This window comes from Alistipes sp. AF14-19 (genome assembly GCF_003461645.1).
In the GTDB taxonomy this organism is placed as follows: Bacteria; Bacteroidota; Bacteroidia; order Bacteroidales; family Rikenellaceae; genus Alistipes; species Alistipes shahii.
In genome coordinates this window covers 1-54393 of record NZ_QTXM01000015.1, presented here as the reverse complement: position 1 = coordinate 54393, position 54393 = coordinate 1, and the positions used below count along the sequence as shown (strand labels likewise).

At 59.5% G+C, this 54393-nt stretch carries 60 protein-coding genes and 1 tRNA gene (1 of these 61 only partly in view); 44 read left to right on the top strand and 17 right to left on the bottom strand.

The genetic code is table 11. The features are described from left to right. The 4 genes from DWW03_RS12335 to leuS all read right to left on the bottom strand — a co-directional run. Window positions 1–244: the 5' portion of an MGMT family protein gene (locus DWW03_RS12335; protein ID WP_118406804.1), read on the bottom strand. The gene continues 59 nt to the left of window position 1, outside the view; only the first 244 of its 303 coding nucleotides appear in the window; the start codon lies at window positions 242–244; the stop codon falls past the left edge of the window. A gap of 218 nt (window positions 245–462) precedes the next feature. Continuing rightward, window positions 463–1548, bottom strand: a complete 1086-nt coding sequence (gene prfA, locus DWW03_RS12330) for a peptide chain release factor 1 (protein ID WP_015547043.1) — start codon at window positions 1546–1548, stop codon at window positions 463–465. A 287-nt stretch (window positions 1549–1835) separates the two neighbouring features. Beyond that, the gene (locus tag DWW03_RS12325) at window positions 1836–2711 is read right to left on the bottom strand and encodes an alpha/beta hydrolase (RefSeq protein WP_022061188.1); all 876 of its coding nucleotides are present in this window, start codon (window positions 2709–2711) and stop codon (window positions 1836–1838) included. A 28-nt stretch (window positions 2712–2739) separates the two neighbouring features. Beyond that, the gene (gene leuS, locus DWW03_RS12320) at window positions 2740–5496 is read right to left on the bottom strand and encodes a leucine--tRNA ligase (RefSeq protein WP_022061189.1); all 2757 of its coding nucleotides are present in this window, start codon (window positions 5494–5496) and stop codon (window positions 2740–2742) included. 97 nt (window positions 5497–5593) lie between these two features. Between leuS and DWW03_RS12315 the strand changes: the two genes are divergently transcribed. Beyond that, the gene (locus tag DWW03_RS12315) at window positions 5594–6157 is read left to right on the top strand and encodes a hypothetical protein (RefSeq protein WP_147344318.1); all 564 of its coding nucleotides are present in this window, start codon (window positions 5594–5596) and stop codon (window positions 6155–6157) included. 91 nt (window positions 6158–6248) lie between these two features. On the opposite strand, the gene DWW03_RS12310 is transcribed toward DWW03_RS12315, so the two are convergent. Continuing rightward, complete coding sequence (locus DWW03_RS12310; protein ID WP_022061191.1) at window positions 6249–7316, bottom strand: hypothetical protein; 1068 nt, start codon at window positions 7314–7316, stop codon at window positions 6249–6251. Between the two features lie 327 nt (window positions 7317–7643). On the opposite strand from DWW03_RS12310, the gene rpsL reads away from it, so the two are divergent. The 33 genes from rpsL to rplQ all read left to right on the top strand — a co-directional run bounded on the left by rpsL (window position 7644) and on the right by rplQ (window position 26811). Further along, window positions 7644–8024 (top strand): 30S ribosomal protein S12, encoded by a 381-nt coding sequence (gene rpsL / locus DWW03_RS12305; protein WP_022061192.1) that lies wholly within the window; start codon window positions 7644–7646, stop codon window positions 8022–8024. Between the two features lie 42 nt (window positions 8025–8066). Further along, a complete protein-coding gene (gene rpsG / locus DWW03_RS12300; protein WP_015547046.1) occupies window positions 8067–8543 on the top strand; it encodes a 30S ribosomal protein S7 in 477 nt (158 codons plus the stop codon). Window positions 8544–8559: 16 nt separating this feature from the next. Beyond that, the gene (gene fusA, locus DWW03_RS12295) at window positions 8560–10674 is read left to right on the top strand and encodes an elongation factor G (protein ID WP_044054305.1); all 2115 of its coding nucleotides are present in this window, start codon (window positions 8560–8562) and stop codon (window positions 10672–10674) included. A 9-nt stretch (window positions 10675–10683) separates the two neighbouring features. Further along, a complete protein-coding gene (rpsJ, locus tag DWW03_RS12290; protein WP_004329464.1) occupies window positions 10684–10989 on the top strand; it encodes a 30S ribosomal protein S10 in 306 nt (101 codons plus the stop codon). Window positions 10990–11335: 346 nt separating this feature from the next. Beyond that, a complete protein-coding gene (gene rplC, locus DWW03_RS12285; RefSeq protein WP_044054309.1) occupies window positions 11336–11950 on the top strand; it encodes a 50S ribosomal protein L3 in 615 nt (204 codons plus the stop codon). Window position 11951: 1 nt separating this feature from the next. Continuing rightward, complete coding sequence (gene rplD, locus DWW03_RS12280; RefSeq protein ID WP_044054311.1) at window positions 11952–12578, top strand: 50S ribosomal protein L4; 627 nt, start codon at window positions 11952–11954, stop codon at window positions 12576–12578. A gap of 14 nt (window positions 12579–12592) precedes the next feature. Next, window positions 12593–12883 (top strand): 50S ribosomal protein L23, encoded by a 291-nt coding sequence (gene rplW, locus DWW03_RS12275; protein ID WP_015547048.1) that lies wholly within the window; start codon window positions 12593–12595, stop codon window positions 12881–12883. A 5-nt stretch (window positions 12884–12888) separates the two neighbouring features. Further along, window positions 12889–13713, top strand: coding sequence for a 50S ribosomal protein L2 (rplB, locus tag DWW03_RS12270; RefSeq protein ID WP_015547049.1), 825 nt, complete (start codon window positions 12889–12891; stop codon window positions 13711–13713). Between the two features lie 17 nt (window positions 13714–13730). Beyond that, complete coding sequence (gene rpsS, locus DWW03_RS12265) at window positions 13731–14000, top strand: 30S ribosomal protein S19 (RefSeq protein ID WP_015547050.1); 270 nt, start codon at window positions 13731–13733, stop codon at window positions 13998–14000. 7 nt (window positions 14001–14007) lie between these two features. After that, complete coding sequence (gene rplV, locus DWW03_RS12260) at window positions 14008–14418, top strand: 50S ribosomal protein L22 (protein WP_044054314.1); 411 nt, start codon at window positions 14008–14010, stop codon at window positions 14416–14418. Between the two features lie 4 nt (window positions 14419–14422). Then, window positions 14423–15211, top strand: a complete 789-nt coding sequence (gene rpsC, locus DWW03_RS12255) for a 30S ribosomal protein S3 (protein ID WP_015547052.1) — start codon at window positions 14423–14425, stop codon at window positions 15209–15211. A gap of 27 nt (window positions 15212–15238) precedes the next feature. Continuing rightward, window positions 15239–15667 carry a 50S ribosomal protein L16 gene (gene rplP, locus DWW03_RS12250; protein WP_015547053.1) on the top strand — a complete coding sequence of 143 codons (429 nt, stop codon included), beginning with the start codon at window positions 15239–15241 and terminating at the stop codon, window positions 15665–15667. Window positions 15668–15679: 12 nt separating this feature from the next. Next, window positions 15680–15871, top strand: coding sequence for a 50S ribosomal protein L29 (gene rpmC, locus DWW03_RS12245; protein WP_015547054.1), 192 nt, complete (start codon window positions 15680–15682; stop codon window positions 15869–15871). Window positions 15872–15882: 11 nt separating this feature from the next. Further along, window positions 15883–16137 carry a 30S ribosomal protein S17 gene (rpsQ, locus tag DWW03_RS12240; protein ID WP_009597655.1) on the top strand — a complete coding sequence of 85 codons (255 nt, stop codon included), beginning with the start codon at window positions 15883–15885 and terminating at the stop codon, window positions 16135–16137. A 2-nt stretch (window positions 16138–16139) separates the two neighbouring features. Next, window positions 16140–16505, top strand: a complete 366-nt coding sequence (gene rplN, locus DWW03_RS12235) for a 50S ribosomal protein L14 (protein WP_015547056.1) — start codon at window positions 16140–16142, stop codon at window positions 16503–16505. Between the two features lie 20 nt (window positions 16506–16525). Continuing rightward, window positions 16526–16846 carry a 50S ribosomal protein L24 gene (rplX, locus tag DWW03_RS12230; protein WP_022061020.1) on the top strand — a complete coding sequence of 107 codons (321 nt, stop codon included), beginning with the start codon at window positions 16526–16528 and terminating at the stop codon, window positions 16844–16846. Next, window positions 16846–17406, top strand: coding sequence for a 50S ribosomal protein L5 (gene rplE, locus DWW03_RS12225; RefSeq protein ID WP_044054316.1), 561 nt, complete (start codon window positions 16846–16848; stop codon window positions 17404–17406). The genes rplX and rplE overlap by 1 nt, the downstream gene beginning before the upstream one ends. A gap of 3 nt (window positions 17407–17409) precedes the next feature. After that, the gene (gene rpsN, locus DWW03_RS12220; RefSeq protein ID WP_044054318.1) at window positions 17410–17706 is read left to right on the top strand and encodes a 30S ribosomal protein S14; all 297 of its coding nucleotides are present in this window, start codon (window positions 17410–17412) and stop codon (window positions 17704–17706) included. Between the two features lie 780 nt (window positions 17707–18486). After that, window positions 18487–18885: a 30S ribosomal protein S8 gene (gene rpsH, locus DWW03_RS12215; RefSeq protein ID WP_044054319.1), complete on the top strand. Its 399-nt coding sequence runs from the start codon at window positions 18487–18489 to the stop codon at window positions 18883–18885. Between the two features lie 25 nt (window positions 18886–18910). After that, a complete protein-coding gene (rplF, locus tag DWW03_RS12210; protein ID WP_044054321.1) occupies window positions 18911–19498 on the top strand; it encodes a 50S ribosomal protein L6 in 588 nt (195 codons plus the stop codon). Window positions 19499–19514: 16 nt separating this feature from the next. After that, entirely contained in the window at window positions 19515–19877 is a 363-nt protein-coding gene (gene rplR / locus DWW03_RS12205) for a 50S ribosomal protein L18 (RefSeq protein WP_044054323.1), read from the top strand. A gap of 6 nt (window positions 19878–19883) precedes the next feature. Continuing rightward, window positions 19884–20402 (top strand): 30S ribosomal protein S5, encoded by a 519-nt coding sequence (gene rpsE / locus DWW03_RS12200; RefSeq protein WP_015547063.1) that lies wholly within the window; start codon window positions 19884–19886, stop codon window positions 20400–20402. Between the two features lie 14 nt (window positions 20403–20416). Further along, a complete protein-coding gene (gene rpmD, locus DWW03_RS12195) occupies window positions 20417–20668 on the top strand; it encodes a 50S ribosomal protein L30 (RefSeq protein ID WP_022061021.1) in 252 nt (83 codons plus the stop codon). A gap of 25 nt (window positions 20669–20693) precedes the next feature. Continuing rightward, window positions 20694–21140 carry a 50S ribosomal protein L15 gene (rplO, locus tag DWW03_RS12190; RefSeq protein WP_015547064.1) on the top strand — a complete coding sequence of 149 codons (447 nt, stop codon included), beginning with the start codon at window positions 20694–20696 and terminating at the stop codon, window positions 21138–21140. Between the two features lie 22 nt (window positions 21141–21162). Further along, window positions 21163–22539 carry a preprotein translocase subunit SecY gene (gene secY, locus DWW03_RS12185; protein ID WP_044054326.1) on the top strand — a complete coding sequence of 459 codons (1377 nt, stop codon included), beginning with the start codon at window positions 21163–21165 and terminating at the stop codon, window positions 22537–22539. A gap of 31 nt (window positions 22540–22570) precedes the next feature. Next, window positions 22571–23347: a type I methionyl aminopeptidase gene (map, locus tag DWW03_RS12180; RefSeq protein ID WP_118406801.1), complete on the top strand. Its 777-nt coding sequence runs from the start codon at window positions 22571–22573 to the stop codon at window positions 23345–23347. A 6-nt stretch (window positions 23348–23353) separates the two neighbouring features. Continuing rightward, window positions 23354–23572: a translation initiation factor IF-1 gene (gene infA, locus DWW03_RS12175; protein WP_015547066.1), complete on the top strand. Its 219-nt coding sequence runs from the start codon at window positions 23354–23356 to the stop codon at window positions 23570–23572. 18 nt (window positions 23573–23590) lie between these two features. Further along, the gene (ykgO, locus tag DWW03_RS12170; RefSeq protein WP_010262443.1) at window positions 23591–23707 is read left to right on the top strand and encodes a type B 50S ribosomal protein L36; all 117 of its coding nucleotides are present in this window, start codon (window positions 23591–23593) and stop codon (window positions 23705–23707) included. Between the two features lie 37 nt (window positions 23708–23744). Further along, the gene (gene rpsM / locus DWW03_RS12165; protein ID WP_015547067.1) at window positions 23745–24125 is read left to right on the top strand and encodes a 30S ribosomal protein S13; all 381 of its coding nucleotides are present in this window, start codon (window positions 23745–23747) and stop codon (window positions 24123–24125) included. Window positions 24126–24138: 13 nt separating this feature from the next. Next, entirely contained in the window at window positions 24139–24528 is a 390-nt protein-coding gene (rpsK, locus tag DWW03_RS12160; protein ID WP_015547068.1) for a 30S ribosomal protein S11, read from the top strand. 50 nt (window positions 24529–24578) lie between these two features. Continuing rightward, entirely contained in the window at window positions 24579–25187 is a 609-nt protein-coding gene (gene rpsD, locus DWW03_RS12155) for a 30S ribosomal protein S4 (RefSeq protein WP_015547069.1), read from the top strand. A 23-nt stretch (window positions 25188–25210) separates the two neighbouring features. Further along, on the top strand, window positions 25211–26203 hold the full coding sequence (locus DWW03_RS12150) for a DNA-directed RNA polymerase subunit alpha (RefSeq protein ID WP_044054329.1): 993 nt from the start codon (window positions 25211–25213) through the stop codon (window positions 26201–26203). A gap of 2 nt (window positions 26204–26205) precedes the next feature. After that, window positions 26206–26811: a 50S ribosomal protein L17 gene (gene rplQ / locus DWW03_RS12145; RefSeq protein ID WP_015547071.1), complete on the top strand. Its 606-nt coding sequence runs from the start codon at window positions 26206–26208 to the stop codon at window positions 26809–26811. Window positions 26812–27027: 216 nt separating this feature from the next. On the opposite strand, the gene DWW03_RS12140 is transcribed toward rplQ, so the two are convergent. From DWW03_RS12140 to lysS, 4 genes are all read right to left on the bottom strand, one after another. Then, window positions 27028–27492, bottom strand: a complete 465-nt coding sequence (locus tag DWW03_RS12140) for a MaoC family dehydratase (protein WP_015547072.1) — start codon at window positions 27490–27492, stop codon at window positions 27028–27030. A 135-nt stretch (window positions 27493–27627) separates the two neighbouring features. Then, window positions 27628–28818 carry a PHP domain-containing protein gene (locus DWW03_RS12135; protein WP_015547073.1) on the bottom strand — a complete coding sequence of 397 codons (1191 nt, stop codon included), beginning with the start codon at window positions 28816–28818 and terminating at the stop codon, window positions 27628–27630. 93 nt (window positions 28819–28911) lie between these two features. Further along, complete coding sequence (gene tpiA / locus DWW03_RS12130) at window positions 28912–29670, bottom strand: triose-phosphate isomerase (RefSeq protein ID WP_022061845.1); 759 nt, start codon at window positions 29668–29670, stop codon at window positions 28912–28914. 242 nt (window positions 29671–29912) lie between these two features. Further along, a complete protein-coding gene (lysS, locus tag DWW03_RS12125; RefSeq protein ID WP_022061722.1) occupies window positions 29913–31637 on the bottom strand; it encodes a lysine--tRNA ligase in 1725 nt (574 codons plus the stop codon). 186 nt (window positions 31638–31823) lie between these two features. Here lysS and DWW03_RS12120 point away from each other — a divergent pair, with 186 nt between their 5' ends. Further along, window positions 31824–33890, top strand: coding sequence for a DNA/RNA non-specific endonuclease (locus DWW03_RS12120; protein WP_022061723.1), 2067 nt, complete (start codon window positions 31824–31826; stop codon window positions 33888–33890). A 14-nt stretch (window positions 33891–33904) separates the two neighbouring features. Here DWW03_RS12120 and DWW03_RS12115 read toward each other — a convergent pair whose 3' ends face one another. The 5 genes from DWW03_RS12115 to DWW03_RS12095 all read right to left on the bottom strand — a co-directional run bounded on the left by DWW03_RS12115 (window position 33905) and on the right by DWW03_RS12095 (window position 39348). Next, the gene (locus tag DWW03_RS12115; protein WP_022061724.1) at window positions 33905–34573 is read right to left on the bottom strand and encodes a phosphatase PAP2 family protein; all 669 of its coding nucleotides are present in this window, start codon (window positions 34571–34573) and stop codon (window positions 33905–33907) included. A 153-nt stretch (window positions 34574–34726) separates the two neighbouring features. Further along, window positions 34727–36232 carry an MBOAT family O-acyltransferase gene (locus DWW03_RS12110; protein WP_015547078.1) on the bottom strand — a complete coding sequence of 502 codons (1506 nt, stop codon included), beginning with the start codon at window positions 36230–36232 and terminating at the stop codon, window positions 34727–34729. Then, entirely contained in the window at window positions 36229–37821 is a 1593-nt protein-coding gene (locus DWW03_RS12105; RefSeq protein ID WP_022061725.1) for a hypothetical protein, read from the bottom strand. Before DWW03_RS12105 ends, DWW03_RS12110 begins: the two co-directional genes overlap by 4 nt. A gap of 7 nt (window positions 37822–37828) precedes the next feature. After that, a complete protein-coding gene (locus tag DWW03_RS12100; RefSeq protein WP_118406800.1) occupies window positions 37829–38578 on the bottom strand; it encodes a zinc metallopeptidase in 750 nt (249 codons plus the stop codon). Between the two features lie 8 nt (window positions 38579–38586). Further along, a complete protein-coding gene (locus DWW03_RS12095) occupies window positions 38587–39348 on the bottom strand; it encodes an SDR family NAD(P)-dependent oxidoreductase (RefSeq protein WP_015547081.1) in 762 nt (253 codons plus the stop codon). A gap of 167 nt (window positions 39349–39515) precedes the next feature. Here DWW03_RS12095 and DWW03_RS12090 point away from each other — a divergent pair, with 167 nt between their 5' ends. The 7 genes from DWW03_RS12090 to DWW03_RS12060 all read left to right on the top strand — a co-directional run bounded on the left by DWW03_RS12090 (window position 39516) and on the right by DWW03_RS12060 (window position 43742). Further along, the gene (locus DWW03_RS12090; RefSeq protein WP_118406811.1) at window positions 39516–40760 is read left to right on the top strand and encodes an ABC transporter permease; all 1245 of its coding nucleotides are present in this window, start codon (window positions 39516–39518) and stop codon (window positions 40758–40760) included. After that, a complete protein-coding gene (ubiE, locus tag DWW03_RS12085) occupies window positions 40757–41473 on the top strand; it encodes a bifunctional demethylmenaquinone methyltransferase/2-methoxy-6-polyprenyl-1,4-benzoquinol methylase UbiE (protein ID WP_015547082.1) in 717 nt (238 codons plus the stop codon). Before DWW03_RS12090 ends, ubiE begins: the two co-directional genes overlap by 4 nt. Next, window positions 41470–41985: a hypothetical protein gene (locus DWW03_RS12080; protein ID WP_015547083.1), complete on the top strand. Its 516-nt coding sequence runs from the start codon at window positions 41470–41472 to the stop codon at window positions 41983–41985. Before ubiE ends, DWW03_RS12080 begins: the two co-directional genes overlap by 4 nt. Beyond that, the gene (locus tag DWW03_RS12075; RefSeq protein ID WP_015547084.1) at window positions 41985–42464 is read left to right on the top strand and encodes a hypothetical protein; all 480 of its coding nucleotides are present in this window, start codon (window positions 41985–41987) and stop codon (window positions 42462–42464) included. Before DWW03_RS12080 ends, DWW03_RS12075 begins: the two co-directional genes overlap by 1 nt. A gap of 101 nt (window positions 42465–42565) precedes the next feature. Then, a complete protein-coding gene (locus tag DWW03_RS12070; RefSeq protein ID WP_015547085.1) occupies window positions 42566–42805 on the top strand; it encodes a hypothetical protein in 240 nt (79 codons plus the stop codon). 147 nt (window positions 42806–42952) lie between these two features. Beyond that, window positions 42953–43567 (top strand): flavodoxin family protein, encoded by a 615-nt coding sequence (locus DWW03_RS12065; RefSeq protein ID WP_022061112.1) that lies wholly within the window; start codon window positions 42953–42955, stop codon window positions 43565–43567. An 87-nt stretch (window positions 43568–43654) separates the two neighbouring features. Continuing rightward, a tRNA-Ser gene (locus tag DWW03_RS12060) sits at window positions 43655–43742 on the top strand. A gap of 60 nt (window positions 43743–43802) precedes the next feature. Here DWW03_RS12060 and DWW03_RS12055 read toward each other — a convergent pair. From DWW03_RS12055 to DWW03_RS12045, 3 genes are all read right to left on the bottom strand, one after another. Beyond that, entirely contained in the window at window positions 43803–44177 is a 375-nt protein-coding gene (locus DWW03_RS12055; protein ID WP_015547087.1) for a hypothetical protein, read from the bottom strand. A 624-nt stretch (window positions 44178–44801) separates the two neighbouring features. Continuing rightward, window positions 44802–47114: a BamA/TamA family outer membrane protein gene (locus DWW03_RS12050; protein WP_022061113.1), complete on the bottom strand. Its 2313-nt coding sequence runs from the start codon at window positions 47112–47114 to the stop codon at window positions 44802–44804. Beyond that, on the bottom strand, window positions 47111–51796 hold the full coding sequence (locus DWW03_RS12045) for a translocation/assembly module TamB domain-containing protein (protein ID WP_022061114.1): 4686 nt from the start codon (window positions 51794–51796) through the stop codon (window positions 47111–47113). Before DWW03_RS12045 ends, DWW03_RS12050 begins: the two co-directional genes overlap by 4 nt. 674 nt (window positions 51797–52470) lie before the next feature. Between DWW03_RS12045 and DWW03_RS12035 the strand changes: the two genes are divergently transcribed. Further along, window positions 52471–53085: a TetR/AcrR family transcriptional regulator gene (locus DWW03_RS12035; RefSeq protein WP_007845701.1), complete on the top strand. Its 615-nt coding sequence runs from the start codon at window positions 52471–52473 to the stop codon at window positions 53083–53085. Between the two features lie 95 nt (window positions 53086–53180). Continuing rightward, a complete protein-coding gene (locus DWW03_RS12030) occupies window positions 53181–54287 on the top strand; it encodes a tyrosine-type recombinase/integrase (protein ID WP_117867094.1) in 1107 nt (368 codons plus the stop codon). The last annotated feature ends 106 nt before the right edge of the window (window positions 54288–54393 follow it).

Genomic DNA, 54393 nt, shown 5'->3' with positions numbered 1-54393 from the left:
GGACGCCTTCGGCTGCGAGCAACTCCCGCTGTCCGGTCCATCCGGGCGCTGTCCGGCCCTGGCTGTTGACGACCCGGTGGCAGGGCAGGCCTTCCGGAGCCAGCGCCAGCGCCCGTCCCGCGCGGCGCGCATGGCCGGGCATGCCGATCAGCCGGGCCAGCTGCCCGTAGGTCGCGACCCGTCCTGCGGGAATCTCTGCGACGACGCTCCAGATCTCGGCGTCGAAATCGGCGGGAATCTTCATCGCTTGTTTCGTTTATCTGAAACGGCCGGAGCCGAATCCGGGGCGCAAGTCCGGCCCCTCCCTCCTGAAAGCCGTTTTTTAGACGGCCCGGGGCAACGGGTTTCGGCAGCGGCTCATCCCGCCCCTGCTGTCCCTGCTGTCCCTGCTGCCCCTGCTGTCCCTGCTGCCCCTGCTGCCCCTGCTGCCCCTGCTGCCCCTGAAAAGGGCTTTTTAAGCAGCTAAAGTTCGCTCTCTTTCAGACGTTCGGCGTTCTCGGCCACGATCAGGTGGTCGATGCAGTCCTGGATGTCGCCGTCCATGAAGGCCGCGAGGTTGTAGATCGTATAGTTGATGCGGTGGTCGGTGATGCGCCCCTGCGGGTAGTTGTAGGTGCGGATCTTGGCCGAACGGTCGCCCGTCGAGACCATCGTTTTGCGCTTCGAGGCGATTTCGTCGAGGTATTTCGAGTATTCGAGGTTGAAGACGCGCGTGCGCAGCTCCTCGAAAGCCTTGTCGAAGTTTTTCAGCTGCGATTTCTGGTCCTGGCACTGCACGACGATGCCCGTGGGGATGTGCGTCAGGCGGATGGCCGAATAGGTCGTGTTGACCGACTGGCCGCCGGGACCGCTCGCACAGAAGATGTCCTTGCGGATGTCGTTCATCGAGATTTCGATGTCGAACTCCTCGGCTTCGGGGAGCACGGCCACCGATGCGGCCGAGGTGTGCACGCGGCCCTGCGTCTCGGTCTGGGGCACGCGCTGCACGCGGTGCACGCCCGACTCGTATTTGAGCGTCCCGTAGACGTTCTGTCCCGATACCTTCAGCACCACCTCCTTGAAACCGCCTGCGGCGCCGTCCGACGAGGAGGTGATTTCGTAGCGCCAGCCTTTCGACTCGATGTATTTGGTGTACATGCGCAGCAGGTCGCCGGCGAAGATCGCCGCCTCGTCGCCGCCCGTTCCGCCGCGGATCTCCACGATGGCGTTTTTCGAGTCCTGCGGGTCCTTGGGGATCAGCAGCAGCTTGATCTCCTCCTCCATCTGTGCGAGCTGCGGCTCCAGCTCGGCGATCATCTCGCGGGCCATTTCGCGCATCTCCTCGTCCTTGTCCGTGGCCAGCGTGTCCTTGGCTTCGGCGAGGTTGGCGATGGCCGTGCGGTAGCGTTCCGAAGTCTCGATGATCGGCTCCAGCTCCTTGTATTCCTTGGTCAGTTGGATGAACTGTTTGACGTCGGCGATCACTTCGGGGTCGGTGAGTTTCTGCCCCGTCTCCTCGTATTTGAGTTTCAAACCGTCGAGGCGGTTCAGGATGGTGTTGTCTGCCATAAAAATGTGTCGTGTCTTTGTTTTGGGGACAAAGATACGACACATTTAATTAAGAATTGAAAATTAAGAATTAAAAAATTAAGCGAAGGCCGCAGCGGCTCTCTCTCGGGACCGGCGTTCTTTCGCAAGGAAAAATGGGAAATAACCGGCAAACGGCAATGCACGGACCGGAGAAACCGACGGAGGGAACCCCTCGTGCGGGATTCCCTCCGGGATGTCGTCGCCGGGCGGCCGTTCCGGTTCGTTCCGGTGTGCGGCTGCCGGGGCGCGGTTCGTGCCCGGCCTGCTTATTCGTTGATCCGGCGGAGCCAGTCCAGCACGGCGTCCTGCCACTGGGCCTTGTAGCGGAACGAGTCGCGGATGCCCCAGCCGTGGCCGCCCGAGGGGTAAATGTGCATCGAGGCTTCGATGCCGTGCGCCTTCAGGGCGTTGTAGTAGAGCGTGCTGTTGACGGGCGGAACGGTCTTGTCGTCGTCCGAGAGCAGCAGGATGGCGGGCGGGGTGTCGGCCGTCACGCGGCTCTCCAGCGAGTAGGCTGCGTCCTGCTCGGGGGTGCGCTGCTCGCTCAGCAGGTTGATGAACGATCCCTGGTGGCGTTTGCCCTGCACGGCCGTGATGACCGGGTAGAAGAGGACCGAGAAGGCCGGTTTGAAACTGCCGATCGTCGAGGCCATCGCCGCGAGGTGTCCGCCGGCCGAAGAGCCGACGATGCCCACTTTGTCCGCCGTGTAGCCCGTGGCGCCCGCTTCGAGTCCCGCCATGATGCGCAGGGCCTGTACGGCGTCCTCCAGCGGCACTTCGGGATGGTGGTTGGGCATCCGGTATTTCAGCACGGCGCCCGTGATGCCGTTGGCGGCGAACCATTTCGCCATTTCGTAGCCCTCGTGGTCCATGGCCAGCATGCCGTAGCCGCCGCCCGGGCAGATGACGACGGCCTGGCCGGTGGTCTTGGCCTTGTCGGCCGGGAAGATGTAGAGAGTCGCTTCGGAGGTGTTCCGTACGCGGTTGGGTTCCTTTTCCGTTTCCGGCGTCGTGATGCCGTTGCTGTGGGGCGCGGTCGTGTTGTCCCAGATTTTGAGGGTCGCGGTCTGTCCGTAATCCTGTGCCGATGCTGTTGCGGTCATAAGCAGGAGTGTTGTGATAAGCGGTAGTGTGCGTTTCATAAATCGGTATTTTAGGCGTGACGGGGTGTCAGATCACGATGTTTATGATCTTGCCCGGCACGACGATGATCTTTTTCGGGGTTTTGCCTTCGAGCCATTTCTGCGCCTCGGGGGCCGTGACGACGTCGGCCTGAATCTCGGCGGGCGTCATCGAAGCGGCATACTCCTTCCGGAAGCGGAGCTTGCCGTTGACCGACACGGGGTATTCGAACGAGTTCCGCACGAGGTGCGTCTCGTCGCAGACCGGATAGGAGGCCGTGCAGACCGATTCGGTGTGTCCGAGCGCGGCCCACAGCTCCTCGGCGATGTGCGGGGCGAAGGGGGCGAGCAGCACGGTCAGCGGTTCGAGCACTTCGCGCTTCGAACACTCGCCCAGCTCGTTGAGGCAGATCATAAAGGCCGCCACGGAGGTGTTGAACGAGAAGTTCTCGATGTCCTCCGAGACCTTCTTGATGGTCTTGTGGAGGGTGCGCAGCTCCTGCTCGGTCGCCTTTTCATCCGTGACGCACAGCTGCCCGTCGCGGTCGAAGAACAGGCGCCAGAAGCGGCGCAGGAATTTGTGCACGCCGTCGATGCCGTTCGTGTCCCAGGGTTTCGACTGCTCCAGCGGTCCGAGGAACATCTCGTACATGCGCAGCGTGTCGGCGCCGTAGTTGTCGACGATGTAGTCGGGGTTCACGACGTTGTAGAACGACTTCGACATTTTCTCGATGGCCCAGCCGCAGACGTACTTGCCGTCCTCGAGGATGAATTCGGCGTCCTTGTATTCGGGCATCCATGCGCGGAAGGCGTCGAGGTCGAGGATGTCGTTGCGGACGATGTTCACGTCGACGTAGAGCGCCTGCGTCTCGTACTGGTCCTTGAGGCCCAGCGACACGAACCTGTTGGTTCCCACGATGCGGTAGACGAAGTTCGAGCGCCCCTGGATCATGCCCTGGTTGACGAGTTTGCGGAACGGCTCCTCCTCGCAGACGCAGCCCAGGTCGTAGAGGAACATGTTCCAGAAGCGCGAGTACATCAGGTGACCCGTGGCGTGCTCGATGCCGCCCACGTAGAGGTCGACGTTGCGCCAGTACTCGTCCGCCTCTTTCCCGACGAGCGCCTCGTCGTTGTGCGGGTCCATGTAGCGGAGGTAGTAGGCCGACGATCCGGCGAATCCGGGCATCGTCGACAGTTCGTAGGGGCAGCCCTCGGGCGTCGCCCATCCCTTGACGCGGGCCAGCGGCGGTTCGCCCTCGGCCGTGGGGCCGAAATTCTCGATGGGCGGCAGCTCCAGCGGCAGTTTGTCCTCCGCCAGCGGGTAGGCCGTGTCGTTCTTATAGTAGATCGGGAACGGCTCGCCCCAGTAGCGCTGGCGCGAGAAAATGGCGTCGCGCAGGCGGTAGTTGACGAGCTTTTTGCCCAGTCCGCGCTTCTCGACTTCGGCGAACATCACCTGAATCGCCTCCTTTACATCCATGCCGTTGAGGAAATCCGAGTTGATTACTTTCCCCGTTTTGGCGTCGTACGACTCTTTCTCGATGTCGCTGCCCTCGACCACCGGGACGATCTCCAGTCCGAAGTGACGGGCGAAGGCCCAGTCGCGCGAGTCGTGCGCCGGAACGGCCATGATGGCGCCCGTTCCGTAGCCCGAGAGCACGTAGTCGGAAATGTAGATCGGAATGGCTTTGTTCGTGAAGGGGTTGATGGCGTAGGAGCCTGTCGCAACGCCGCTTACGCGCTTCGTGTCGGCGATGCGGTCGCGCTCCGAACGCTTTTTGGTCTGGCGGATGTACTCCTCGACGGCGGCCTTGTTCTCGGGCGTCGTCAGTTCGCCGACCCACTCGTGCTCGGGGGCGATGACCATGAACGTCACGCCGAAGATCGTGTCGGGACGGGTGGTGAAGATCTCCAGTTTCCGGTCGCTGTTCTCGATGTCGAAGAAGACCTGGGCGCCCTCCGAGCGGCCGATCCAGTTGCGCTGGATCTCCTTCAGCGAGTCGCTCCATTCGAGTTTGTCCAGTCCGTCGAGCATGCGCTGGGCGTAGGCCGTCACGCGCAGAAGCCATTGTTTCATGCGCTTCTGCTCGACCGGATAGCCGCCGCGGACCGAAAGTCCGTCGTGCACTTCGTCGTTGGCCAGCACAGTCCCCAGCTTCGGACACCAGTTGACCTGGGTGTCGGCGCGGAAGGCGAGGCGGTAGTTCTGAAGGATCTGTTCCTTCTCCCGCTCGCTTTTGGCGTTCCATTCGGCGGCCGTGAAGTGCATCTCGGTCGTGCAGGCGGCGTCCAGCCCCTCGGTGCCGCTCGTTTCGAAGGCGGCGGTCAGTTCCGCGACGGGGCGCGCCTGCTGTTTCGAACGGTCGTACCAATGGGAGAACATCTCGAGGAACGCCCACTGCGTCCACTTGTAGTATCCGGGGTCGCACGTGCGCACCTCGCGGTCCCAGTCGAACGAGAATCCGATCTTGTCCAGCTGTTCGCGGTAGCGGGCGATGTTCTGCTCGGTCGTGACGGCGGGATGCTGCCCCGTCTGGATCGCATACTGCTCGGCGGGAAGGCCGAAGGCGTCGTAACCCATCGGGTGGAGGACGTTGAATCCCTTGAGCCGCTTGTAGCGCGAGTAGATGTCCGAGGCGATGTAGCCCAGCGGATGGCCGACGTGCAGGCCCGCTCCCGAAGGGTAGGGGAACATGTCCAGCACGTAGAATTTGGGCCGCGAGGGGTCCGTCTCCACCTTGTAGGTTTTGTCCGCCCTCCAGCGGCTTTGCCATTTGGCCTCGATCTCCTTGAAATTGTACTCCATATGTCGTGTAATTTTGTTGCGGATTTTCCCGCAAAGATAGAAAAAAAAACGTATCTTTATCCGGGAGTGGCGCATGTCGGATTTAAATTGCGAGCTTATGGGTAAATTTAAAGTTTTTTTGCTGGGCGTTCCGCTGGCGCTGGGTGTGCTTGCCGGCTGTTCGGAGGAGGTGGAATACGAGATGCCGATCTATGATTTCGTGAATCCTTCGGTCTGCTTTTTCGTTTCCGACGCCGCGACGGGCGTGAATCTGCTCGATCCCGATGAGCCTGATGCGATTCTCGGCCGGCCCATCGCCGTGACATACGGCGGAAAACGCTACGAAGTGGCGGCGGACGCCGTTGCGGCCCCGGCGACGCGGGCCACGATGCCGCGGCCGCTGGCGCTGCGGCTCGAAGGGGCGAATGAGTACGACAGGATCAAGGGCTATCACCTCGCTTTCGGAGAATTCGATCCGACGGATGGTCTGAAAGGGCAGTCGTTCGTGGTCGACTGGGGCGACGGGACCTCCACGAAGGTGGAGTTCGACCTCTACGTGGTCTGGAAGAAAAACCGCAAAGAGCGCATTTACGAGGCGGAGGTGCACAGCCCGATCCGTGTCGACGGCGCGGCGCGCGGCGAGGGTTATTACGACGCGTGGATCATTCGGATCACCCGGTGACGGGCGGTCTGCGTGCCGCAGTGCGGCTGCATGGGAAAAAAGGGGGCGCGGCCATTCGGGCGCGCCCCCTTTTTTTCGTTTGCGGGATGCGTCAGTCGTAGAGCGGGACGACGTACATCGAGTAGGCTTCGCTGTGACCTGTGCCGTCGGAGAGCGTGTATCGGATTTCGTCGCCGTGCCATACGACGGCGGTCCGCGTCGTGCCGAAAATCGTTCCGGCGGTGAATATGTCGTCGTAGCAGACGGCGACCGAATAGGGCATCGAGCCGCTGCCCGGGCCGTCGGAGAGGTCGAACAGCTCCTGTCCCTCCTTCCAGACGACGCCCTCCTCCTCGAAGCCGTCGGTGTGGTAACCCGCCGTGTAGAGCGTGTGTCCGAACCGGCAGACGGCGGTGGCTTCGGCATAGGAACTGCCATCGGTCAGGGTGTAGAGCAGCTCCTTGTCCTTCCAGACCGCTGCGGCGCCGCCCGAGTGGCCTGCGGCGTAGAGCGTCCTGCCCGAAAGGCAGAGCGCGTTCACTCCGGCGGGGGTCTCCCCGTCGGAGAGCGTGTAGTGCGCCTTGTCGTTTTTCCAGACCACGGCGAGCGGCTTCGTGAGCCCGCTTTGCAGACTGCCTGCGGCGTAGACGTCGCCGCCCGAGACGCAGACCGACCGGGCCTGCGAGACGGCCGGGCTGACCGAATAGGCGTAGAGCGCATCGCCGTCTTTCCAGATTTTCGCCGTCAAGGCTCCGCCGCTCTCCTCGCTCCCGGCCGTGTAGAGGCTGCCGTTTGCGGCGAAGACCGAGTAGGCGTACGAGTCGGCGCCGGGAGCGCCCGGGGTGTATTTCAGCGTGCCGTTTTCCCAGACCTTCGCCACGATCCGGTCGCCCTGCCGTTCGTAGCCGGCGGCATAGACCGTGCCGTCCGAAACGCAGACCGCGTAGGCCCAGGCGTCGTTCGTGCCGTTGGTCAAGGTGTAGAGCAGCTGCCCGTTTTTCCAGACCGTTGCGACGGCCTTCGATGCGGGCGTGGTGTAGCCCGCCGTGTAGATGTCGTAGCCGGAGGGTTTCGGCGGTTCGGGGGCGTCGTCGTCCGAACTGCACGCCGCGAAGCCGGCGAATGCGGCGAGAAGCGCCGGTAAAAGCGTGTGTGTGAATCGTTTTCTGATGATTGTCATGGTTTTGCGGTGCAGTTTGTTTTCGGGCCGTTCCTGTCGGGAGGGGCTGTCTGCACGCCGTTTGCGGGGCAAAGTCCGTGCCGGGGATCAAGGCCCGGAACATTCGGTTTATGGCGTTGATAATAAATCCGTTGTCAGTTTATGTATAACCAGAATTTATTTTATGATAAATTCTATAAGTAAAAAGTATTGCAAACGGCGTAAAATCCTGGGAAATGGCGAAAAAAGACGTGCATATATATTGTATTTCCGAAAAAATGCGTACCTTTGCAGTCCATTTTGGACAATGGAGATAGATTTTTTAACAATTAAAGGACAGTTTTAGAAATGCCAACTATTCAACAGTTAGTGAGAAACGGCCGTGTGAAGATGGAGGACAAGTCGAAGTCTCCCGCACTGGCTGCGTGTCCCCAGCGCCGAGGCGTATGTACGCGTGTGTACACGACGACCCCGAAGAAGCCGAACTCGGCAATGCGTAAGGTAGCGCGTGTAAGATTGACCAACGGCAAGGAGGTCAACGCCTACATCCCCGGAGAAGGCCACAACTTGCAGGAGCACTCCATCGTGCTCGTCCGCGGCGGTCGTGTGAAGGACCTCCCCGGTGTACGTTATCACCTGGTGCGCGGTGCGCTCGACTCGGCAGGCGTGGACGGACGTCGTCAGCGTCGTTCGAAGTACGGAGCCAAACGTCCCAAGGCAGGCAAGTAGTCAACAACAAGAGAGTTTTTAACAGATCATTTTTAAATAGCAATGAGAAAAGCTAAGCCAAAAAAGCGAATTCTACTTCCGGATCCGAAGTTCGGAGACGTGGCTGTGACCCGTTTCGTGAACAACCTTATGCTGGATGGTAAGAAGAGTATTGCCTACACGATTTTCTACGACTCGCTCGAAATCGTCGGCAAGAAGATGAAGGATGCTGATAAATCTCCGCTGGAAGTCTGGAAACAGGCTCTGGAGAACATCACACCCCAAGTCGAAGTGAAATCGAAGCGTATCGGAGGTGCGACGTTCCAGGTTCCTATGGAGGTTCGTCCGGAGCGCAAGATTTCTATTTCCATGAAAAACCTTGTCCTCTATTCCCGCAAGCGCGCCGGCAAGACGATGGCAGACAAGCTTTCAGCAGAGATACTGGATGCCTACAACCAGCAGGGCGCAGCCTTCAAGCGTAAGGAGGAGATGCACCGCATGGCCGAGGCCAACAAGGCATTCGCACACTTTAGATTCTAATAAGGAGACCGAACAGATGGCAACCAGAGATTTAAAATATACTCGCAATATCGGTATCATGGCTCACATCGATGCCGGTAAAACCACCACGTCGGAGCGAATCCTTTTCTACACGGGCAAAACCCACAAGATCGGTGAAACGCACGAAGGCGCTGCCGTCATGGACTGGATGGTTCAGGAGCAGGAGCGCGGCATCACGATCACCTCGGCTGCAACGACCGCTTTCTGGAACTACATGGGCAACCAGTACCAGATCAACCTGATCGACACCCCGGGACACGTCGACTTCACGGTCGAGGTGGAGCGTTCGCTGCGCGTGCTGGACGGCGCTATCGCCACGTTCTGCGCCGTAGGCGGCGTGGAGCCGCAGTCGGAGACCGTATGGCGTCAGGCCGACAAGTACAACGTGCCCCGTCTGGGTTACGTCAACAAGATGGACCGCACGGGCGCCGACTTCCTGTCGGTGTGCGCACAGATCAAGGAGCACTTCGGAGCTACGGCCCTTCCGGTCGTTCTGCCTATCGGCGCCGAGGACAAGTTCGAAGGTCTGGTAGACCTTATATATAATAACGCTATCTATTATTACGACGACAAGACCGTCCGCGACAACTTCGAGCTGAAGGAGATTCCCGAGTCGATGAAGGCCGAGGCCGCCGAGTGGCGCGGCAAGCTCATCGAGGAGGTGGCTTCCACCGACGATGCGCTGATGGAGAAGTTCTTCGAGGACCCCGATTCGATCACCGCCGACGAGCTGCTCGCAGCGATCCGCAAGGCGACGATCTCGATGCAGATCGTCCCGATGCTCTGCGGTTCGTCGTTCCACAACAAGGGCGTGCAGAAACTGCTCGACTACGTGATGGCTTTCCTGCCCTCGCCGCTCGACCTGCCCCCCGTTACGGGCATGAACCCCAAAACCGAGCAGGAAGAGGTTCGCCACGCTTCGGAGAGCGATCCGTTCTGCGGTCTGGCGTTCAAGATCGCTACCGACCCGTTCGTAGGCCGTCTGGCTTTCGTGCGCGTATACTCGGGTAAGCTCGATGCCGGTTCCTACATCCTGGACACCCGCAGCGGCAAGCGCGAGCGTATCAGCCGCATCTACCAGATGCACGCCAACAAGCAGAACCCGATGGAGACCGTCGGCGCCGGCGACATCTGCGCGGCCGTAGGTTTCAAGGAGATCCGCACGGGCGACACGCTCTGCGCCGAGAACGCACCCATCGTGCTGGAGCAGATGACCTTCCCCGAGCCGGTGATCGGTCTGGCCGTGGAGCCGAAGACCCAGAAGGACCTCGACAAGCTCGGCATCGCCCTGGGCAAGCTGGCTGAAGAGGACCCCACCTTCACGGTGCACACCGACGAGGATTCGGGTCAGACGGTGATCAGCGGCATGGGCGAGCTTCACCTCGACATCATCGTGGACCGTCTGCGCCGCGAGTTCGGTGTGGAGATCAACCAGGGCGCTCCCCAGGTGAACTACAAGGAGTCGCTCACCAAGACGGTTCAGCACCGCGAGGTCTTCAAGAAGCAGACCGGCGGTCGCGGTAAGTTTGCCGACATCATCTTCGAGATCGGTCCCGCCGACGACGGCGCCATGGGCCTTACGTTCGTAGACCAGGTCAAGGGCGGTAACATTCCCAAGGAGTTTATCCCCGCCGTGCAGAAGGGCTTCGCTTCGGCGATGGCGAACGGTGCGCTGGCCGGCTACAAGATGGACTCGATGAAGATCACGTTGCTCGACGGTTCGTTCCACCCCGTGGACTCCGACCAGCTGTCGTTCGAGATCGCAGCCCGCAACGGTTACCGCGCAGCGGCTCCCAAGGCCGGTTCGGTGATTATGGAGCCTATTATGAACGTGGAGGTCGTGACCCCCGAGGAGAACATGGGCGACATCATCGGCGACCTGAACAAGCGTCGCGGACAGGTTACCGGCATGGAGTCGAAAGGCACCGCCCGCGTGGTGAAGGCCAAGGTTCCCCTGTCGGAGATGTTCGGCTATGTGACCGTACTGCGTACGATTTCGTCGGGCCGCGCAACCTCGTCCATGGAGTTCTCGCACTTCGAGGAGGTCCCTGCCAACCTGGCCAAGGAGATCATCGAGAAAGCGAGTGGTAAACGTAAGGATATAGAATAAGCAAACAATATGAACCAGAAGATTAGAATCAAGTTAAAGTCATTCGATCACAATCTCGTGGACAAGTCGGCCGAGAAGATTGTGAAGACTGTGAAGAGCACGGGCGCCGTCGTGAGCGGCCCGGTGCCCCTTCCCACGCACAAGCAGATTTTTACGGTCAACCGCTCGACTTTCGTCAACAAGAAAGCCCGCGAGCAGTTCCAGCTCTGCACCTTCAAGCGTATCCTCGACATCTACTCGTCGACGCCCAAAACGATCGACGCGCTGATGAAACTGGAGCTTCCCTCGGGTGTGGAGGTAGAGATCAAGGTGTGATCGGACAGGATGTCTGCCGGTTTTCCGAGCTGTAACCCGGGTTTCTTCGAAAGAAGGAACCGGGGGCGGGTCGGCTCGGCGAGCGTTGCCCCGGGCAGGGGAACGGGAGCGGGGCAGGACGACGGGAACCGGAGGTGATTGATTATATATAGTGTACCAACCGTGCGGAGCGCACGCCATCTCCCTCCCCGAGGGAGGGCCGGGATGGAGCCGGATTTGTCAATGGCGCCGCAGGCGGCAATGGCGGCTGAAAGCGATCGGTACATCGAAATATATGATAACCAGACGGCAAGACAAAAAACGTTACATCACTTTATTACTATTTATAACAAACAATTGACAACAAATGTCAGGACTTATTGGAAAGAAAATCGGAATGACTTCCGTTTACAGTGCCGAGGGTAAGAACATACCATGCACTGTCATTGAGGCTGGACCGTGCGTTGTTACGCAAATCAAGACCGTCGAGAAGGATACCTACGAGGCGGTTCAGATTGCCTATGACGAGACGAGTGAAAAGCACGCCACCAGCAGTTTGTTAGGTCACTTCAAGAAAGCCGGCACGACTCCGAAACGCAAACTTGCGGAATTCAAGGACATGCCTGAAGTGAATCTCGGCGACACGCTGACCGTAGAACTCTTCTCGGAAGAGGACTGGGTGGACGTGACCGGGATCTCGAAAGGAAAAGGCTTCCAGGGCGTAGTGAAGCGTCACGGCTTCGGCGGCGTCGGCGGCCAGACCCACGGCCAGCACAACCGTGCGCGCAAGCCGGGTTCGCTGGGCGCGTCGTCCTATCCCTCGCGCGTCTTCAAGGGCAAACGTCTGCCCGGCCAGATGGGCGGCGAGCAGGTCAAGGTTTTGAACCTGCGTGTATTGAAAGTAATCCCCGAGAGCAACCTCATCCTCGTGAAAGGTTCGATTCCGGGAGCAAAAGGTGCTTATTTAACGATTGAAAAATAGTATGGAATTAGCTGTATTAAACACACAAGGAAAAGAGACGGGTCGTAAGGTAGTCCTTTCGGACGCCGTCTTCGGCGTGGAGGCTAATGACCACGCTATTTACCTCGACGTGAAGCAGTATCTCGCTGACCAGCGTCAGGGTACGCACAAGTCGAAGCAGCGCAACGAAGTTGCCGGCTCGACGCGCAAACTCAAGCGTCAGAAAGGCACCGGCGGCGCCCGTGCGGGCAGCATCAAGTCGCCCCTGTTCCCGGGAGGCGGCCGCATCTTCGGTCCCCAGCCCCGCGATTACAGCTTCAAGCTCAACAAGAAGCTCAAGCAGCTGGCCCGCCGCAGCGCGCTGACCTACAAGGCTCAGGCCGGCGCCATCAGCATCGTCGAGACGATGTCGCTGGAGGCTCCCAAGACCAAGTCGGTCGTGGCTCTGGCCGAGGCGCTCAAGGTCGACGACAAGAAGGTGCTGCTGGTTCTCCCCGAATCGAACGTCAACCTGCAGCTGTCGTGCCGCAACCTTCCCTATGTGAAGCCCGTGCTGGCTCAGAACGTCTGCACCTACGACGTGATGAACGCATCGGCCATCGTGATGGTGGAAGGCGCCGAGAATGTATTGAATACGATGTTAGCTTAAAAACGCAAGTTACAATGGACATTATTATTAAGCCGGTTTTGACCGAGAAAATGACGATTCAGGGCGAAAAGTTGAATCGCTACGGTTTTATCGTTGACGTGAGGGCTAACAAGCTGCAGATTCGCAATGCCGTAGAGCAGATGTACAACGTCGTCGTTACGGACGTGAACACCGTGAACTACATGGGCAAACTCAAGAGCCGCTACACCAAGGCGGGCCTCTTGGAGGGTCGCGCCAATAACTTCAAGAAGGCGATCGTCACCTTGAAGGATGGAGACAAGATCGATTTTTACAGTAATATCTAACGAAGATGGCAGTAAGAAAATTTAAACCTGTAACCGCAGGTACGAGACATAAGATTATCGGCACGTTCGACGAGATCACGACGTCGAAACCGGAGAAATCGCTGCTCAGCCCCAAGAAGAGCTCGGGTGGACGTAACAACGACGGCAAGATGACGGTCCGCTACATCGGCGGCGGTCACAAGCAGATGTATCGTAACGTCGACTTCAAACGCTCGAAGGACGGCATCGCCGCAACTGTAAAAACGATCGAGTACGACCCCAATCGTACCGCACGCATCGCACTCCTGGTATACGCCGACGGTGAGAAGAGCTACATCATCGCACCCAACGGACTCCAGGTGGGCCAGACCGTCATGAGCGGCGCAGGCGTCGCTCCCGAGGTCGGAAACACGCTCTTCCTGAGCGAGATTCCCCTGGGTACGGTCGTCCACAACATTGAACTCTACCCCGGTCAGGGGGCCGCTATGGCCCGTTCGGCCGGTTCCTACGCCCAGCTGCTGGCTCGTGAAGGCAAATTCGCCGTCATCAAGCTGCCTTCGGGCGAGACTCGTATGGTACTCGTAACTTGCCGCGCTACGGTGGGTGTCGTGTCGAACGTCGACCACAGCCTCGAAAGCTCGGGCAAGGCAGGACGCGAGCGTTGGCTCGGCCGCCGTCCGCGCAACCGCGGTGTCGTCATGAACCCGGTGGATCACCCGATGGGTGGTGGCGAAGGCCGTGCGTCGGGTGGTCACCCGCGTTCGCGCAAGGGTCTGCTTGCCAAGGGTTATAAGACTCGTAACCCGAAGAAGACGACCTCGAAGTTTATTATTTCCAAGAAGAAAAAATAATTAAATAAGAGTACATAATGAGCCGTTCATTAAAAAAAGGACCGTTTATCGACCCCAAGCTCGAAGCGAAGATCGTCGCCCAGGCGGAAGGAAATAAAAAGTCGGTAATCAAGACATGGTCGCGAGCAAGTATGATCTCGCCTGACTTCGTAGGTCAGACGGTAGCTGTCCACAACGGAAACAAATTCATTCCGGTGTATGTAACAGAGAACATGGTAGGACACAAACTCGGCGAGTTTGCTCCCACCCGCAACTTCCGCGGTCACGCAGGTAACAAGAAAAAATAGGTAGAAAATGGGTGCAAGAAAAGCAAATAAAGCCGCACAGTTAAAGGCTGAAAAGAAGCAGAAGGCTATCGCCATTATGCGTGATTGCCCGACCTCTCCCCGCAAGATGCGCCTGGTGGCCGACATCATCCGCGGCGTGGAGATCAACAAGGCTCTGGGCATCCTTCGTTACTCGAAGAAGGAGGCGTCGATCCGTATGGAGAAGCTCCTCAAGTCGGCGATCGCCAACTGGGAGGCCAAGAACGAGTCGGAGCGTCTGGAGGATGTGAAACTCTGCGTGAAAGAGGTATTCGTCGACGGCGGTCGCATGCTGAAGCGTATTCAGGCTGCGCCCCAGGGTCGCGCACACCGGATCCGCAAGCGTTCGAACCACGTAACGATCGTAGTTGACAAAATGGTAACCGTAGAAAACAAGTAATCAGATGGGACAGAAAGTTAATCCGATAGCAAATCGTCTTGGTATCATCCGGGGTTGGGATTCCAACTGGTTCGGAGGCAAGGATTTCTCCGACAAACTCGTCGAGGACGCCAAGATCCGCAAGTATCTGAATGTCCGTCTGGCGAAGGCGTCGATCTCGAAGATCATCATCGAGCGCACGCTCAAACTGGTGACGGTTACGATTTCGACCGCCCGTCCGGGCATCATCATCGGCAAGGGCGGCCAGGAGGTCGACAAGCTGAAGGAGGAGCTGAAGAAGCTCACCGGCAAGGAGATCCAGATCAACATCTTCGAGGTGAAACGCCCCGAGGTGGACGCTGTCATCGTCGGCCAGAACATCGCCCGCCAGCTGGAGGGCCGCGTATCGTTCCGCCGCGCCGTGAAGACGGCCGTGGCTTCGACCATGCGCATGGGCGCCGAGGGTATCAAGATCCAGGTTGCCGGCCGTGTCGGCGGCGCCGAGATGGCCCGTACGGAGACGATCAAGGAGGGACGCATTCCGCTGCACACGTTCCGCGCAGACATCGACTACTGCCTCACGGAGGCCCTCACGAAAGTGGGTATCCTGGGCGTGAAGGTGTGGATCTGCCAGGGCATCGTATACGGCCAGCGCGACCTGTTCGAAATCGCAGGCGCTTCGGCGCAGGCACCTTCGGGCGACCGCGGTGAGCGCGGCGACCGTCGTGGCGGACGCGGAGACCGCGGAGACCGTCGCGGTGGAGACCGTCGCGGCGGACGCCGGGGCGGAGACCGTCGCAATAACAATCAGTAAGTAGGACCTTTTTAAAGCAGAACTAACATGTTACAGCCGAAAAAGACCAAATTTAGAAGAATGCAGAAAGGCCGTATGAAGGGTATCGCTCAAAGAGGTAACCAGCTTGCATACGGATCGTTCGCAATCAAGGCACTTGAATCGACCTGGATCACGGGTCGTCAGATAGAGGCGGCACGTCAGGCCATTACGCGTTACATGAAGCGTGAGGGACAGCTGTGGATCCGCATCTTCCCCGATAAACCCATCACGAAGAAGCCCGCCGAGGTACGTATGGGTAAGGGTAAAGGTAATCCCGAAGGCTTCGTGGCGCCTGTTACGCCCGGACGCATTCTCTTCGAGGCAGAGGGTGTGCCCCTGGCGGTTGCGCAGGAAGCGCTGCGTCTGGGCGCCCAGAAACTGCCCATCACCACCAAGTTTATCGTAAGACGTGACTACGTCGAAACCACAATTTAAGGGACACAGAACATGAAAAGTGCAGAAATCAAGGATATTTCGACAAAGGACCTGCAGGAGCGCATCGAGACCGAAAAGGCCCAGCTCGCGAAGCTGAAGGTGCAGCACGCGGTGTCCCCCGTCGAGAACCCGTCGATCATTAAGAAGAACCGCAGAGATATAGCTCGCATGCTGACCGTTCTGCGTCAAAAAAACGCTAAATAACGAGAACAACTATGGAAAGAAATCTTAGAAAAGAGCGTATCGGTGTGGTTGTCAGCAACAAGATGGAGAAAACCATTGTGGTTGCAGTAGCACGTAAGGTGAAGCATCCTATCTACGGTAAGTTCGTGAACAAGACGACCAAGTTCGTGGCCGAGTCGCTCGACGAGACCTGCAAGGAGGGCGATACCGTACGCATCATGGAAACCCGCCCGCTGAGCAAAACGAAGCGTTGGAGATTAGTACAAATCATTGAAAGAGCTAAGTAGTTATGATACAACAGGAAAGTAGACTCATTGTAGCTGATAACAGCGGTGCGAAGGAGGTCCTCTGCATCCGGGTGCTCGGCGGCACGAAGCGTCGCTATGCATCCATCGGCGATAAGATCGTCGTGGCTGTCAAGAGCGCGGCTCCCTCGGGCGATGTCAAGAAGGGCGCCGTGTCGAAAGCCGTAGTCGTGAGAACCACGAAGGAAATCAGACGTGCCAACGGTTCGTACATTCGTTTCGACGACAACGCCGTGGTGCTGCTTAACAACCAGGGTGAAATGCGCGGTACTCGTATATTCGGCCCCGTAGCTCGCGAGCTGCGCGACCAGTATATGAAGATTATCTCCCTCGCACCCGAAGTATTGTAATCATAAAAACTATTTCGGATATGTCAAAATTACATATTAAGAAAGGGGATCAGGTTCAGGTTATCGCCGGTGACAGCAAAGGCCAGACGGGCAAAGTCCTGAAGGTCGAGGTTTCGAAGCAGCGCGCCATCGTCGAAGGTGTGAACCTCTGCAAGAAGGCCACGAAGCCCAATGCGCAGAACCCCCAGGGAGGCATCGTCGAGAAAGAGGCTCCGATTCACATTTCGAACCTCATGCTCATCGACCCCAAGTCGGGCAAACCCACCAAGGTCGGCCGCAAGACGGATGCAAAAGGTAAATTAGTTCGTTTCGCTAAAAAGTCAGGGGAGGAGATCAAATAATGGCATACGTACCTACACTCAAGACAAAATATAAGGAGCAGATCAAATCTGTCCTTATGAAGGAGTTCGGTTACACGAGCATTATGCAGTGCCCGAAGCTCACGAAGATCGTAATCAACCAGGGTATGGGCCAGGCTGTCGCCGATAAGAAACTCATCGACGTGGCCGAAGCCGAACTGACGCAGATCACCGGTCAGAAGGCCGTTCAGACCCGCTCGCGCAAGGACATTTCGAACTTCAAGCTGCGTAAGGGCATGCCGATCGGCGTGCGCGTGACGCTGCGCGACACGAAGATGTACGAGTTTCTGGAGCGTCTGATCGCTGTCGCTCTTCCCCGAATCCGGGATTTCAAGGGTATCAACGAGAAGTTCGACGGCCAGGGCAACTACACCCTGGGCATCACCGAGCAGATCATCTTCCCGGAGATCGACATCGACAAGATCACCAAGATCTTCGGCATGGAGATCACGTTCGTAACGACGGCCAAAACTGACGAGGAGGCTTACGCCCTGCTCCGCGAGTTCGGTCTTCCTTTCAAAAACGCTAAAAAGAATCAATAAGCTATGGCAAAAGAATCTATGAAGGCCCGCGAGGTGAAGCGTGCGAAACTCGCAAACCGCTATGCTCACAAGCGCGAGGAGATCGCTGCCAAGGTGAAGAGCGGTGAGATGGATCACGAAGAGGCATGGCAGGCGCTTGCGAAGCTGCCCCGCAACTCGAATCCCATCCGCCAGCACAATCGCTGCAAGATCACGGGTCGTCCCAAGGGCTACATTCGCCTGTTCGGCATCAGCCGTATCCAGTTCCGCGAAATGGCCTCGAAGGGGCTGATCCCGGGCGTTACGAAAGCCAGCTGGTAGCAGCCGCAGGTGCGGGGAGGGGCGAGCGTGCGACCGCCTGAAACCCGCAGATCCTGCGATTCTGAATAAAAGTTCCGTTTTCCGGAAGGTGAGGAGCCTGTGGAGAGCGAGTCTCTCGGAAGGAAACGGGGCCGATAGGGGTGTTCAGCCCGTGTAGATACGTCACAGTGTCGGGGAAAGTGCCGCCGCAAGCGGTAACTTCCCGATATGTGGGGCGTAACGAGGGGTTGGGCGCTTGGTTACAAATTTCTCGGACCAGGGGCCGGAAGGTTGATGCCGTGGCTGCGTGAGCGGAGGGCGGATGCTGGAAGGTTTAGCCGAAGGGACAATGCGGAAGTTGCGCAATGCGGCGGAAGCGGGGACTTTCAGGCTGCCGGAACGGAGGGACGAAACGGGGCTGCGTAGGGCGGTCCGTGTGGCGTTCCGAAGGGCGGGAATCGGGACCAGGGTGCGGCGAATGCCGTGCCGGAGGAACCGAAAGACTGTCGCCGAAAGGGAATTTTGTGCGGATACATGTTAGCAACATCGGGTGCTAACATTGTCTGCGTTCCGGAGGCAGGGCTAAAATCGCTAAAAATCAGGCGATAACTTGGCTGTTTGGGAAATAATGCGTATATTTGCGCGCTTTAGGCCCTCGCGTGCGTATGCGGGTGGGGTTGCCGGCAAGAAAAGGGGTGGGGCTAATATCCTGAACCTCAAAGAAATAAAAACAAAGGGCTGCCGTGAAATATCGAAGGCCCAGCTAATTAACTAATTTTTAATTTTTAACTTCTATTCGTTATGACTGATCCTATTGCGGACTTTCTGACCAGAATTAGAAACGCGGTGAAAGCCAACCACAAGGTGGTTGAAGCTCCCGGTTCAAAAATTAAGCAGGAGATGACCAAGATCCTCTATGAGCAGGGTTATATTCTCGCTTACAAATTCGACAAGGACGAGAAAGGTCATCCGTCGATCAAAATCGCTCTGAAGTGGGACCCCGCCACCAAGACCAACGCCATCAAGGACCTTAAGCGCGTAAGCCGCCCGGGTCTGCGCCGCTATGCGTCGGTTTCGGACATGCCCCGCGTTTTGAACGGCCTGGGCATCGCCATCGTTTCCACGTCGAAAGGCATCATGACCGACGCCAAGGCCCGTCAGGAGAACGTGGGCGGCGAGGTGCTGTGCTATATCTACTAATCGCAAATCATTAAAGAACAACACAATGTCAAGAATTGGTAAATTACCTGTAAACCTGCCGGCCGGCGTTACCGTGGAGGTAGCTGCCGACAACACGGTAAGCGTGAAAGGGCCACTCGGGACGCTGAGCCAGAAAGTTGACTCGGACATCAAGGTAGAGGTCGGCACGCACACGGACGTTCACACGGGCAAGGAAGTTCCCGCCGTTCTGGTGACCCGTCCCACCAACCAGCCCCGCCACCGTTCGCTGCACGGGCTGTACCGCGCGCTGATCAACAACATGGTTGTCGGCGTGTCGAAAGGCTATGAAATCAAACAGGAACTCGTCGGCGTCGGCTTCAAGGCCGAGGTCAAGGGCCAGGTGCTCGAAATGAGCCTCGGCTACTCGCACGACACGCATTTCCTGCTGCCCAAGGAGGTGACCGCCACGGCCGTTACCGAGAAAAAGGGCAACCCGATCGTAACCTTCAAGTCGATCGACAAGCAGCTCATCGGCCAGGTTGCCGCGAAGCTCCGTTCGCTGCGCAAGCCGGAGCCGTACAAGGGCAAGGGTATCAAGTTCGTCGGCGAGCAGATCCGTCGCAAGGCCGGTAAATCAGCAGGTGCTAAATAGTAAATAGTCTGAAGTTATGTCATTGAACAAGATAGAAAGAAGAGAGAGGATCAAGATGCGTATCCGCAAGATCGTGAGCGGAACGCCTTCACAGCCTCGCATGACTGTATATCGTAGCAACAAGCAGATCTACGTACAGTTTATCGACGACCTCGCAGGTGTTACCCTGGCTACGGCTTCCTCGCTGGACAAGGAGGTTGCGGAAGCAGCCGCCGGCAAGAACAAGTGCGAAGTCGCCGCCCTGGTAGGCAAGCTGGCCGCCGAGCGCGCCGTTGCCAAAGGCATCAGCGAAGTAGCCTTCGACCGCAACGGCTACCTGTATCACGGAAGAGTTAAACAGCTGGCCGAAGCAGCACGCGAAGGCGGACTTAAATTCTAAGCGATTATGTCAAATACCAACATAAAGAAAGTACGCACGAGCGATCTCGAACTCAAGGACCGTCTCGTCAGCATCCAGCGCGTTACCAAGGTTACGAAGGGTGGCCGCACGTTCAGTTTCTCGGCCATCGTCGTCGTCGGCAACGAAGACGGCGTCGTGGGCTACGGCCTGGGTAAGGCTTCGGAGGTTCAGTCGGCCATCGCCAAGGGCGTGGAGGACGCAAAGAAGAACCTGGTGAAGATTCCGGTTATCAACGGTACGATCCCCCACAAGCAGGAGTCGCGTTACAGCGGTTCGCTCGTGATGATTCGTCCGGCCGCTCCCGGTACGGGTGTCATCGCCGGCGGTGCCATGCGTGCCGTTCTGGAGTCGGTGGGCATCAAGAACGTGCTTGCCAAAAGCAAGGGCTCTTCGAATCCCCACAACCTGGTGAAGGCGACCATCGGCGCACTGTGCGAGCTGCGCGATGCCCACAGCATCGCCCGCGTGCGCGGTATCTCGATGGACAAGGTGTTTAACGGTTAATTCTCAAGAAGAACATGGCAAGATTGAAAATCACCCAGGTCAAAAGCCGCATCGGCTCCACGGAGCGTCAGTGCAAGAACCTTGACGCGCTGGGTCTGAAAAGGATCAACGCGAGCGTCGAGCACGACGACTCGGTGATCATAAAAGGTATGATTGCGCGCGTGAAGCACCTCGTGAAGGTCGAGGAAGTAGCCCCCGCCAAGAAGGCTGCCCCCAAGGCCAAGAAAGCCGAGGTCAAGGAGGAGGCTGCACAGGCCGCAGAATAAGTTTAACAGCTAACGGACTATAACAATGGAACTCAATAATCTCAAACCCGCAAAGGGTTCAACGCATCACGATAAACGGATCGGCCGCGGTGCAGGTTCGGGCCACGGCGGCACGGCTACCCGTGGACACAAGGGTGCACAGTCGCGTTCGGGTTACTCGCGCAAGCTCGGCTTCGAGGGTGGCCAGATGCCGCTTCAGCGTCGCCTCCCCAAGTTCGGTTTCACGAATCTGAAACGAGTTGAATTCAAGGCCATCAACCTCTCGACGCTCGAGGAGCTGGCAGCCAAGAAATCGCTCACGGAGGTTACGGTCGACACGCTCATCGCCGCAGGTTTCATCTCGTCGAACGACAAGGTGAAGATCCTGGGCAACGGCACGATTTCGAAGGCGCTCGCCGTCAAGGCGCATGCGTTCTCGAAGAGCGCCGAGGCGGCCATCACGGCAGCCGGGGGCAGCGTCGAAAAACTGTAAGCAACCTTAGAACCCAAAAATTATGAATCAGTATCTCGTTGTTGGTGTCGTCTTTTTGGTGGTAATCGCTCTTTTGGCGACCAACAAGAAATTGGTAGAAACGCTCAAGAATATCTACAAGATCGAGGAGCTTCGCAAGCGTGTCATTTACACGATCGGGCTTCTGCTGGTCTACCGCTTGGGTAGTTTCGTCGTGATTCCGGGCATCAACCCCAACGCCCTGGGCGAGGGTTCGGCGTATGCCAGCCAGCTGGAAGGCAACGGACTTCTGGGTCTGTTGGACGTCTTCTCCGGCGGTGCGTTCGGCAACGCCGCTATTTTCGCGCTCGGAGTCATGCCGTACATCACCGCCTCGATCATCATCCAGCTCATGGGTATGATGGTTCCGTATTTCCAGAAAATGCAGAAGGAGGGTGAGAGCGGCCGCCGCAAGATGAACCAGTGGACACGCTTCCTGACGATCGGCGTGCTGATCCTGCAAGGTCCGGCGTACATCGCCAACCTGTACCATCAGATGCCCACTGCGTTCGTTTACGGCAATTCGTTCGGCTTCGTTGCCTATGCGACGACGATCCTGATCGCCGGAACCATGTTCATCATGTGGCTGGGCGAGAAGATCACCGACAAGGGTATCGGTAACGGTATCTCGCTGATCATTATGATCGGTATCGTGGCACGTCTCCCGCACGCGCTGTTGGCCGAGGTCAACGCCCGCTTCCAGACTGCCTCGGGTAGCGCCATCATGCTGATCCTCGAGCTGGTGCTGCTGTTCCTTGTCTTCATGGCAACGATCGCTCTGGTACAGGCGGTCCGCAAGGTCCCTGTACAGTATGCAAAGCGTATCGTCGGTAACAAACAGTACGGCGGCGTACGTCAGTACATTCCGCTGAAGATGAATGCCGCGAATGTGATGCCTATCATCTTCGCGCAGGCTCTGATGTTTATTCCGGCGCTGTTCTCCGGTACGGCCTTCGCGGCTGCTTTCAGCTCGATGACCGGTTTCTGGTACAACTTCACGCTTGCAGTGCTGGTAATCGCCTTCACCTACTTCTACACGGCGATTATCATCAACCCTCAAATGATGGCCGATGACATGAAGCGAAACGGCGGCTTTATCCCGGGAGTGAAACCGGGTAAGCAGACCGTGAACTACATCGACACCATCATGACGCGTATCACCCTTCCGGGTTCGTTCTTCCTGGCGATCGTGGCGATCCTGCCCGCGCTGGCGATGAAGTTCCTGGGCATCCAGCAGTCGTTCGCCTACTTCTACGGAGGTACGTCGCTGCTGATCATGGTCGGTGTGGTACTCGACACTCTGAAGCAGATCGAGAGCTACCTGCTGATGCGCCATTACGATGGTCTGATGAAGACCGGACGTATTCAGGGTCGTCATTAGGAGTTTTTCCGAAGAGTTCTTAAGCGAAGAAATGATCTATTTAAAGACAGACGAGGAGATAGAGCTGCTCCGGGAGAACAACATCCTGGTGTCGGAGACGCTGGCGGAAGTGGGTCGCCACATCCGTCCGGGCGTCACCACCAAGGAGTTGGATTCGATTGCCGAGGATTTCATCCGCGCGCACGGAGCAGTTCCCGCCTTCCTCGGGTATCAGGGATTTCCCGCTTCGTTGTGTATATCGGTAAACGAACAGGTGGTTCACGGTATCCCATCCTCGAAATGCGTTCTCAAAGAGGGCGACATCGTTTCGGTCGATTGCGGTACGTTTATGAAGGGGTTTGTTGGTGATTCGGCATATACGTTTGCCGTTGGCGAGGTTGCCGGGGAAGTTAGGCAGCTGATGGACGTCACCAAAGAGGCTCTTTATAAAGGTACGGCGCAGGCCAAAGCCGGCAACCGCGTAGGCGACGTGTCGGCAGCCGTGCAGGAGTACGCCGAAAGTTTCGGCTACGGAGTCGTGCGCGAACTGGAGGGACACGGACTGGGTCGGAAAATGCACGAAGACCCCGGTGTTCCCAATTACGGCGCACGCGGCAGAGGACCGCTCCTGAAGGAGGGCATGGTCATCTGCATCGAACCCATGATCAACATGGGGACCAAAGCGGTGGTTTTCGAACGGGATGGCTGGACGGTCCGTACGCGGGACCACAAACCGGCGGCGCACTACGAGTTCGCCGTTGCGGTCCGCAAATCGGGACCCGATGTCCTGACGGACTTCAGTATCATCGAAAAGGCAATAAACAATTAAGACTCTATGGCAAAACAAACTGCTATTGAAAGGGACGGGACGATTATCGAGGCGCTGTCCAACGCGATGTTCCGCGTCGAACTGGACAACGGCCACATTCTCACGGCCCATATCTCGGGAAAGATGCGTATGCACTACATCAAGATCCTTCCCGGAGATAAAGTAAAAGTGGAGATGACGCCCTATGACCTTACGAAGGGACGTATATCTTTCCGGTACAAATAATTAGATTGCTTGAAAATCATGAAAGTTAAAGCATCCATCAAGAAAAGAAGCGAGGATTGCAAGATTGTGAAGCGTAAAGGCAAACTTTATGTCATTTGCAAAAAGAATCCCAAGTTTAAAATGCGCCAGGGGTAATGTTTTTTAAACAAGTCAAAAAAGAAAAAGAATTTATATGGCACGTATAGTCGGTGTAGATTTACCGAAAAACAAAAGAGGCGAGATCGGCCTGACCTATATCTACGGTATCGGTCGTTCGACGGCTCGTAAGATTCTCGAGACCGCTGGCATCAGCTACGATCTCAAAGTACAGGATTGGTCGGACGACCAGATCGGTGCGATCCGTTCGACGATCGCCGACCTGGGTCTGAAAGTCGAGGGCGAATGCCGTTCGATGGTCCAGCTGAACATCAAGCGCCTGATGGACATCGGCTGCTACCGCGGCATCCGTCACCGTCTGGGTCTTCCCGTCCGCGGTCAGTCGACCAAGAACAACGCGCGTACCCGCAAGGGCCGCAAGAAGACTGTCGCAAACAAGAAAAAGGCAACGAAGTAATCTTTAGAGAATTATGGCAAAGAAAACTGGAACAGTTAAGAAAAAGGTTGTTAAGGTCGGTGCGCTGGGCAATGTCTATGTACACTCCACTTTCAACAACGTAATCATCACCATCACCAACGAGGTGGGCGATGTCATCAGCTGGTCGTCGGCCGGCAAGATGGGCTTCCGTGGTTCGAAGAAGAATACTCCGTATGCAGCACAGACCGCTTCGGCGGATTGCGCCAAGGTCGCTTACGACATGGGCCTGCGCAAGGTGAAGGTTTATGTGAAGGGTCCGGGTGCAGGTCGCGAGTCGGCCGTGCGCACGATCCACGGCGCCGGTATCGAGGTGATGGAGATCATCGACGTTACGCCGCTGCCGCACAACGGCTGCCGTGCTCCTAACCGCCGCCGCGTATAATTCAGGCACAGGTTAAGGATAATTTCAAGGTTTTAAAAAAAGACAGAACAATGGGAAAATATATAGGACCTAAATCGAAAATCGCCCGTAAATTCGGCGAAGCTATCTATGGTGCGGATAAGGTGCTCGAAAAGCGCAACTATCCTCCCGGACAGCATGGTCTGGCGCGCAAGCGCAAGAAAGTGTCGGAGTACGGCACGCAGTTGAGCGAGAAGCAGAAGGCGAAGTACACGTACGGCCTGCTGGAGAAGCAGTTCTCGCGCACCTACGAGCAGGCTGCCCGCATGGGCGGTATCACGGGTGAGAACCTGCTGAAGCTGCTGGAGTGCCGCCTGGACAACGTCGTTTACCGCTTGGGTATCGCCCCGACGCGTGCGGCTGCCCGCCAGCTCGTTTCGCACTGCCACATCTGCGTGAACGGCAGCGTCGTGAACATCCCCTCGTACTCGCTGCGCGCGGGTGACGTGGTGTCGGTTCGCGAGAAGTCGAAGAGTCTGGAAGTGATCTCGGCATCCCTGGCCGGCTCGTCGAAGAGCCGCTACGCCTGGTTGGAGTGGGACAACGCCTCGATGAGCGGCCGTTTCCTCCAGAAACCCGAGCGTGAGGAGATCCCCGAGAACATCAAGGAGCAGCTCATCGTCGAGTTGTACTCGAAGTAGTAATCAAAACAAATTCACCTATTATGGCAATATTAGCATTCCAGAAACCTGAGAAGGTTATTATGCTTGAATCCACTTCGTCGTTCGGGAAGTTCGAATTCCGACCGCTGGAGCCCGGATTCGGTATGACTGTCGGTAACGCTTTGCGTCGTATTCTGCTCTCTTCGCTGGAGGGTTACGCAATCACGACTGTCAAGGTAGCCGGTGTCGATCACGAGTTTGCCGCTATCCCCGGTGTGATGGAGGATATGTTGAACATCATCCTCAATCTGAAGCAGGTTCGTTTTATCCGCACAGTCGATAATCAGGATGCCGAAAAAGTATCCATTAACGTTGCGGGTGTTACGGAGCTGACTGCCGGATATATCTCGAATTACCTGTCGTTCTTCAAGGTCCTCAATCCCGACCTGGTGATCTGTCACCTGGCCCCGGGAACGAAGATGCAGATGACGCTCACGATCGGCAAAGGCCGCGGCTACGTGCCTGCCGAGGAGAACGCTCCCGCTGAAAGCGAGTTCGGAACGCTTCCGATCGACTCGATCTTCACGCCCATCAAGAACGTGAAGTACTCGATCGAAAACTACCGCGTCGAGCAGAAGACCGACTACGAGAAGCTGAATTTGGAAATTACCACCGACGGGTCGATTCACCCCAAAGAGGCTCTGAAAGAGGCCGCAAAAATTCTCATCCAGCACTTCATGCTCTTCTCCGACGAGAAGATCACCGTCAACATGGAAGACACGAACGGTGCCGAGGAATTCGATGAGGATGTACTCCACATGCGTCAGCTGCTGAAGACGAAGCTCTCGGATCAGGACCTTTCGGTCCGCGCCCTGAACTGCCTGAAGGCCGCCGATGTCGATACGGTGGGGGACCTCGTGAAGCTGAACCGCAACGACCTGCTGAAGTTCCGCAACTTCGGCAAGAAGTCGCTGACGGAGCTGGACGAGTTGCTGACCTCGCTCAACCTGAAGTTCGGTATGGACGTATCAATCTACAAACTTGACAAAGATTAATTATGAGACACAATAAGAATTTCAACCACCTGGGCCGTCAGGCAGGCCACCGCAAGGCCATGCTGTCGAACATGGCCACGTCGCTGATCCTGCACAAACGCATCGAAACGACGGTTGCCAAGGCCAAGGCCGTTCAGCGTTTCGTGGAGCCTCTGGTCACCAAGTCGAAGGAGGACACGACGCACTCGCGCCGTATCGTATTCTCGTACCTGAAACAGAAAGAGGCCGTTACGGAGCTGTTCCGTACGATCGCGCCGAAGATTTCGGAGCGTCCGGGCGGTTACACCCGCATCCTGAAGACCGGTTTCCGTCTGGGCGATGCTGCCGACATGTGCATCATCGAGTTCGTTGACTTCAACGAGCCTTACACGCTGGGTATCGCTCCCGCAGCTGCTTCGGAGGCAAAACCGAAGACGCGCCGTTCGCGCAAGTCGGCCGCCAAGGCTACCGACGCCGTCGAGGAGGCTACCGTCGTCGAGGGCGAGGCTAAAAAGGCCGCACCCAAGAAGGCTGCCGCCCCGAAGAAGCCCGCAGCGCCGAAGGCCGCTTCGGCCAAGGCTGCGGCTCCGAAGGTTGCGAAGAAGACCAATGTGGGCAAAAAAATGTAGCCTTTTGGATTTGTAAGCGGATATTCCCGCACATCCTAAACAAAACCCGAATGGGACGTCCGTCAGGACTACCCATCCGGGTTTTTTATTACGATGCACGAAAAATCGGTTTCGGCTTATGTCGTGCTTGAAGCCTTTCGCCTGCAATCGAAAATCGCCGCAACAAAAACAGGGACTGTGTAAACAGCCCCTGTTTAATTTACGATCCGTTTGGCGCTATTGGAAATGATAGAGAAACACGACCGTCGCATCGAGGGCCGTTTTGGGGCTGTCCTTGATTTCGAGCGACACCTTGATCTCCGCCTTGGCGATGCCGCGGAGGTTTGCGAGCGACACCAGCGAGGCGCGCAGCCGGACTGCGTCGCCTGCCAGCACAGGCCGGTTGAAGCGCAGTTTCTCGATGCCGTAGTTGACCAGCATCTTCACGTTGTTGACCTCCAGAATTTGTCCCCAGAGGTAGGGGAGCACCGAAAGGTTCAGGTAGCCGTGCGCAATGGTCGATTTATAAGGGCTTTCCGTCCGGGCGCGCTCCGTGTCCACGTGAATCCACTGGTGGTCGAGCGTGGCGTCGGCGAAAAGGTCGATCTGCTCCTGCGTGATCGTCAGGTAGTCGGAAACACCCAGCTCCTGACCTATGTGCTGGGCGAATTCGTTGAAATTGTTGATGATTAACCGGCTCATGTCGTTTTGTTATGTGCTGTAAATATACGAAAAAAGTTTGTTCCGGCCGCATTCGGCCCGTTTTTGAACATCTTTGCGGAGGGCATGGAAATCCCCGGCCGTCGACGGGCCGGGGATTTTTTAACGGGTGCGGGATTACAGATTGATCTCGATCCGGGGATGATCCTTCTCGGAGTACCACATGTTTTCGACGGTGACGTCGAGCGGCTTGTCACGTCCTACGGTGGTCATCAGCGTCGAGAACGGCTTGAGCACGACGGGATTCTGCCCCGGGAAGCGGAGGACGTACTCCACCGAACTGCCGTTCGTGAGGCTTACCGTGCGGCGGCCGTTGCTCGGGTCGGTGTGGAGCACCTTTGTCCGGACCGATGCCGTGAAGAGGTCCTTCAGCAGCTGTTCGTCGCCCGCTATCGTGCCGAACGAATAGGCCAGCGTGCGGCGCGCTTCGAGCGCCTCGCGCAGCGCTTCGAGCGAGTTGTTCCGGGCGAAGATCAGCGTCATGTTGCGGCTGTGGCCCTGAAGCCGGTAGGTCTCGGCCGTCGCATCGTGGATGTCGGTATTCGCCGACACGAACAGTTTGCGGGCGTGGGCGCGTGCGATGGCTTTGGGGTAGAACTCTGCGCCGTTCATAATTTCGATGCCGTCGATCAGCCCTTCGCCGTAGGCTTTGACTTCGAACTCGGGGTGTTCGAGGCTCTTGCGCCGCCAGCCCGGATGGTTGTGCATCACCAGCGCCCCCTGCGCCTTGGCGTTGCGGAGCGATTGCAGGGCGTCGGTGGCGTAGAGGGAGTTGTTGTCCGTGGTGAAAAGGGCGTTGTAGTGGCCGTAGGCGATCGGTTCGCGGGTGATCTCGGCGCCGGGAATGATCGTCAGACCGTATTTTCGGGCGGTCTCCCGGGCCAGTTTCACCGGGAGGTTCAGATCCGACTGGATGCCCCGTTCGTCGGCGCTCCTCCGGATGATGTTGTTGTTTATGGCCTCCGTACCTTCGGGAACGTAGCCTTTGAGGAAGTTCAGCATCTTGCCTTCGTGGCGGCGGTATTCCACGTGTTCGGTGATCGCCAGCACGTCCAGGCCGTCGTACCACGCTTCGCGGACGCGGAATTCGGGCGTGCAGTCGCCGTCGGAGTAGACCGAGTGGGTGTGCAGGTCGGCTTTGTAGACGTTGTAGCCGTTCACCTCGGGCAGTATGAATTCCGCGCGCTGTGCGGCGATGCGCCCGGTGTGGCGCGTGATGTCGGGATTGTAGGCGTCGGTGTAGTAGCCTTGCGCGCTTGCGGCGCATGCCGCCGAGAGTGCGGCGGCGAGAAACAGCAGTTTTTTCATGGTGTCGTAGTTATGGTTGGGAAATCCGGGTCGGATAAAGAGACAGAGGCCCCTGCAAGGGGCCTCTGTCCGTAATTGTACGCTGTCGCGGTATTACTTCGAGAACCCCTTGCCGATGGCGAGGAAGTCCTCTGCCTTGAGGGCTGCGCCGCCGATCAGGCCGCCGTCCACGTCCTCCTTGGCGAAGATTTCGGCGGCGTTCGAGGGCTTGCACGAACCGCCGTAGAGGATCGCCGTCTCCTGTGCCGCTGCGCCGAACTTGGCGGCGAGCACCTGGCGGATGTAGGCGTGGATCTCCTGTGCCTGCTCGGCCGAAGCGGTCTTGCCCGTACCGATGGCCCAAACCGGCTCGTAAGCGATCACGAGGTTCTTGTACTGCTCCTCGGTGAGGTTGTAAACCACCTCTTCGATCTGGGCCTTCACCACGTCGAAGTGTTTGCCGGCCTCGCGCTCGTCGAGGTTCTCGCCGACGCAGTAGATGGGGATCAGCCCGTTTGCATAGGCCTGCGCCATCTTCTTGTTGAGCGTCGCGGAGGTCTCGCCGTAGTACTGGCGGCGCTCCGAGTGGCCGAGGATCACGTATTTGCATCCCAGCGCCGCGATCATCGAGGCAGCGATCTCACCCGTGTAGGCGCCTTTGGCTTCGGTGGCGCAGTCCTGCGCGCCGAGTGCGACGTCCGAACCCTTCAGGGCCTCGGCAACCATCGCCAGATGGGTGAACGGCGGGCAGACGATGAAGTTCACGCACGAGCAAACCTCTCCGCGGCCTGCCACGACGCCTTTGGCCAGTTCGACACCTTCGGCGGGAAGCGTGTTCATCTTCCAGTTGCCGGCAACAATTTTCTTTCTCATAGTTGTAATTCTTTTTTATGTTAATAAGTCTATCCTTTGTTTAGCAAGAATCCCGGTTTCGCATGCGCGGCGTTCCGCCGCGTTTGCAATTCTACCCTCCCCTAAATCCCCTCCTCGGAGGGGACTTTATCGCGATGTTTCCGGGTTTTGGGCCGAAGTCGCGGCCTGCCGATCCGCTTCGGGCGAATCGAAAAATTTCTGACCGGGGCGTTCCGTAATTTTTAATTCTTAATTTTTCATTTTTAATTTGCGTCGCACCAGCCTTTCACCTCGTCGATCGAGGGGGCTTTCAGTCCGAGCTTGTTCTTCTTGTTGAATCCGCACAGGTCGTTGAAGAACTTGCCGGGGGCGAGTTTGCGGAGCGACTCGACGGTGAGGTACCCCATCTTCTGAATCACCGGAACCCACTCTTCGGGAACGCCGATGGCGGTGTAGGCCTCTGCGGGATCGTTCACGACCTTCTTCTCGGGGCGCATCTGCGGGAAGAACAGCACGTCCTGGATCGAGGACTGGTCGGTCATAAACATCGTCAGCCGGTCGATGCCGATGCCCATTCCCGAGCAGGTCGGCATGCCGTATTCCAGTGCGCGCACGAAGTCCATGTCGATGAACATGGCCTCGTCGTCGCCCTTCTCCGAGAGACGCAGCTGCTCCTGGAAACGCTCCAGCTGGTCGATCGGGTCGTTCAGCTCCGAATAGGCGTTGCACAGCTCCTTGCCGTTGACGAACAGTTCGAAACGCTCCGTCAGGTCGGGGTTCGAGCGGTGACGCTTGCACAGCGGCGACATCTCGCGCGGGTAGTCCGTGATGAAGGTGGGCTGGATCAGCTCCTCCTCGCAGTACTGCCCGAAGATGGCGTCGATCAGCTTGCCCTTGCCGAAGGTCTCGTCGACCTCGACGTTCAACTGCTTGCACGCTTCGCGCAGCTCCTCCTCCGAGCGGCCCGTGATGTCGTAGCCGGTCTTTTCGCGGATGGCGTCGGTCATCGTCAGACGGCGGAACGGGGCCTTGAATGAGATCGGCTTGCCGTCGATCGTCAGCTCCGTCGTGCCGTTCACGGCCATGGCCACCCGTTCGAGCATCTGCTCGGTGAACTCCATCATCCAGAGGTAGTCCTTGTAGGCCACGTAAATCTCCATGCACGTGAACTCGGGGTTGTGCGTGCGGTCCATGCCCTCGTTGCGGAAGTTCTTGCCGAACTCGTAGACGCCGTCGAATCCGCCGACGATCAGTTTCTTGAGGTAAAGTTCCGTGGCGATGCGCAGGTAGAGGTCGATGTCGAGCGAGTTGTGGTGGGTGATGAACGGACGCGCCGATGCGCCGCCGGGGATGGGCTGGAGGATCGGGGTCTCGACCTCGATGTAGCCCCGTTCGTTGAAGAACTCGCGCATCGTGGCCATGATCCTGGCGCGGCGGACGAAGGTCTCCTTCACCTGCGGGTTGACGATCAGGTCCAAATACCGCTGGCGGTAGCGCACCTCCGGGTCGGTGAAGGCATCGAACGTCTTGCCGTCCTTCTCCTTGACGACGGGCAGCGGGCGGATCGACTTCGACAGCACGGTGAACTTACGGCAGTGCACCGACAGTTCGCCGGTGTTGGTATGGAAGGCGAATCCCTCCACGCCGATGAAGTCGCCGATGTCGAGCAGTTTCTTGAAAACCGTGTTGTAGAGTGTCGGATCGCCTTCGGGGCAGATGTCGTCGCGGCGGATGTAGACCTGAATGCGGCCCGTGTGGTCCTGTAGCTCGAAGAACGAGGCGCTGCCCATGATGCGGCGCGACATGATGCGGCCGGCGATGCGGACGTCCTGGAAATTCTTCTTCGCGTCGTCGTAGTTATCGGCGATTTCGCGCGCCGTGGCCGTCACTTCGTAACGGGCGGCGGGGTAGGGTTCGATGCCCAGATTGCGCAACGCCGTGAGCGACTGCCTGCGAAGCTGTTCCTGTTCGCTGAGTTCGATTGCCATATCGTGTGTTTTTGATGTATCGTTTTATATCCGTGCAAAATTAGTGAAAAAAGGGCAAAGTAGCAACTCTTTCCGCAATCGGCTGCAACCGCGGCGCGGCGGCCCGGGAAAACCGGGCGCGGGCGGTTGTTGTTTATTTGGTTTTTATCGCTATATTTGTTTGTGTGTCTGACTAAAACCTGAATTATGAAACAACTCTCCATTCTCTTTCGCGGCACGCTGGGTTTCCCCTTCCCGGTTTCAGGGGCGTTCGCCCTGTGCCTGCTGCTGCTCGCCTCGTGCGGCGGCGACGACTCTTCGGACGAGAGCTATGCCGCCATTGAATCCGCATCGTTCACCTTCGACGAAACGACTCCGGCGAACAATGCGGTCCGTGTGATCGCCAACACCGGGTGGCAGGTTTTCTGGACGCCCGAGTCGGCTGCCGTCCGGGTGGAGCCGGCCTCGGGTTCCGGTAACGGAGTGTTCTACGTGTGGGACATGCCCAAGGGCGCTTCCGTTCAGGTGGGCGTGCGCGCCGCCTCGGGCAAGACCTCGGGCAAGCCGGTCACCGTGACCCGTGCCGCCGATGCCGTCGGGGTGACGCTCTCGGTCGCTCCCGCCGAACTGCTCTACGATCCGGCCTCGCCCGCATCGAACGTCGTCACCGTGACGACGAACGCTTCGTGGAAGGCGGCATGTCCCAATTCCGCGCTGAAGTTCTCGCCCGCCTCGGGTACGGGCAGCGCCACGATCACCATTGCCGACGCGCCCGCGGGGCAGCGCACCACGCTGACCGTTACGGCCGGAGAAGGCTCCGGCGCCAAGACTGCAACCTGCGTGATCGTGCGCAATCCGGAGACCCCCGCCGAGACGGTTTTCAGCCTCGATTTCGGCAACGGAGCGGGCGGCGTCTGGGCGGGCGCGAATCAGGAGTGGAAAACCCAGACCGGCACGGGAGCCTCGACGGTGACCTATGCCGTGAACAATGTCCGTATCAACAATGACAATTACGGTTCGGCGGGCAAATACTCCGGGGCTTCGGGAAAAGCCTACGCCAAGATGTTCTACAACGCGTCGACGGACTATTTCGTGATCCAGGACATCTCGCTGCCTGCGGGGCAGACGAATTTCACCCTCGCTTTCGGTGCGATCTTCCCGGCGGATGACGTTTCGCTGACGGTGAGCGCCGACGGTGCGGTCTGGAAACCGCTCGTCTATACGGGCGCGTCGGCCTACAACACGTGGACCGGGACGACGGTGGGCTTCACGCTCGCGCAGCCTGTTCCGAAACTGTGGATTCGCCTTGCGCCGACGGGTACGGAGCGCGCCTACGGACTGAATTTCGACGACATCCGGCTCACGACGGGCGGCGGCGGTCAGCAGGTCGACCTCGGGACGGGTGCGGGCCTTCGCTGGGCCGAGCTTCCCTCCAATTTCGAAACGCCCTCCTCCGACCAGTTCGTGCATACGACCTGGACCACGACCGTTTCGGGCGGCAAGCGGGTGCGCAACTACACCTATTGTTACGATAAGCGCCGCCACAATCCGGTTTGGGTGGCCTATCCGCATCATCGCTGCTACCTCGAAGGTTCGGGGCGCTCCGACGAGCCGTGGGCGGCGGACCCGGCGCTTCCGGAAACGCAGCAGGCGAAGATCTACCCTTCGTCGGCAGGCGACGTTTACCAGTATTGGGTCGCCGATCTGGTGACCGGCCGTTACGGCAGCGGCTATTGGTCGCGCGGGCACCTCTGCATGTCGCGCGAGCGGCCCGGTAAGGGGTTGGAAATCAACATGCAGACCTTCTGGCCGACCAACATTGCGCCGCAGGCCGCCGAGCCGAGTCCCTTCGGGAAGATCTGGGGGAATATCGAGGAGGCGATTTCAGGCGGCGCGATTCCCGCCGACACGCTTTACATCGTGGCCGGATGTTATTACGAAAACGACGGCTGGGTTCAGAAAGACGCCTCGAACAACGGTGCGTTGAGTTCGCTTTCGAAGGATTGCGTCATGCCGACGCACCAGTTCAAGATGGCCGTGCGCAAGAAGACGGTCCAGGTGGGCAAACCCATTCAGGAGTGTACGGCCGACGAACTGGAGACCATCGCCTTCTGGGTCGAAACTCTGACGACGAGCGCCGCCACGGAGAAGTCGCAGTTGGGGCAGTTTATCGTTCCCATATCGGAGATCGAGTCGAAGATGCGGATGAAATTCTTTCCGGGGATTCCCGACGCGGCCAAGAGCCGGGCCGGCACGCTGTCGGCGTGGTATTGACGGAAAAGGAGCTGCTATTGCAGCTCCTTTTTTGGGCGGGACAGTCTCCGGTAGGTCCAGAAGGCCGCCAGTCCCAGCGCGATGCCGACCGCCGTACCCCACACGAGGTCCATCGGGTAGTGTTTGCCCAGATAGATGCGTGAGTAGCAGATCAGGAGGGTGGAGAGAACCATCAGTCCCGTGAACCACCGCCGGCGGATGACCGAGGCCGACAGCACGGCCAGCGTGACAATGACCGCCGCATGGGCCGAGACGGTCCCGAAGCGGCCGCTCACGGCCTCGACGGGGACGTGTACGACCCAGTCGTGCGTAACGCCCGCGGCGGCGAGCGAGTCGGGCGTCAGCCAGCGCAGCTTGCGCAGCGAGTCGGGAGCGATCTCCAGCCCTTCGAGCGCGGGGGTGAACATCGGCCGCCAGCGCGGTTCGAAGTCGGGCAGCAGCCCGCCCAGCACGCCGTTGTGCTTGAAGATTCCCGAAATCATGTCCGAGAGGACCAGCGCGGCGATCATCAGCGCCGTGAAGAGGATGACGTTGCGCCATCCGTCGCGGCGCCACACGAGCCAGAGGATCAGCGCGTAGAGCGGCAGCCACATCGTCGTGCCCGAGACGGTCAGCATCAGACGGTCCATGAAGGGGCCTCCGTCGAAGTTCAGAGCTAAAAAGAGGTTATGGTCGCAATTCATAAGCTAAAAGTTGAGTGAATGTTTGGCCGACAATTCGGTCGCGTGCGACAAGCCCCCGGCAAGGCGAGGGTTTGGGGGTGGGTCCAATTTGTAAACGCCGCTGCAAGCGGCGAAAACGACATTCCGGGATGCATGAGCGGGTCCATATACGTATCAGAACTGGAAATAGATAAACGGCTGTATGTCGCTGGATTTGATCTGCATGACGCACCAGATCATCGCCGCGGCCATCAGGACCTGCAGAACCAGCGGCGCATGGACCACGATCCGCTGCGCGACGGCGTCGACGGCCGACGGCAGCAGGTGCAGGATGTAACCCGCGGCGATCAGCGCGAAGACGGCGGCGTAGCCCGTCACGACCTGCGGGATCATCGCGGCGTTGAAGTTTTCGAAAATCTGGTGCAGCATCAGCGAGACGGTCTGCATCGACTCGGCGCGGAACATCAGCCACCCCAGGCAGACGATGTTGAACGTCAGGAGCATGCCCGCCGCGCGGCTCCACCAGTGCATCTGCGCCCCGGTGGCCTTGGCGCCCGGAACGAGGGCCATCCAGAGCTTGTGCAGCGCCAGGGCCGCGCCGTGCAGTCCGCCCCAGAGGATGAAACGCACCGCCGCGCCGTGCCACAGTCCGCCCAGCAGCATCGTCAGGAGCAGGTTGCCGTAGGTCCGGATGCGGCCCTTGCGGTTGCCGCCCAGCGAAATGTAGAGGTAGTCGCGCAGCCACGTCGAGAGCGAGATGTGCCACCGCCGCCAGAACTCGGTGATCGTCGCCGACTTGTAGGGTGCGTCGAAGTTCTTCGGGAAGCGGAAGCCCAGCAGCAGGGCGATGCCGATGGCCATGTCCGAATAGCCCGAGAAGTCGCAGTAGATTTGCAGCGCATAGCCGTAGATGCCCATTAGGCACTCGAATCCCGAGTAGAGCAGCGGTTCGTCGAAGATGCGGTCGACGAAGTTGAGCGAGATGTAGTCCGAAATGATCGCCTTTTTGAACAGGCCCGTGAGGATCAGGAAGACGCCCGTGCCGAACATCTCGCGCGTGACCACGACCGGGTTCTGCCGGATCTGCGGGATGAAATCCCGGGCGCGGACGATCGGGCCGGCCACCAGCTGCGGAAAGAACGACAGGTAAAAGAGATAGTCGAGCCAGTTAGACAAAGGCTTCAGCTGGCCGCGGTAAATGTCTATGGTGTAGCTCATCGACTGGAAAACGAAGAACGAGATGCCGACCGGGAGGAAGATGTTCTGGAATTGCAGGAAGCCTTGTCCGAACAGCTGGTTGGAGATGTCGATGAGGAAGTTCGTGTACTTGAAATACCCCAGCATGCCGAGGTTCACCGCGACGCTCAATACCACCAGCCAGCGTTTCGTCCACCGGAAGCGCGCCCGGTAGATGCCCCGGGCGATCAAGAAGTCGCTCGCCGCGGCGAAGACGAGCAGCAGGAAATAGATGCCGCTCGACTTGTAGTAGAAATAGAGCGAGAAGGCGATGACGTAGACGATGCGGGCCATCGGCGCGCGGCGGAAGACGCTGTAAACGAGCAGGAATCCCGCGAAGAGGAACAGGAACAGCCCGCTGCTGAAAATCAGCGGCGAGGAGGCGTCGTAGGCAAACAGCGCCTGGAGCCTGTCGGTGATGCCGTCCGTTGCGGGAAAGGTCATTGCGCGCGCGGGTTAAGGGGTGCGGAGGATGGGGCCGGGAGGATGCTGCGGTCGACGGCGGCCCTGCGCGCCGAGTCGAGGACGGCCTGCGCCGCCGTGCGGCGCAGGCTGGCGATCCGCTGCTCGGTGTAGACTTCCGAGACTCCGGCGTTGATGGCGTCGAACAGCGCCCATGCCACGCGGCGCCCTCCGGCGTAGTTGATGTGGGTGTAGTCCTTGCCCGCCCAGCCGTTCTTGACGAACTGTTCCATGCCGCCCAGGGCGCGCATGGCGTCGCACGTGGGCCAGAAGGCCGCGCCCGTGTTCCGCGCCGCACGGCGCTGGCAGTCGAGCATGTGTGGGATGGCGTCCATCGGTTCGAATCCGGCGTCGGTCTTCACCGAACGGTCGCTGACGCCCAGCACGAGCACCGCCGCCCCCGGGAAGCACTGGCGGACATAGGCGATCATCTTCTCGATCTGTCCGGCGTAGTTGGTGTAGTTCTTCACGCCCGGCTGCATGATGTTCAGCCCGTACTGGAGCACCACCAGATCGTAGCCCAGCATGGCGTTGATCTGGGCGTTGACCGACGGGTTGGTCCAGAACATCGCCTGCCCGTTGTTGCTGCGCACGGAGTAGTTGTCGACCACGACGCCCCGGCCTTCGAAAACCGCTCCGTAGCCGACGAAGTCCTCCGCGCCGGAGAGCACCTTGAAGGCGAGCGAGCGGACACGGGGGGCCGAGACGGCGATCTGCCGCACGGCGTCATCGCCCGCGATGTCGAATTCGCGGCGCTGGGCGTCGTTGAGCGTCACCTCGACGCGGCTGTCGCGGGGCGAGAGGAAGAAGACGCGCGCCGTGGTGCACGAATCGAGGCGTTTGCGGTAGTCGGTGCTCTCCCAGCGGGTCGAAGCCCCGGCCGCAGGCTGGCTCACCCAGCCCGAGACGTAGAAATTCTCGCGCAGGCGCGCGGGCGCGGCTTTGCGCTGCATGATGTTGTAGGTCGTCCAGCCCTTCGACTGGGTTTTGACCGTGCGCCGGAACGCCGTCAGCGGCGAGGCCATCGGGGCGAATCCCGCGCCGCCGCCCGAGTAGGCCGACTGGAGCCGTTCGCGCAGGTCGGCCGTGAGGATGTCGCCCTCGACGAACGAGTCGCCCAGGAAGGCGATGCGCACCGGGCGCGGAGCGTTGAGCAGCGTGTCGCAGAAGGCCTGGATGCGTCCGCTGTCGCTGAAATCCTCGATCGGGGTCAGCGTCGCGACGAAGCGCGCCGAGTCGGGCACGGCGCGTTCGCGGCGGGCCGTGTCCTGCGCGAGGAGCCATTCGTAGGTGATCTGCACCTCGCGCGGGGTGGTGTCGGCCTCGATGCGTTCGGCGACGGCGGCCATGTCGATATGGAACTCCTCTTCGTCGAAGAGCGCCGGCTCGGCGGCGGGTTCGGCCGCTTCGGCGTCGTCGAACGAAAGGAGGTCCGAGAGGATGTTGGCGCGGCGGAGTTTCACGCCCCCGACGCTTTGCGGAGGGATGAAACTTACGGCCACGAGCACTGCGATGAGCGCTGCGGCCGCCAGCCAGCTGTGGTGGGTGTAATCTTTTCCGGGGGTGTTCATCGGTGGGTCAGTCGCGCCGTCCGAGGATCAGGAAGACGTAGTAAAGCACCGACGCGATGGCGCTCAACGCCGCTACGAGGTAAGTGCGGGCCGCCCACGAGAGGGCCTCTTTGGCCTGCGCGAGCTGTGCTCCCTGCATCGTGCGGCTGGTCTGGAGCCACTCCACGGCGCGGGCCGAGGCGTTGTACTCGACGGGCAGCGTGACGAGCGAGAAGAGGGCCGACATGGCGATCATGCCCACGCCGATCCAGCACAGCAGTTCGTTCTGCGTCGAGGCGAGGATGACGAGACCCAGGATGATGACCCACGTGGCGGCCGTCGAGGCGAACTGCACGACGGGAACCAGCTGCGAACGCAGCGTCAGCGGGGCGTAACCGCGGGCGTGCTGCACGGCGTGGCCGCACTCGTGGGCCGCCACGGCCGCGGCGGCGACGCTCGACGACGAGTAGACCGAGTCGCTCAGGTTGACGGTCATCGTCTGCGGGTTGAAATGGTCGGTGAGGTGTCCGCCCACGTGCGTCACCTTCACGTTGTGGATGTTGTTGTCGCGCAGCATCTTCTCGGCGACCTCGGCGCCGGTCAGCCCGCCGGGGAACTGCACCTTCGAATACTTCTTGAACACCGATTGCAGGCGCGCCTGCACGATGAACCCGATGACGCCGATGGCGATGATCAGGACGAACATGCCCATCGTCGCGGCGTCGTAGCGCGCGGCGTGCGGCTCTGCATAGTAACCTGCCTGGAGCAGGGCAATCATAGGAAATGTCATAGCGTTGTCTGTTTTGTTTTCCGGTGCGTGTAATACGCTCCCGCCTGCTGCGAGGGCATCAGCACCATATCATTAACGTTCATATGGGCGGGTAATTGTGCCGCCCATGCGATTGCTTCCGCAATGTCGGCGCCGGTGAGCGGTTCGACGCCGTCGTAAACCGCGTCAGCGCGCTTCTTGTCGCCGTGGAAACGCACTTCGGAAAATTCGGTCTCGACCATTCCCGGGCGGATCTCCGTCACCTTGATCCCGGCCGAAAGTAGGTCGGCGCGCATCGACTGCGAAATGGCGTGCACGGCGTGTTTCGAGGCGCAGTAGACCGCGCCGTTCTCGTAGGCCTCGGTCCCGGCGATCGAGCCGATGTTGAAGATGTGCCCGCGGCCCGCGGCGACCATCTTGGGCGCGATGACGCGCGTGACGTAGAGAAGCCCCTTGACGTTGGTGTCGATCATGGCGTCCCAGTCGCGCGTGTCGCCCAGGTCGATGTGCTCCAGTCCGGCGGCGAGACCCGCGTTGTTGACCAGCAGGTCGATGTTTTCGAGCGGAGAGAGGTTGCGGCGCACCTCCTCCTCGGAGCGCACGTCGAAGGCGAGCGTCGTGCAGCGGCCGCCCGCCGCTTCGATCTCCGCGCGCAGCGTCGCGAGCCGGTCGGCCCGGCGGCCCGTGGCGATGACGGCGTATCCCTCCTTTGCCAGCCGGAGCGCCGTGGCGCGTCCGATGCCCGAAGTGGCTCCCGTAATCAATGCCTGTTTTTGCATACGAAAAACGTTTGTTTTCCGCAAAGATACAAAAAAGTAGGATGGCTGCAAAACAGAATTGCGGGCGCGTTTGTAAAACCTTCCGGCTGATAAAAAGTGTCGTTACGATACCGGAAATACGAAATTTATATGTTACTTTGTACAAATTTTCGACAAGACAGCGCACCGTGAATCTCTCCTTTTTCATCGCACGCCGCATGGCGCAGCCCGCGCCCGGGAACAAGCCCGGGGTGATGGAGCGTATCGCCGTGGTGTCGGTGGCGCTGGGGATGGCGGTGATGATCCTCGCGATGGCCGTCATCATGGGCTTCAAACGCGAGGTGGCGCGCAAGATGACGGGGTTTGCGGCTCACGTCGCGGTGACCGACATAAGGGGCGTGAACGCGCTCGATGCGCAGCCCGTGCGCCGCAGCGCGCATGTCGAGGAGCTGATCCGCCGGACCGACGGGTTCGTGGCGATGGCTCCCTATGCCGTCAAGGGGGGCATCGTCCGCACGGCCGACGCCGTGGGCGAGGTGATGCTCAAGGGTGTCGAGGCGGATTACGACTGGTCGTATTTCCGCGAATGGCTCGTCGCGGGGGAGCTGCCCCGTGTGGGCGGCGAGGTCCGCACGAAGGACATCCTGCTGTCGCGCACGCTGGCCGACAAACTGCTGCTGGGCGTGGGCGACAAGGTCGAGATGCTGTTCGTCGAGCCGGGCGAAATGCCGCGCCGCGACCGTTTCAAGGTGGCGGGCGTCTACGAGTCGGGGATGGAGGAGATGGACGGCGTGGTGGTCGTGACGGACATCCGCAACGTGCAGCGGCTCTCGGAGTGGGGACCGGACGAGATTTCGGGCTACGAGATCCTGACGCGCTCGCTGGCCGGCGCCGACACGTTCGCCCGGACGCTGGGCCGGACGCTGTTGTACGATGATGCCGAAGATTCCGAAAACCTCGCCGTGACGAGCGTCCGGGAGCGGTACGCCAATATTTTCGATTGGCTGAAGGCCCACGATGTGAATGCCGCGGTGGTGATCGTCATCATGCTCGTGGTGGCCTTCTTCAACATGACCTCGGCGCTGCTGATCCTCGTGCTGGAGCGGACGCGGATGATCGGTCTGCTGAAAGCCTTCGGGATGCGCAACGGCTGTCTGCGGCGCATCTTCCTCTGGCGGGCGGCGCTGGTGACCCTGCGGGGGCTGGCGTGGGGCAATGCCGCCGGACTGGGGTTGTGCCTCGTGCAGAAATGGACGCATCTGGTGAAGCTCAGCTCCGAGGGATACCTGCTCTCGGAGGTGCCCGTGTCGCTGGGTTGGGGCTGGTGGCTGGCGCTCAACGCGGGGTTCGTCGCCGCGATCGTCGCCCTGCTGGTGATCCCGACGGCCGTGGTCTCCACCGTGAAGCCCGAAGAAACGATTAGATACGAATGAAACCATACAATACAGATCAGACCAAAAAGGAGGAGGTGCGCGAGATGTTCGACAACATCGCGCCAAAGTACGACCTGCTGAACCATACGCTTTCGATGAGCATCGACCGCGTGTGGCGCCGCCGCGTGGTCGGCGAGGTGCGCCGCGCAAAGCCCGGCCGCATCCTGGACGTGGCGACCGGAACGGGCGACCTGGCGATCGCCATGGCCCGCCGCATCCGCGACGTGCAGGTGCTCGGGGTGGACCTTTCGGAGCAGATGCTCGCCGTGGCACGCCGCAAGATCGAGGCCCGGGGGTTGGACGGGCGCATCGTCCTCGACCGGGGCGATGCCGAGCGTCTCGCCGTGGCCGACGCGTCGGTCGATGTGGCGACCGTGGCGTTCGGGGTGCGCAACTTCGGAGACCTCGGGGCCGGGCTGCGCGAACTGGCCCGCACAATAAAACCCGGGGGCAAAGTCGTTATCCTGGAGTTTTCGCGTCCCCGCAACCGGGTGTTCCGGGCGTTGTACGAATTTTATTCCTACAAAATCCTGCCCCGCATCGGCGGGCTGGTGTCGCGCGACAAGCGGGCCTACGAGTATCTTCCGGCCTCGGTCGGGGAGTTTCCCGCGCCGGAGGAGTTCATGGCGATGATGGCCCGGGCGGGATTTCGCAACTGCCGGGCGCGGAGCCAGAGTTTCGGTATCGCACAAATATATATAGGAGAAAGATGAAGATGATACAACGTTATTCGGTGTACGTATTGCTGCTGGCGGTCGCGGTGTCGCTCTCTTCGTGCCGCCGCGCCGTGGAGAAGGCCCGGCGCAACATCCGCTTCGAGGGCATTGAAAGGGTCGAGCGTCAGGGACTGACGGGCGCCGAGGTGGTCGTGCGGGTGATGAACGATACGGGTTACAAGCTGGTGCTCGATGCCGCGGAAATGGGCGTTTACTATGCCGGCGGCCGTGTGGGGACGGTCGTCCTGCGCGAGGCGGTCGAAGTGCCCCGCCGTACGACGGACAGCTTCCGGACCTTGTGGCAACTGAAAATCTCTGACCCGCTGGCGCTCTACGTGCTGGCCCGGAAGGTGAAGTCGGGCGATCTGTCGCAGGTCGAGGTGTCGTATGCCGTGGAAGGGCGCGGAGGCCCGGCTCCCGTGAAAATTTCGCGCGAACGGATGCCGTTGTCGGATTTTTTGAATACCTTTGGCCTTACGATAGAGGACGTTAAAAAACAGTTGAAATAATGCGCAGATTGCTTTTCCTCATGCCGATTCTCCTGTGCGCGGCCGTTTCCGCGCACGCACAGTCGCTCGACGCCTTCAAGCAGCGTCTGGCGGAACCCACGCCCGGGGCGACGCTTTTCAACCGGGCGCAGGTCACCGTCACCGAGCATGACGACGCCGCACGCGCCGTGGCCGACGCCGCGCGCGCCGGGCAGCGGCTCTATTTCGAGGGTTTTCACCGGGTCTGCGTCTTTTCGGACAACGGGCCTGCGGCGCGCGACGGGGCTTTTGCCGCCAAGGCGCTGTTCGAGGAGACTTATCCCGACGTGAAGGTTTACGTGGATTACGAGATTCCCTATTTCATCGTTTCGGCGGGCAACTGCCTGACCAAGGAGGAGGCCATCATGCTCAAGGGGCGTGTGTCGGCGACCTTCCCGAAGGCTTTTCTCAAGCAGCTGAAGAGGGAGAAATCCCCGATTTCCAACCTTTTGGACCAATAAAAGTCCGGTTTCGAAAAATAATTCTTTTTTCTTTGCTTTTCCCGGGCGAATATTTAACTTTGCGGCGTTACGGAACAATTAACAATTAAATGTTTAACGCCATGAAAAAGATTGTCTCTTTTGTCATCGTCCTGGCTGCCGTCGCAATGGTAGGCTGCTGTGGAAATTCGAACAAGAAGGCTGCCGAGGGCGCTGCCGCCGCTGCCGCTACCGAAGCTTCGGCTTGCGCAAACTGCGCCGAGAAGTGCGATTCGACGGCTGCATGCTGCGCCGAGAAGGCCGATTCGACCAAGGCCTGCTGCGAGAAATCGTGCTGCGAGAAGGCCGAGGCAAACAAGTAGTCGCCGGTTAGGTTTGAGAGTGAGGGAGATTCTTCGGAATCCCCCTTTTTTGTTGCCGCACGGAATTGCCGTGCGGTTTTAGATTCGGCGCGGAATGTGTACGGGGAGTGGAAAAAATGGTTGTTTTTGCATGAAATACCCGCAATTATGAAAGTACTGCTTATCAACGGAAGTCCCCGCCGCGAGGGGAACACCTTCATCGCGCTTTCCGAAGCGGCCCGCGCGCTCGAAGCCGAGGGCGTCGGGGCGGAGATCGTCTCGATCGGAACCAAGGCCGTGCAGGGATGCATCGCCTGCGGAAAGTGCGCCGAACTGGGACGCTGCGTCTTCAACGACGCGCTTTACAACGAGGTCCGCGAGAAACTCGCCGGGGCCGACGCCCTGGTGGTCGGTTCGCCGGTCTACTATGCCGGGCCGAACGGGTCGCTGTGCGCCCTGCTGGACCGGCTGTTCTACTCCTGTTCCGACCGCCTGGCCTACAAGCCTGCCGCGGCGGTGGCCGTATGCCGCCGGGGCGGGGCGAGCGCGACGTTCGACCGGCTGAACAAGTATTTCACGATTTCAAACATGCCCGTCGTGTCGTCGCAATACTGGAACAGCGTCCACGGGAGGCTGCCGGGCGAGGCGGCGCAGGACGCCGAAGGGTTGCAGACGATGCGCGTGCTGGCCCGCAACATGGCGCGGATGCTCCGGGCCGGACTGCTGGCTTCGGAAGGCCGTCCCGAACCGGAAGAGCGGGTCGTGACGAGTTTTATCCGCTGAAAGGCCCGTCCGCAGGGCGGATGAACGGAAAAAGAGCGCCGCTATTTGCAGAATCGGGAAATATTGTGTACTTTTGGGGCACCTTTCGGAAAGATGCAGGAGTGGTTGAACTGGCCCGCCTGGAAAGCGAGTAAACCCCTAAAGGGTTTCAGGGGTTCGAATCCCCTTCTTTCCGCAGCATGCGAAAACCGGGTTGCAAGCGATCTTGCAGCCCGGTTTCTTTTGCGGTTCAGGGTCAGTCGACGCGGGTTTTCCGGCCGGGGTGCTCCGTCTCTTTCTCGCGCACGACGGCGAGCACTTCCTCGACGATTGCGGTCAGCGTCCACGAGGCGTTCGGCCTGCGGGCATGCAGGCGGTCGCACGCGAGCCGGATGGCGTCGAGCAGTTTCAGCGCGATCAGGATGTACGGCGGCAGTTTGAGTTTCGAGATGTCGTACTTCTCCTTGTTGAGGTAGTTCAGGAACGTGTCGTAGGTCGTGCCTAACAGATACTTGCCGAAGGTCTCGAAGACCAGTTTGAGGTTACGGTTGGCATTTTCGCGCTCGAAGTGGAACGATTTGAGGGCTTGCGCAATCAGAATGCGCCATTTCAGATGTTCGGAAACGTACATATTAAGCGGATTTTGATGGTTGATGGGAAGCCAACAGAACCTACCCGGACTTACTGAAACAGCGATGACGGATGGGATGATGAACGTGTGTTTACAGAGGCATTCGGAGTTTCGGGAGGAGTCGTAGTCATATTGGCTGTTTTTGTTCTTTCAAAGGGGTAATCTGAACAAAAATGCAGATCGGAATTTGTGCGGGCAACTACAACCTTAACCCTTGGGTCGGTTTTTGTATCGAAAATTGCATTCGTATAAATTCGGTATTATATGGCAGCTGCAAGCTGTCTCTTCTCCGGGCGTTTGGTGCTTGCGGAATGGCCGGAGAATCCGGGCGCTCCGCCGCGTTCCGGACCGGATGGTCGGAATGGTATGCGCAGATGTCCGGACGGGACCGGTTCGTCCGGAACAGCCGCTGTCCGGGGACGAAGGGGCATGGCGCAGGTGCGGCAGCGATGCGGCATGCCGCCGGGAATGGCGAAAGGGATTTCTGCGAACGGGAAGTGACGGCCGCGATTTCTGCGGACCGGAAAGGATCGAAGGGACGGATGCGGACGCCGAAGGGCGGCGCGTCCGGAGGCCTTTGGCGCGGGTATGGCGGCGGGCGTCCTGCCTTGCCGGAGCGGACGTTTAGAACGGATACCCGATGGCCAGGTGGAATCCGAGACCGTCCTTGAAACTGGAAATGTTGTAGTAGCCCTTCTTGTCCGGGTTCGGATAGGGGGTGTGCAGGCCGATGCCGAGGTCGGCGCGGATGACCAGGTAACTGATGTCGTAGCGCAGTCCGAAGCCTGTTCCCAGCGCGATGTCGTTCAGGAAGCCTTTCCATTTGAGTTCGGCTCCGGGACGTTTGGGGTCTTTCTTCAGCAGCCAGATGTTTCCGGCGTCGAGGAAGACGGCTCCGTTGAGCCGCCCCATGATGCCGAAGCGGTATTCGATGTTGGCTTCCAGTTTGAAGTCGCCCGTCTGGTCGAGGTAGCCGTTGCGGTCGTCCGCGGGCGGGCGGTAGCTGCCCGGGCCGAGCGACCGGATGGTGAAGGCGCGGATGCTGTTGGCACCGCCGATGTAGAACTGTTCGCTGTAAGGCATCACCTCCGAATTGCCGTAGGCGTAGCCCGCGCCGACGAGGAGACGCGTCGCCAGCCAGTTGTTGCGGCGGCCGATGCGGTGGTAGAACTTCACTTCGCTGACCTCCTTGACGAACTGCGAAAAACGGTTGCCGAAGAGGGGCTGGGGCTGCCGTTCGCCGAAGGCCCGCAGGATGCCCGAAAGCAGGTTGCCGGCCGACGTGACGCTGTTCTGCCAGTAGAAGCGCCGGTTGCCCGTGGCGCCGTAGGTCCGCTCGAAGGTGTAGGTGTAGTTGATCGAGGGCACGAACTGGTTGCGGAAACTCATGGCGATGGCCGGATTTTCGTCCATCGTCCGGTCGAAGGAGTCGGTCGTGTGGAGCAGTTTGTTGTAGGTGAGCTTGAAGACCGTCAGCGAATGGCGGCTGTACGGGGAGGTCTGGAAGTTGTAGCCCGCCGAACCGCTGAAGGCGATCAGCCGGAAGAAGCTGGGACGGTTCATCAGGTCGACGCCCAGCTGGAACGACGTGCTCCCCGGGTATTTCTGCTGGCGCGTCATGCTCCGGGGCAGCAGCAGCCTCGGGATGTCGAGGTTGGCGTTCAGCCCCAGTTCGTAGGAGTTGAGCCGCGAGGAGCGTCCCCCGGAATTCTTGTTGCCCGTCTGCCATTCGTAGGAGCCGTTCAGCTTCACGGAGAGGACCTCGCCGCCGCGGAAGAGGTTGTTGTTGCTGACCCGGAAGGTGACGCCCGGGCCGATGAAGCTGTTCGATTTCGAGGTGACGTCGGTCTCCAGGGCCGCCTCTAGCGGGTAGTCGAACCGGGCGTCGATCTCCACGTCGAGCGTGTCGGAGCCGCGCAGCGAGTCGAGCGGCGTGACGCTCAGGTTGACGGAGCGGAAGATCCCCAGTTTGTTGAGGTCGGTCTGCGTCCGGTTCTGGGCGTCGACGGTGAAGAGCTGCCCGGGCCGGAGCGTCAGGGCGCGGGACAGGACCCGGGGGCGGATTTTCAGCGGCCGCCGGGCGATGACGGTCGCGTCCGGCAGGCGCAGCGTATCCGCAGGGCCGGGTTTGATGTTGGTCAGGCGGACCGTGACGTCGCCCACGCGGTAGGGCATGAGGGCCGCCTGCGGAACGTTCGGCCGGAGGTTCAGGCGCAGGGCGACCTGCCGTCGGCCGGCGGTCGTGTCGGCCAGGTACTCCATGTATTCGGGACGGAAATAGTAGTAGCCCCGGTTGCGGAGCAGCTGGGAGATGCGTTTGCGTTCGAGCGTGAGCGAGTCGAGGTTGTACTGCGCCCCGACGCGCAGCAGGGAGGTGGCTTGCAGACTGTCGATCAGCTGTTTCAGACCCTCGCCGACCTGCGGATAGGCGATGGACGAATAGCGCCATGCGGGTGCGATGCCGAGCGTGTACCGGACTTTCGCCTTGCGGCCGCGTTTGCGGTAGAGCAGGGAGTCGGCGGCGCGGGAGCCGAAGTACCCGTAATTTTCGAGGACCTGCTCGGCGACCTTCGTGCGCAGCTGCGGCTGTACCTTGGAGATCAGCACCGGCTGTTTGGCCAGCCGCTTGTAGAACCAGTATTTGAATCCTTTCTCCTTCGGCGTATAGAGGTGGTTGTAGGCCCACAGCCCGACGGGCAGCGGGGTGCGGAGGTAGGGGCTGTAAAGCGGATTGTTCGGTGCGACCGACAGCGGTTCCTTCACCGCCGACTCGGCCGCCGGAGTGAGCACGACGCCCGAATCCGGCTCGATGAGGATCTTTTTCACGCCCGTATACAGCACCTCGTCGCTCCCCAGCCGCCGGGTGGTGGAGCAGGAGGCCGCCAGCAGCACGGCGCAGAGGGGCAGAACGATGTTTCGGATGCGCTGCGGACTCATTTTTTCGGTTTTTTGGTTTTGGGACGCATCGGTTTGAACAGGTCGCCCAGCCGCGACAGTTTCTTGCGGATGACGAAACCCACGCCTGTTTCGGTGATCTCGCCTTCGAGGATGCTCTCGTAGCCCGTGTGGCGGAAGACTTTCAGGTACATGTTGTCGCGTTTGGTGAGCATGTATTCCAGCGAAATGTCGTCGATCAGGTTCTCCTTGAGGTTCTGCGACGGGTCGGCGTCGGTGCTGAACTTGCCGCCGATGACCGCCCGCACGCGGTTGTTGAAGAGGTTTTTCGAGAGCCGGTAGGAGTAGTCGGTGCGCTGGCCGTTGGGGTCGTCTTCGCCGTGGGAGTCGATGCCGAAGGAGAGGTCCACGCCCTTGAGGTTGTTCTGCGCCCATTGGTTCAGCTCCTTCTGGATGAACGTGTTGAGCGGATTCTCGGAGCTGACTTTCGCGGTCGTTCCCGGGCCGGTGTAGGTGTTGTAGATCAGCAGGTTCATCGCCTGGTTGGCGCGCTGCTCGGCCGTCAGCGAGTTCAGCTGGTTCTGCATGGCGAGGTCCTCGGGGGCCGCCAGGCCGAAACTGATCGCCAGGTCGTTGAGCGAGTTGCGGATGTTGATCGAGATGTCGAAATTCACCGGCCGGGAGTCCTGCCCGTCGGAGGAGACGTTGGCCCGCACGGTCTCGACGGCCGTGATGTTGAAGGCCGGGTCGGCGATGTCGCCGATCCATTCGACGTAGCTGTCCGGCGTGATTTTGAAGATTTTCTGCGAGATGACGGGCGGGTTGTAGCGCACGCTTCCGCCCGAAAGCACGTATTTGCCCGACAGGCGGACGTCGCCCAGCGGGTTCATCGTGTAGGTGAGGTTGCCGCCGCCCCGGAGGTCGATCCGGTTGCTGCCGTCGGCCGAGAGGTCCACGGCGGCCTGCACGTCGTTGTTGATGTCGACGTTTATAAGCACGTCCATGCCCCCGATGCGTACCTCCTGCGGCGTGTCGTCCGGGGTTTGGGTGTCCAGCTCGCTGAACGAGACGAACGTCACGACATTCTGCGGGCGTTCCTTCACGTCCATCGGCGAGTCCTGCATGACGTAGTTGATGTCCGTGCCGCCCAGCAGGGCGACGTTGCCGCGGACGACGAGTTCGTCCACGGGACCTTTGGCCGTGGCGCCGAGGTCGAGATAGGCCTTGCCGTAGACCGCCGTGCCGGCCTTGCGGGCCACGTCGACGAACTGGAAATCCGAGGCCCGCAGCGCGAGGTCGGCCGTCATGCGCCCGAAGTCGGCGAGGCTGACCTCGCCGCCGACGGTCAGCGCGCTTTTGTTCGGGGCGTAAACCGCGTATTCGTCGAACAGGATGCGGCTGCCGGCGATGCGGATCGTGTCCGCGGAGAGGCCGAACGACGTGCCGATCATCGGGACGCGGACGTCGGTCCCGGCGAACCGCACGCCTCCGTCGAGTTTCGGCCGCTCGGGAGTGCCGCCCGCGTGGACCCTGGCCTGAAGGCTGCCCGAAAGGCGGAGCAGGTCGGCGGGCAGGAAGACGTTGGCCCGCTGCAAGGGGAAACCCGGGACGGTCACCGTCAGGTCGAGCGGGCTTTCGCGCCCCTCGCGGCAGTCCCCCTGCACGGTCAGCACTTCGGCTCCGTCGAGCGTCAGGCGCGCGTCGGCGAGGTGTCCCCGGTCCTGTTTGTAGAACAGCCCGAGGTCGACGCTGCCGAAACGCTGTTTGTCGTAGGTCAGCTCCGCCACCGAGACCCCGCCCCGGAGGGAGAGGCTGTCCGCCGCGAGGTTCAGCGTCAGGTTCGCGCCCAGCACGCCGTCGACGGGCGGGGCCGAGGGGAACAGCCCCATCGCCGGACCGACGTTCAGTCCGGCGATGTCGAGGCGGATGTCGTCGTCGTCACCGCCGCCCGGGGTCGTGCGGATCGCGAACCGCTGGTCGCCGTGGGTCATGTCGAGGTCGGCCTCCACGCGCTTGTCGAAGCGGTATGCGAGGTAGTTGCCTCGATTGACCGTCCACGGCTCGAAACCGAACAGCGGGTCGGGAGGCGTCACGCTCGCGCGGACCAGGCTGTCGGTCCACGTCACGTCCAGCCCGAAGCGGAATCCTTCGCGGCCGGCGCGGTTGCGCTGGTAGAGGTTCGCCTGCCCGGTGTTCCGCACGAGGTGGCCGTACAGTCCGGCCCGGGCGATGTTGTCGAGGTTCCCGGGGGCGTTCGCCAGCCCGAGGGCGTATTCCAGCCGTTTCCCGTTCTGGCGGATGTCGGCCGTCACGGTGTCGAGGACCACGTTCCCGTAGGCCAGTCCCTCCGTGCGCAGGCGGATCGAAACGGGCAGCGAGTCGCAGTTCGCCCCTTCGGCGTTCAGCGCGTCGAAGGCGATCTTCCGGGATTTCAGCAGGCTGTTGAGGATGTTGTCGGGACCCGCCGAGACCCGCAGGGCGAAGTCGGGGAGCGCGGGTTTCAATTGCTCCATGTCGATGCTCTGCGCGTCGATCTGTCCGGCCAGCGCCCGGGCGCTCCGGGTCAGCGCCGCGATCAGCGAGTCAGCGGATTGGGGCGTGGAGAACGTCAGCGACAGGTCGCCGGAAGCCGCTTCGGCCCGGGTTGCGGCCGAGTCGGTGTGCAGCGAGACGCTCGTCGGGCGGATGCGGTCCGTCCGGTGTTTGTTCCGGATTTCGATGCTGTCCAGCGCGATGCGGGCGGCGTAGGCCCCCTTTCCGGCGGCGGATGCGGAGGCATCGAGGGCGAACGATCCGCCGATCGGCTCCGGGCTGACGCCCAGCGCGGCCAGGTCGAACCCGAAGACGCTGCCCGAGAGGCCGATGCGCTGTTCGCGTTCGGTCAGCGTTCCGGAGACGGACAGCAGCAGCCGGAGCGCCTCGTCGCGGTCGGAGATCCGTCCTGAAAGACGCTGGCTGTCGAGTTCTGCGTCGAGTTCGATGCCCCCGAAGTCGCGTCCGCCGAACTCCGCGCGGTCGATCTGCGCCCGGAGGCTCGTCCGGGTCCGGGGCAGCAGCGGGTCGAAGCCCGTGCCGCGGGCTTGCAGGGTCAGGTCGACGATCCCCAGCGAATCGGCCGGGAGGAAACTGTTGAGCGGGAAGCTGTCGGCCCGGATCGCGGCGTCGTAACTCTGTTCGCGGGGGTTGAACCGCCCCTTCACGGAAAGTTCGCCGCCGTCGGCCGAGAGTGTCGAAGCCGTCGAGAACGTCCCCCTGTCCGCCCCGGCGGAGCCGCGGAGCCGGATCAGGGCCGGAATCGCCACGCGCCGCCGCAGGGCCGTGTCGGGGAGCAGCGCCTTGAGGAACGCAAGGTCCCGGAAGTCGCCCTCGAAGCGGGCCGACGCCTCCATCCGGTTGGCGTCGAGCAGGTTTTTCGCCGCGGCGTCGGCCTTGAGGTCGAGGTGTCCGGGCGACGAGATTTCCAGCTGCGTCTTTCCGATGTCGCCCAGAGTTCCCGCCGCGGAGAACGACAGCCGGACGGTCCGGTCGTCCAGCACGGGCGGGACCGCCTCCGGGGAGAGGTATTTCAGGTCCTTCGTGTTCAGGTCGGCCGAAAGGACGGCGTCGAGCGGCGAAGCCGGCTCCAGTTTCAGGATTCCGGCCCCGGCGGTGAGCTCCGCCCGGATTCGGGAGAAGGCGGTTTGCAGGTCGAGGCCGGAGAGGACGATGCCCGAGGCGTCCATGCCGAAACGTCCGGTCAGGTCGCGGACCGAAAGCCCGCAGCGTTCGGTGAACGCCGTCCGGCGGATTTGCAGCGCGATGTCGGCGCCCCGGTTGTACACCGAATCAATCGTGAGGTCGAGCGGCGCGAGGGCGATGAACGCCGGGTCGAACCCCGCGGCGGGACGGTGGCCCAGCCGGCCGTATTCGACGCTGTTGCCGGTCAGCGCGACGCGGCCGACCCGGACGGTCCATGGTGCCGACGCTTCGGTCGTCCCGGCGGAAGTCCCGCTTTCCGCTTCGGTCGGTTCGGTGAGGTAGGAGTAGGCGCCCCGGTCGAGCAGGACGCTTTTCACGGAGACCTGCTGGCTGTCCAGCAGCACCCGGCAGGTGTCGACGCTCCCGTCGGCCAGGCGGACGGAGAGTTCGGAGACCGCAGGGGAGGTCCGCATCCCGAAGGCGAGGCTCGAGACCGCGATTCTGTCGAGTCCCACCGTCCACGGCAGGGCGGCGGCGCTCTCCTTTTTCTCGGCGGGAGCCGCTTCGGTCAGGTTCAGCCGGATGTCCGCGTCGGCGAGAACGAGCCGGGAGATGCCGGCCGTGTTGGCCGAAAGATCGGCGCGGACGGCTTCGAGGGACAACTCTCCCGCAGCCAGGCGCAGATCCATGCCCGCCAAGGTGTCCTTGTAGTGGGCGGCGACGCGTTCCAGCGCGAAGCTCCGGATGACGACCTCTTTGCGGATCAGCGGCCACAGGGCGGCGTCGAGCGAGAGCCTTCCGCAGCGAAGGAGCGTGTCCGTCCTGTCGGCCAGCAGGGTGTTGTCCACCGTCAGCCGCAGCGGAAAGGCGAGGCGGATGCGTTCGACGGAGACCTCCATGCCGAGCGTCCGGGAGGCATAGGCGACGGCCCGTCGCCGGGCCAGGTCCTGAACGGCCGGAACATAGAGCAGCGCCGGGACCAGCAGCAGGACGAGGAGAATGACGAGCAGCGTCCGGAGCGTATGTTTGAGAATTTTTTTCAGCATTTGTGGAAACAGCGTGTTTCGGAATCCGGCAAAAGACAGGCCGTCGGCCTGTCTTTTGCGCGTGCGTGTTTGCGGCAAAGCGGCAAAATCGCCGCAAATTACAAAAAAACGATGATCCGTCAATGGAACGCGCCAAAACAAACGGGCCTATTCGAGGCATATCCCGGCGTTCTGTCCGGTCTGTCCGGCCGGAAACGGAGGAGGCGCCGGGGACGGCGGGGACGGTGGGGACGATGGGGCGGGAAGCCGGAGCGGCTGTCGCACCGGGCGGGTCCGGAAAAAGAAAAACGTCCGGCCTTGTAGCCGGACGTTTCGGTGCAGTTCGCTGTCATTGAGCGTCTCCTGGCGGAGAGACAGGGTTTTGAACCTATAACTCTAACCGCCTATATTTCAGCTACTTTGCTTTCAAAATTTCAAATAGGTAACGAAACAGTAACGATTTTCAGATGTTGGGCTTGTCCAACTTTGACCGCTGTTTGTCTGCCTAACTTTCGGGTTCAAAGATACGGCTTTCTTTTGAAACTCGCAAATATCTGATAATAAATATTTTTGGGTTAGTGCAAGGTGCAAGCTATATATATAAATATATACTTGCACCTTGCACTAAAAAGCACTGGGGTACAAATGCTTAAAACAAAATCCGTATCTTCGTAACCGATTAAAAACAAACGTGTATGATAATAACTAACCGTGAAGAAGTAATAGATAAAGCGTTCGGCGTATTTGTCAGGATGAACTACGAGAAAGCAAGCATCATCACGCTTGCCAAAGCCTGCGGGGTGACAAAAACGGGTATCGTTTATTATTTTCCGCACAAGCTGGATTTATTCATGGCTGTGGCGGACAAATACGTGTTGCAAATGCACGAACCGGAAAACAAGTTTGCCGCTCCTGCCGATACGTTGGCGGAGTTCATCGGGCAATACGTGGCGGGGGTAGCCGCTTCCATGAAAAGGATTGTTGAACTGATTGGTGATAATAGCAGCCCGCATGATTGTAGTCCTAACTTCTACTACTTTCACTTTCTGTCACAAGTGCGTATGTACTATCCGGGCATCAGGCAGAAAATTGAGAAAATCTACCGACAAGACTATGACCTATGGGAGAAAGTCATACAGAAAGCAAAAGAAAGCGGGGAAATCAGGAGTGACACGGACGTGAAGAAAACGGCTATCATGTTCCGGCAAATGTTTTTAGGACTGTCATACGAACAAGCATTTCTGAACGGTCTGAACGTGGACGAACTGGCAGAAAATTTTCGCCATATCTATTCGCTGCTTAAAGCCTGATACTCTTTTGTTTTTTTAACCTCTATTATTTTTGAACAGATGTTCAAAAAGTGATATTTTTATCTTATCTTTGGAGCGAAGCAAAATTCAGCGACATGGATAAGGTTCAGAAACAGAGAGGAAGCATCGTTCTGTACAAGGAAGAAAGAAACGGTGCGGACTACATACGAATAGAGTATGTAAACAGTCAGGCTGTCGCCCTGCTGCTCGCCCAAGATACGGACGTAGAAAAGGCAGGCAACAGTTCTGCCTACATGCCTGCCACCGCTTTTAAACTGCCGGATTTCTACGACCGCTATTCGCCCCACGCCTATATTGATTACAGCCGGGTTTACGTGCGGCATCCCAAACCCAAAAGGGAATACACACTGCCGAAAGGCTACCTCGAACTGCTGGAACAGAAGCGGTACAGCCTTTCCACCATAAAAGCCTATAAAATCTATTTCAGCGACTTCATGGAATACCACAAGGGGCAAGACCTTGACCTGCTGACGGTCGAGGACATAAACAGCTATATGCTCCACATGGTAAAGGAAAAGCACATATCCGCCACCCAGCAGAATATGCGTATCAACGCTATCAAGTTCTATTACGAGAAAGTCCGGAAAGGCAAGCGGCAATATTATGGCGGGATAGCCCGTGCAAAAGAGTACAAGGCATTGCCCGAAGTATTAAGCCGGGAAGAAATGAAAAGCATCTTCGCACAGTTATCCAATCGGAAACACAGGTGCATGATTTCTCTCATTTACTCTGCCGGGCTACGTCGAAGCGAACTTCTGAACCTGACACCCCAAGACATCATCAGCGAACGGATGCTAATCAGGATTGCCGGGAAAGGCAAGAAGTGCAGGTATTCCCTACTGTCGGAAAAGCTGCTCAACGAACTAAGGGATTACTACCGGGAATACAGACCGCAAAAATGGCTTTTTGAGGGCGAACAGGCAGGCGAACAATACTCACCCAGCGCATTGGTTAAGATATTGAAAGAAGCGGCAAGGAAAGCCGGAATAAAGCATCGGGTACACCTGCACATGCTCCGGCACACGTTCGCCACCCACCTGCTGGAACAAGGGACAGACCTAAGAACCATACAGGAACTTATGGGACATACCGATATAAAAACAACAGCAATTTATCTGCACGTATCGAACGCCTATAAAGCAAAAATCCCCAATCCGCTGGATTGTTTGGATGATGATTAGGCAATGATTTAATAGTGAATAGGAACTACACCATAAGGTGCGTTTATCGAAAAATTAATGGTAATTAAGTATGATAGATTATTTATTTTTCAAATTTTATAGGCTA

What these genes read in the sequence shown, in the direction of transcription:
- prfA (WP_015547043.1), bottom strand. Translation starts at nt 1,548, where the DNA reads ATGGCAGACAACACCATCCTGAACCGCCTCGACGGTTTGAAACTCAAA.
- DWW03_RS12325 (WP_022061188.1), bottom strand. Translation starts at nt 2,711, where the DNA reads ATGAAACGCACACTACCGCTTATCACAACACTCCTGCTTATGACCGCA.
- leuS (WP_022061189.1), bottom strand. Translation starts at nt 5,496, where the DNA reads ATGGAGTACAATTTCAAGGAGATCGAGGCCAAATGGCAAAGCCGCTGG.
- DWW03_RS12315 (WP_147344318.1), top strand. Translation starts at nt 5,594, where the DNA reads ATGGGTAAATTTAAAGTTTTTTTGCTGGGCGTTCCGCTGGCGCTGGGT.
- DWW03_RS12310 (WP_022061191.1), bottom strand. Translation starts at nt 7,316, where the DNA reads ATGACAATCATCAGAAAACGATTCACACACACGCTTTTACCGGCGCTT.
- rpsL (WP_022061192.1), top strand. Translation starts at nt 7,644, where the DNA reads ATGCCAACTATTCAACAGTTAGTGAGAAACGGCCGTGTGAAGATGGAG.
- rpsG (WP_015547046.1), top strand. Translation starts at nt 8,067, where the DNA reads ATGAGAAAAGCTAAGCCAAAAAAGCGAATTCTACTTCCGGATCCGAAG.
- fusA (WP_044054305.1), top strand. Translation starts at nt 8,560, where the DNA reads ATGGCAACCAGAGATTTAAAATATACTCGCAATATCGGTATCATGGCT.
- rpsJ (WP_004329464.1), top strand. Translation starts at nt 10,684, where the DNA reads ATGAACCAGAAGATTAGAATCAAGTTAAAGTCATTCGATCACAATCTC.
- rplC (WP_044054309.1), top strand. Translation starts at nt 11,336, where the DNA reads ATGTCAGGACTTATTGGAAAGAAAATCGGAATGACTTCCGTTTACAGT.
- rplD (WP_044054311.1), top strand. Translation starts at nt 11,952, where the DNA reads ATGGAATTAGCTGTATTAAACACACAAGGAAAAGAGACGGGTCGTAAG.
- rplW (WP_015547048.1), top strand. Translation starts at nt 12,593, where the DNA reads ATGGACATTATTATTAAGCCGGTTTTGACCGAGAAAATGACGATTCAG.
- rplB (WP_015547049.1), top strand. Translation starts at nt 12,889, where the DNA reads ATGGCAGTAAGAAAATTTAAACCTGTAACCGCAGGTACGAGACATAAG.
- rpsS (WP_015547050.1), top strand. Translation starts at nt 13,731, where the DNA reads ATGAGCCGTTCATTAAAAAAAGGACCGTTTATCGACCCCAAGCTCGAA.
- rplV (WP_044054314.1), top strand. Translation starts at nt 14,008, where the DNA reads ATGGGTGCAAGAAAAGCAAATAAAGCCGCACAGTTAAAGGCTGAAAAG.
- rpsC (WP_015547052.1), top strand. Translation starts at nt 14,423, where the DNA reads ATGGGACAGAAAGTTAATCCGATAGCAAATCGTCTTGGTATCATCCGG.
- rplP (WP_015547053.1), top strand. Translation starts at nt 15,239, where the DNA reads ATGTTACAGCCGAAAAAGACCAAATTTAGAAGAATGCAGAAAGGCCGT.
- rpmC (WP_015547054.1), top strand. Translation starts at nt 15,680, where the DNA reads ATGAAAAGTGCAGAAATCAAGGATATTTCGACAAAGGACCTGCAGGAG.
- rpsQ (WP_009597655.1), top strand. Translation starts at nt 15,883, where the DNA reads ATGGAAAGAAATCTTAGAAAAGAGCGTATCGGTGTGGTTGTCAGCAAC.
- rplN (WP_015547056.1), top strand. Translation starts at nt 16,140, where the DNA reads ATGATACAACAGGAAAGTAGACTCATTGTAGCTGATAACAGCGGTGCG.
- rplX (WP_022061020.1), top strand. Translation starts at nt 16,526, where the DNA reads ATGTCAAAATTACATATTAAGAAAGGGGATCAGGTTCAGGTTATCGCC.
- rplE (WP_044054316.1), top strand. Translation starts at nt 16,846, where the DNA reads ATGGCATACGTACCTACACTCAAGACAAAATATAAGGAGCAGATCAAA.
- rpsN (WP_044054318.1), top strand. Translation starts at nt 17,410, where the DNA reads ATGGCAAAAGAATCTATGAAGGCCCGCGAGGTGAAGCGTGCGAAACTC.
- rpsH (WP_044054319.1), top strand. Translation starts at nt 18,487, where the DNA reads ATGACTGATCCTATTGCGGACTTTCTGACCAGAATTAGAAACGCGGTG.
- rplF (WP_044054321.1), top strand. Translation starts at nt 18,911, where the DNA reads ATGTCAAGAATTGGTAAATTACCTGTAAACCTGCCGGCCGGCGTTACC.
- rplR (WP_044054323.1), top strand. Translation starts at nt 19,515, where the DNA reads ATGTCATTGAACAAGATAGAAAGAAGAGAGAGGATCAAGATGCGTATC.
- rpsE (WP_015547063.1), top strand. Translation starts at nt 19,884, where the DNA reads ATGTCAAATACCAACATAAAGAAAGTACGCACGAGCGATCTCGAACTC.
- rpmD (WP_022061021.1), top strand. Translation starts at nt 20,417, where the DNA reads ATGGCAAGATTGAAAATCACCCAGGTCAAAAGCCGCATCGGCTCCACG.
- rplO (WP_015547064.1), top strand. Translation starts at nt 20,694, where the DNA reads ATGGAACTCAATAATCTCAAACCCGCAAAGGGTTCAACGCATCACGAT.
- secY (WP_044054326.1), top strand. Translation starts at nt 21,163, where the DNA reads ATGAATCAGTATCTCGTTGTTGGTGTCGTCTTTTTGGTGGTAATCGCT.
- map (WP_118406801.1), top strand. Translation starts at nt 22,571, where the DNA reads ATGATCTATTTAAAGACAGACGAGGAGATAGAGCTGCTCCGGGAGAAC.
- infA (WP_015547066.1), top strand. Translation starts at nt 23,354, where the DNA reads ATGGCAAAACAAACTGCTATTGAAAGGGACGGGACGATTATCGAGGCG.
- ykgO (WP_010262443.1), top strand. Translation starts at nt 23,591, where the DNA reads ATGAAAGTTAAAGCATCCATCAAGAAAAGAAGCGAGGATTGCAAGATT.
- rpsM (WP_015547067.1), top strand. Translation starts at nt 23,745, where the DNA reads ATGGCACGTATAGTCGGTGTAGATTTACCGAAAAACAAAAGAGGCGAG.
- rpsK (WP_015547068.1), top strand. Translation starts at nt 24,139, where the DNA reads ATGGCAAAGAAAACTGGAACAGTTAAGAAAAAGGTTGTTAAGGTCGGT.
- rpsD (WP_015547069.1), top strand. Translation starts at nt 24,579, where the DNA reads ATGGGAAAATATATAGGACCTAAATCGAAAATCGCCCGTAAATTCGGC.
- DWW03_RS12150 (WP_044054329.1), top strand. Translation starts at nt 25,211, where the DNA reads ATGGCAATATTAGCATTCCAGAAACCTGAGAAGGTTATTATGCTTGAA.
- rplQ (WP_015547071.1), top strand. Translation starts at nt 26,206, where the DNA reads ATGAGACACAATAAGAATTTCAACCACCTGGGCCGTCAGGCAGGCCAC.
- DWW03_RS12140 (WP_015547072.1), bottom strand. Translation starts at nt 27,492, where the DNA reads ATGAGCCGGTTAATCATCAACAATTTCAACGAATTCGCCCAGCACATA.
- DWW03_RS12135 (WP_015547073.1), bottom strand. Translation starts at nt 28,818, where the DNA reads ATGAAAAAACTGCTGTTTCTCGCCGCCGCACTCTCGGCGGCATGCGCC.
- tpiA (WP_022061845.1), bottom strand. Translation starts at nt 29,670, where the DNA reads ATGAGAAAGAAAATTGTTGCCGGCAACTGGAAGATGAACACGCTTCCC.
- lysS (WP_022061722.1), bottom strand. Translation starts at nt 31,637, where the DNA reads ATGGCAATCGAACTCAGCGAACAGGAACAGCTTCGCAGGCAGTCGCTC.
- DWW03_RS12120 (WP_022061723.1), top strand. Translation starts at nt 31,824, where the DNA reads ATGAAACAACTCTCCATTCTCTTTCGCGGCACGCTGGGTTTCCCCTTC.
- DWW03_RS12115 (WP_022061724.1), bottom strand. Translation starts at nt 34,573, where the DNA reads ATGAATTGCGACCATAACCTCTTTTTAGCTCTGAACTTCGACGGAGGC.
- DWW03_RS12110 (WP_015547078.1), bottom strand. Translation starts at nt 36,232, where the DNA reads ATGACCTTTCCCGCAACGGACGGCATCACCGACAGGCTCCAGGCGCTG.
- DWW03_RS12105 (WP_022061725.1), bottom strand. Translation starts at nt 37,821, where the DNA reads ATGAACACCCCCGGAAAAGATTACACCCACCACAGCTGGCTGGCGGCC.
- DWW03_RS12100 (WP_118406800.1), bottom strand. Translation starts at nt 38,578, where the DNA reads ATGATTGCCCTGCTCCAGGCAGGTTACTATGCAGAGCCGCACGCCGCG.
- DWW03_RS12095 (WP_015547081.1), bottom strand. Translation starts at nt 39,348, where the DNA reads ATGCAAAAACAGGCATTGATTACGGGAGCCACTTCGGGCATCGGACGC.
- ubiE (WP_015547082.1), top strand. Translation starts at nt 40,757, where the DNA reads ATGAAACCATACAATACAGATCAGACCAAAAAGGAGGAGGTGCGCGAG.
- DWW03_RS12080 (WP_015547083.1), top strand. Translation starts at nt 41,470, where the DNA reads ATGAAGATGATACAACGTTATTCGGTGTACGTATTGCTGCTGGCGGTC.
- DWW03_RS12075 (WP_015547084.1), top strand. Translation starts at nt 41,985, where the DNA reads ATGCGCAGATTGCTTTTCCTCATGCCGATTCTCCTGTGCGCGGCCGTT.
- DWW03_RS12070 (WP_015547085.1), top strand. Translation starts at nt 42,566, where the DNA reads ATGAAAAAGATTGTCTCTTTTGTCATCGTCCTGGCTGCCGTCGCAATG.
- DWW03_RS12065 (WP_022061112.1), top strand. Translation starts at nt 42,953, where the DNA reads ATGAAAGTACTGCTTATCAACGGAAGTCCCCGCCGCGAGGGGAACACC.
- DWW03_RS12055 (WP_015547087.1), bottom strand. Translation starts at nt 44,177, where the DNA reads ATGTACGTTTCCGAACATCTGAAATGGCGCATTCTGATTGCGCAAGCC.
- DWW03_RS12050 (WP_022061113.1), bottom strand. Translation starts at nt 47,114, where the DNA reads ATGAGTCCGCAGCGCATCCGAAACATCGTTCTGCCCCTCTGCGCCGTG.
- DWW03_RS12045 (WP_022061114.1), bottom strand. Translation starts at nt 51,796, where the DNA reads ATGCTGAAAAAAATTCTCAAACATACGCTCCGGACGCTGCTCGTCATT.
- DWW03_RS12035 (WP_007845701.1), top strand. Translation starts at nt 52,471, where the DNA reads ATGATAATAACTAACCGTGAAGAAGTAATAGATAAAGCGTTCGGCGTA.
- DWW03_RS12030 (WP_117867094.1), top strand. Translation starts at nt 53,181, where the DNA reads ATGGATAAGGTTCAGAAACAGAGAGGAAGCATCGTTCTGTACAAGGAA.